Source organism: Streptomyces sp. TE5632 (assembly GCF_054061295.1).
The window spans coordinates 3,955,464-4,013,134 of the sequence record NZ_JBSSEA010000003.1; the positions used below are offsets into that span (position 1 = coordinate 3,955,464).

General features: G+C 71.3%; 46 protein-coding genes and 1 pseudogene. 25 read left to right on the forward strand and 22 right to left on the reverse strand.

Going from position 1 to position 57,671, the window contains the following annotated elements:
• Positions 1-7: 7 nt before the first annotated feature.
• From ACVW19_RS23425 to ACVW19_RS23440, 4 genes are all read right to left on the reverse strand, one after another.
• Complete coding sequence (locus ACVW19_RS23425; RefSeq protein ID WP_457461482.1) at positions 8-484, reverse strand: MarR family winged helix-turn-helix transcriptional regulator; 477 nt, start codon at positions 482-484, stop codon at positions 8-10.
• A 99-nt stretch (positions 485-583) separates the two neighbouring features.
• Positions 584-1,396: an AIM24 family protein gene (locus tag ACVW19_RS23430; RefSeq protein ID WP_457461484.1), complete on the reverse strand. Its 813-nt coding sequence runs from the start codon at positions 1,394-1,396 to the stop codon at positions 584-586.
• Positions 1,393-2,043: an AIM24 family protein gene (locus ACVW19_RS23435; RefSeq protein ID WP_457464748.1), complete on the reverse strand. Its 651-nt coding sequence runs from the start codon at positions 2,041-2,043 to the stop codon at positions 1,393-1,395. Before ACVW19_RS23435 ends, ACVW19_RS23430 begins: the two co-directional genes overlap by 4 nt.
• A 1-nt stretch (position 2,044) precedes the next feature.
• Entirely contained in the window at positions 2,045-2,677 is a 633-nt protein-coding gene (locus ACVW19_RS23440) for an AIM24 family protein (RefSeq protein ID WP_457461486.1), read from the reverse strand.
• 178 nt (positions 2,678-2,855) lie between these two features.
• Between ACVW19_RS23440 and ACVW19_RS23445 the strand changes: the two genes are divergently transcribed.
• The 3 genes from ACVW19_RS23445 (at position 2,856) to ACVW19_RS23455 (ending at position 4,118) form a co-directional block, all read left to right on the forward strand.
• A complete protein-coding gene (locus ACVW19_RS23445) occupies positions 2,856-3,200 on the forward strand; it encodes a DUF3817 domain-containing protein (protein ID WP_457461488.1) in 345 nt (114 codons plus the stop codon).
• On the forward strand, positions 3,197-3,499 hold the full coding sequence (locus tag ACVW19_RS23450) for an MTH1187 family thiamine-binding protein (protein ID WP_457461489.1): 303 nt from the start codon (positions 3,197-3,199) through the stop codon (positions 3,497-3,499). The genes ACVW19_RS23445 and ACVW19_RS23450 overlap by 4 nt, the downstream gene beginning before the upstream one ends.
• 109 nt (positions 3,500-3,608) lie before the next feature.
• Complete coding sequence (locus ACVW19_RS23455; RefSeq protein ID WP_457461491.1) at positions 3,609-4,118, forward strand: MarR family winged helix-turn-helix transcriptional regulator; 510 nt, start codon at positions 3,609-3,611, stop codon at positions 4,116-4,118.
• Between the two features lie 26 nt (positions 4,119-4,144).
• Here the strand turns inward: ACVW19_RS23455 and ACVW19_RS23460 are convergent, their stop codons facing one another.
• Complete coding sequence (locus ACVW19_RS23460; protein WP_457461492.1) at positions 4,145-4,363, reverse strand: GNAT family N-acetyltransferase; 219 nt, start codon at positions 4,361-4,363, stop codon at positions 4,145-4,147.
• Between the two features lie 87 nt (positions 4,364-4,450).
• On the opposite strand from ACVW19_RS23460, the pseudogene ACVW19_RS23465 reads away from it, so the two are divergent.
• The 3 genes and pseudogenes from ACVW19_RS23465 to ACVW19_RS23475 all read left to right on the forward strand — a co-directional run.
• Positions 4,451-4,666, forward strand: a pseudogene (locus ACVW19_RS23465) (hypothetical protein); the annotation flags it as partial.
• A 185-nt stretch (positions 4,667-4,851) separates the two neighbouring features.
• Positions 4,852-5,190 (forward strand): DUF3817 domain-containing protein, encoded by a 339-nt coding sequence (locus ACVW19_RS23470; RefSeq protein ID WP_381368181.1) that lies wholly within the window; start codon positions 4,852-4,854, stop codon positions 5,188-5,190.
• 87 nt (positions 5,191-5,277) lie between these two features.
• Entirely contained in the window at positions 5,278-6,978 is a 1,701-nt protein-coding gene (locus ACVW19_RS23475) for an acyl-CoA mutase large subunit family protein (protein WP_457461494.1), read from the forward strand.
• A 23-nt stretch (positions 6,979-7,001) separates the two neighbouring features.
• On the opposite strand, the gene ACVW19_RS23480 is transcribed toward ACVW19_RS23475, so the two are convergent.
• The gene (locus ACVW19_RS23480; RefSeq protein ID WP_457461496.1) at positions 7,002-7,637 is read right to left on the reverse strand and encodes a TetR/AcrR family transcriptional regulator; all 636 of its coding nucleotides are present in this window, start codon (positions 7,635-7,637) and stop codon (positions 7,002-7,004) included.
• A 257-nt stretch (positions 7,638-7,894) separates the two neighbouring features.
• On the opposite strand from ACVW19_RS23480, the gene ACVW19_RS23485 reads away from it, so the two are divergent.
• The 4 genes from ACVW19_RS23485 (at position 7,895) to ACVW19_RS23500 (ending at position 12,339) form a co-directional block, all read left to right on the forward strand.
• Positions 7,895-8,875: a tetratricopeptide repeat protein gene (locus tag ACVW19_RS23485; protein ID WP_457461497.1), complete on the forward strand. Its 981-nt coding sequence runs from the start codon at positions 7,895-7,897 to the stop codon at positions 8,873-8,875.
• 644 nt (positions 8,876-9,519) lie between these two features.
• Positions 9,520-10,164 carry a DUF6230 family protein gene (locus ACVW19_RS23490; RefSeq protein ID WP_457461498.1) on the forward strand — a complete coding sequence of 215 codons (645 nt, stop codon included), beginning with the start codon at positions 9,520-9,522 and terminating at the stop codon, positions 10,162-10,164.
• 191 nt (positions 10,165-10,355) lie between these two features.
• On the forward strand, positions 10,356-10,940 hold the full coding sequence (locus ACVW19_RS23495; RefSeq protein WP_457461499.1) for a DUF6114 domain-containing protein: 585 nt from the start codon (positions 10,356-10,358) through the stop codon (positions 10,938-10,940).
• Positions 10,930-12,339, forward strand: a complete 1,410-nt coding sequence (locus ACVW19_RS23500) for a hypothetical protein (RefSeq protein WP_457461501.1) — start codon at positions 10,930-10,932, stop codon at positions 12,337-12,339. Before ACVW19_RS23495 ends, ACVW19_RS23500 begins: the two co-directional genes overlap by 11 nt.
• A 106-nt stretch (positions 12,340-12,445) precedes the next feature.
• Here ACVW19_RS23500 and pyk read toward each other — a convergent pair whose 3' ends face one another.
• The 3 genes from pyk to pta all read right to left on the reverse strand — a co-directional run bounded on the left by pyk (position 12,446) and on the right by pta (position 17,338).
• Positions 12,446-13,873 (reverse strand): pyruvate kinase, encoded by a 1,428-nt coding sequence (gene pyk, locus ACVW19_RS23505; RefSeq protein ID WP_457461503.1) that lies wholly within the window; start codon positions 13,871-13,873, stop codon positions 12,446-12,448.
• Between the two features lie 73 nt (positions 13,874-13,946).
• Positions 13,947-15,197, reverse strand: a complete 1,251-nt coding sequence (locus tag ACVW19_RS23510) for an acetate kinase (RefSeq protein ID WP_457464749.1) — start codon at positions 15,195-15,197, stop codon at positions 13,947-13,949.
• Between the two features lie 26 nt (positions 15,198-15,223).
• Positions 15,224-17,338, reverse strand: a complete 2,115-nt coding sequence (gene pta, locus ACVW19_RS23515) for a phosphate acetyltransferase (protein ID WP_457461505.1) — start codon at positions 17,336-17,338, stop codon at positions 15,224-15,226.
• 275 nt (positions 17,339-17,613) lie between these two features.
• On the opposite strand from pta, the gene ACVW19_RS23520 reads away from it, so the two are divergent.
• Positions 17,614-18,639, forward strand: a complete 1,026-nt coding sequence (locus ACVW19_RS23520; protein ID WP_457461507.1) for an ATP-dependent 6-phosphofructokinase — start codon at positions 17,614-17,616, stop codon at positions 18,637-18,639.
• Between the two features lie 274 nt (positions 18,640-18,913).
• Here the strand turns inward: ACVW19_RS23520 and ACVW19_RS23525 are convergent, their stop codons facing one another.
• Together ACVW19_RS23525 and ACVW19_RS23530 are read right to left on the reverse strand one after the other, a co-directional pair.
• On the reverse strand, positions 18,914-19,597 hold the full coding sequence (locus ACVW19_RS23525) for a response regulator (protein ID WP_457461509.1): 684 nt from the start codon (positions 19,595-19,597) through the stop codon (positions 18,914-18,916).
• Positions 19,594-21,213, reverse strand: a complete 1,620-nt coding sequence (locus tag ACVW19_RS23530; RefSeq protein WP_457464751.1) for a sensor histidine kinase — start codon at positions 21,211-21,213, stop codon at positions 19,594-19,596. Before ACVW19_RS23530 ends, ACVW19_RS23525 begins: the two co-directional genes overlap by 4 nt.
• Positions 21,214-21,420: 207 nt before the next feature.
• Here ACVW19_RS23530 and ACVW19_RS23535 point away from each other — a divergent pair, with 207 nt between their 5' ends.
• The 4 genes from ACVW19_RS23535 (at position 21,421) to ACVW19_RS23550 (ending at position 26,111) form a co-directional block, all read left to right on the forward strand.
• Positions 21,421-22,803, forward strand: a complete 1,383-nt coding sequence (locus tag ACVW19_RS23535; protein WP_457464753.1) for a cation:dicarboxylate symporter family transporter — start codon at positions 21,421-21,423, stop codon at positions 22,801-22,803.
• A gap of 134 nt (positions 22,804-22,937) precedes the next feature.
• Positions 22,938-23,366, forward strand: a complete 429-nt coding sequence (locus ACVW19_RS23540) for a MerR family transcriptional regulator (RefSeq protein WP_457461510.1) — start codon at positions 22,938-22,940, stop codon at positions 23,364-23,366.
• On the forward strand, positions 23,363-23,695 hold the full coding sequence (locus ACVW19_RS23545; RefSeq protein ID WP_457461511.1) for a thioredoxin family protein: 333 nt from the start codon (positions 23,363-23,365) through the stop codon (positions 23,693-23,695). The genes ACVW19_RS23540 and ACVW19_RS23545 overlap by 4 nt, the downstream gene beginning before the upstream one ends.
• A gap of 133 nt (positions 23,696-23,828) precedes the next feature.
• Positions 23,829-26,111, forward strand: a complete 2,283-nt coding sequence (locus ACVW19_RS23550; RefSeq protein WP_457464755.1) for a HelD family protein — start codon at positions 23,829-23,831, stop codon at positions 26,109-26,111.
• Positions 26,112-26,126: 15 nt separating this feature from the next.
• On the opposite strand, the gene glgB is transcribed toward ACVW19_RS23550, so the two are convergent.
• The 5 genes from glgB to ACVW19_RS23575 all read right to left on the reverse strand — a co-directional run bounded on the left by glgB (position 26,127) and on the right by ACVW19_RS23575 (position 35,585).
• Positions 26,127-28,550 carry a 1,4-alpha-glucan branching enzyme gene (gene glgB, locus ACVW19_RS23555; protein ID WP_457464756.1) on the reverse strand — a complete coding sequence of 808 codons (2,424 nt, stop codon included), beginning with the start codon at positions 28,548-28,550 and terminating at the stop codon, positions 26,127-26,129.
• Between the two features lie 114 nt (positions 28,551-28,664).
• Complete coding sequence (locus tag ACVW19_RS23560) at positions 28,665-30,116, reverse strand: maltokinase N-terminal cap-like domain-containing protein (RefSeq protein ID WP_457461513.1); 1,452 nt, start codon at positions 30,114-30,116, stop codon at positions 28,665-28,667.
• A gap of 94 nt (positions 30,117-30,210) precedes the next feature.
• A complete protein-coding gene (gene treS / locus ACVW19_RS23565) occupies positions 30,211-31,929 on the reverse strand; it encodes a maltose alpha-D-glucosyltransferase (RefSeq protein WP_457461514.1) in 1,719 nt (572 codons plus the stop codon).
• A complete protein-coding gene (locus tag ACVW19_RS23570) occupies positions 31,926-34,079 on the reverse strand; it encodes a maltotransferase domain-containing protein (RefSeq protein ID WP_457461516.1) in 2,154 nt (717 codons plus the stop codon). Before ACVW19_RS23570 ends, treS begins: the two co-directional genes overlap by 4 nt.
• Positions 34,080-34,361: 282 nt before the next feature.
• Positions 34,362-35,585: a S8 family peptidase gene (locus tag ACVW19_RS23575; RefSeq protein ID WP_457461517.1), complete on the reverse strand. Its 1,224-nt coding sequence runs from the start codon at positions 35,583-35,585 to the stop codon at positions 34,362-34,364.
• 291 nt (positions 35,586-35,876) lie between these two features.
• Between ACVW19_RS23575 and ACVW19_RS23580 the strand changes: the two genes are divergently transcribed.
• Positions 35,877-38,555 (forward strand): glycosyltransferase family 1 protein, encoded by a 2,679-nt coding sequence (locus tag ACVW19_RS23580; RefSeq protein WP_457461518.1) that lies wholly within the window; start codon positions 35,877-35,879, stop codon positions 38,553-38,555.
• Positions 38,556-38,597: 42 nt separating this feature from the next.
• Here ACVW19_RS23580 and ACVW19_RS23585 read toward each other — a convergent pair whose 3' ends face one another.
• From ACVW19_RS23585 to ACVW19_RS23600, 4 genes are all read right to left on the reverse strand, one after another.
• Positions 38,598-39,119, reverse strand: a complete 522-nt coding sequence (locus ACVW19_RS23585) for a DUF1990 domain-containing protein (protein WP_457461520.1) — start codon at positions 39,117-39,119, stop codon at positions 38,598-38,600.
• A 135-nt stretch (positions 39,120-39,254) separates the two neighbouring features.
• Positions 39,255-40,943 (reverse strand): M4 family metallopeptidase, encoded by a 1,689-nt coding sequence (locus ACVW19_RS23590; protein WP_457461521.1) that lies wholly within the window; start codon positions 40,941-40,943, stop codon positions 39,255-39,257.
• A 323-nt stretch (positions 40,944-41,266) separates the two neighbouring features.
• Positions 41,267-43,120 (reverse strand): ABC transporter ATP-binding protein, encoded by a 1,854-nt coding sequence (locus ACVW19_RS23595; protein WP_457461523.1) that lies wholly within the window; start codon positions 43,118-43,120, stop codon positions 41,267-41,269.
• A complete protein-coding gene (locus ACVW19_RS23600) occupies positions 43,117-44,955 on the reverse strand; it encodes an ABC transporter ATP-binding protein (protein WP_457461525.1) in 1,839 nt (612 codons plus the stop codon). Before ACVW19_RS23600 ends, ACVW19_RS23595 begins: the two co-directional genes overlap by 4 nt.
• Before the next feature lie 207 nt (positions 44,956-45,162).
• Here ACVW19_RS23600 and ACVW19_RS23605 point away from each other — a divergent pair, with 207 nt between their 5' ends.
• The 4 genes from ACVW19_RS23605 to ACVW19_RS23620 all read left to right on the forward strand — a co-directional run bounded on the left by ACVW19_RS23605 (position 45,163) and on the right by ACVW19_RS23620 (position 48,943).
• Complete coding sequence (locus ACVW19_RS23605; RefSeq protein ID WP_457461527.1) at positions 45,163-46,122, forward strand: ATP-binding cassette domain-containing protein; 960 nt, start codon at positions 45,163-45,165, stop codon at positions 46,120-46,122.
• Complete coding sequence (locus ACVW19_RS23610) at positions 46,119-46,868, forward strand: ABC transporter permease (RefSeq protein ID WP_457461528.1); 750 nt, start codon at positions 46,119-46,121, stop codon at positions 46,866-46,868. Before ACVW19_RS23605 ends, ACVW19_RS23610 begins: the two co-directional genes overlap by 4 nt.
• 190 nt (positions 46,869-47,058) lie before the next feature.
• Positions 47,059-48,306, forward strand: a complete 1,248-nt coding sequence (locus ACVW19_RS23615; RefSeq protein ID WP_457464758.1) for a sensor histidine kinase — start codon at positions 47,059-47,061, stop codon at positions 48,304-48,306.
• Complete coding sequence (locus tag ACVW19_RS23620) at positions 48,299-48,943, forward strand: response regulator (RefSeq protein ID WP_457461529.1); 645 nt, start codon at positions 48,299-48,301, stop codon at positions 48,941-48,943. The genes ACVW19_RS23615 and ACVW19_RS23620 overlap by 8 nt, the downstream gene beginning before the upstream one ends.
• A gap of 44 nt (positions 48,944-48,987) precedes the next feature.
• On the opposite strand, the gene glgX is transcribed toward ACVW19_RS23620, so the two are convergent.
• The gene (gene glgX / locus ACVW19_RS23625) at positions 48,988-51,267 is read right to left on the reverse strand and encodes a glycogen debranching protein GlgX (protein ID WP_457461530.1); all 2,280 of its coding nucleotides are present in this window, start codon (positions 51,265-51,267) and stop codon (positions 48,988-48,990) included.
• Between the two features lie 254 nt (positions 51,268-51,521).
• On the opposite strand from glgX, the gene ACVW19_RS23630 reads away from it, so the two are divergent.
• From ACVW19_RS23630 to ACVW19_RS23650, 5 genes are all read left to right on the forward strand, one after another.
• Complete coding sequence (locus ACVW19_RS23630) at positions 51,522-52,760, forward strand: Ig-like domain-containing protein (protein ID WP_457461532.1); 1,239 nt, start codon at positions 51,522-51,524, stop codon at positions 52,758-52,760.
• Positions 52,761-53,087: 327 nt separating this feature from the next.
• Positions 53,088-54,260: a L,D-transpeptidase gene (locus ACVW19_RS23635; RefSeq protein WP_457461534.1), complete on the forward strand. Its 1,173-nt coding sequence runs from the start codon at positions 53,088-53,090 to the stop codon at positions 54,258-54,260.
• Between the two features lie 206 nt (positions 54,261-54,466).
• Positions 54,467-55,234: an enoyl-CoA hydratase/isomerase family protein gene (locus ACVW19_RS23640; protein WP_202275989.1), complete on the forward strand. Its 768-nt coding sequence runs from the start codon at positions 54,467-54,469 to the stop codon at positions 55,232-55,234.
• A gap of 168 nt (positions 55,235-55,402) precedes the next feature.
• Complete coding sequence (locus ACVW19_RS23645; protein ID WP_457461535.1) at positions 55,403-56,011, forward strand: ATP-binding protein; 609 nt, start codon at positions 55,403-55,405, stop codon at positions 56,009-56,011.
• A gap of 92 nt (positions 56,012-56,103) precedes the next feature.
• The gene (locus tag ACVW19_RS23650) at positions 56,104-56,793 is read left to right on the forward strand and encodes an NADPH-dependent F420 reductase (protein ID WP_457464760.1); all 690 of its coding nucleotides are present in this window, start codon (positions 56,104-56,106) and stop codon (positions 56,791-56,793) included.
• Positions 56,794-56,951: 158 nt separating this feature from the next.
• Here ACVW19_RS23650 and ACVW19_RS23655 read toward each other — a convergent pair whose 3' ends face one another.
• The gene (locus ACVW19_RS23655) at positions 56,952-57,509 is read right to left on the reverse strand and encodes a glycoside hydrolase family 25 protein (protein WP_457461537.1); all 558 of its coding nucleotides are present in this window, start codon (positions 57,507-57,509) and stop codon (positions 56,952-56,954) included.
• Between the last annotated feature and the right edge of the window lie 162 nt (positions 57,510-57,671).

Genomic DNA, 57,671 nt, shown 5'->3' on the forward strand with positions numbered 1-57,671 from the left:
CCGGTGGTCAGAGACGCCCGCGCTGTCCGCGCAGGTGCTCCGCGATGGGCTTGAGGGCCTTGTCCAGCTCACCGAGGGTCTCGGGGGAGAGCAGGTCGATGAAGTGCCGTCGCACCGACGCCACATGATGGGGCGAGACCTTCTGCATGGTCTCCATGCCGTGGTCGGTGAGAACGGCGAAGAGGCCGCGCCGGTCGGACTCGCAGTGCTCCCGCCGGACCAGGCCCGCGTTCTCCAACCGGGTGACCTGGTGCGAGAGCCGGCTCTTGGACTGCATGGTGGCGGAGGCGAGATCGCTCATCCGCATCCGGCGGTCGTCCGACTCGGACAGGTTCACCAGGATCTCGTAGTCGTTCATTGTCAGGCCGAAGGGCTGCAGATCCTTCTCGAGCTGGTACGTCAACAGCCTGTTGACCTCCAGGTGGGTGCGCCAGGCGCACTGCTCCGCATTGGTCAGCCAGCGGGTGGCCGTTTCGGTCTCCATGAATGAAGTCTACCTAAGAAGTTGAAAGGCGAACTAGTGACGGTTTCCGTGACAGTGGCAGCGTGCACGCGTTCGACGTCACACTCCGCAGACTACCGCTCACAGCCCGAAGCGACGCTGGAGGTCTCCCAGCTGTCCGGGAAGACGCGGTGCCCCCGTGGCCTGCCCGGGCGCTCCAGAAGCCCCGCCGCCGGGCACCCCCGGCACCTGCGGAACGGCCCCCGTGGCCTGCTCCGCCATCAGGGTCTCGGAGGACTGCAGCAGCACGGTGCCCGCCCCCACGAACTCGAACTGGTGCTCCTCGCCGGAAGCTCCGCCGAAGCCCGTCATCGCACGTAGACCGCCCATGACACCGGTCATGTAGCCGTGGTCGTAGTGGTGGCACGGGGAGGGGCAGTCGGCCCATCCCACCAGCGCCTGCGGGTCCACCCGGAGCGGGGGTTCCATGAACACCACCGGACCGTTCGACACGGCCACGAACTTTCCGGTTCCGATGAGGGTCAGGAAACCCGGCACGATCGACTGCTTCAGCGACAGACTTGGCTGAAAAGCGAGCAAGTTGCCCGAGCGAATGGTCAGATTGCCGTCCTCGAGGTCGTACGAGTTCACATCGAAGGCCCGGTCGGCGAGGAGCATCTTGCCCGAGCCCTCCGCCACGACCCAGTCGCTCGCGTGCAGTGGTGAATGGAACGACGTACGGACAAGTCGGTCGAGTCGGCCGTGCCCGATGCCGTTGAACTCGATCGTGCCGTAGTAGGCGGTCATCTTCCCCTTCTGCAGGAACCACTGGCTCCCCCGGAGCTCCACACAGAAGGTGTAGGCATCGACGTTGTCGTCGGACGGCAGCGTCGTCGGGTCGAAGACCGTGACGGCGGGCCCGGGGCCGCCGCCCGGGAATCCGTAGGGGCTCACAGCTTCTCCTCCGAGGCCTGGACGTACACCGCACCGCTGCCGCTGAGCTCCAGCTGGAACGCCTCACCGGAGCCGCGCCCCACCATGTCCCGCCAGCCGAGCGCGGTGGACAGCCTGTTGCGGACGTCGCCGTGGTGGGCGACATAGGCCTGCGGGTCGACGTGCACCGGGCGCTGCGGGGTGATCGGGATCTCGATCACGCCCCCGTGCGCCATGACGGCCACGGAACCGTGCCCCTTGAGCGTGGTGGTGAACAGGCCCTGCCCGGAGACCTGGCCCCGGACCATGCCCATCACCCCGCCCTGCGAGCCCAGGAACACCGTGCCCTGCTCCAGCGTGCCCTCGAACGCCAGCAGGCGGTCCGCCTCGACGTACAGGGTGTCCCCGGAGAGGTCGATCACCTGGACGTGGTGGCCGCCGTGCCCGAACAGGACCGTGCCGTCGCCCTCGACGCTCATCAGGGGCGTGGCCTCCCCGGCCACCCGCCGGCCGATCATCGACCGCAGCCCGCCCTGACCGCCCGCCACGTCGGGCGTGAAGCCGACCTCCCCCCGGTACGCGAGCATCGCGCCGCGCTGGCTGAACAGCCGCCGGCCGGGCACCACGGTCGCCTCGACCACCTTCGAGTTGATCTCCCGGAAGCCCATGTCAGACATCCCCCGCGATCGTGTTCCGCTCACTGGGCTGCACATAGACCAGCCCGTCGCCCTCGAACCGCATCTGGAACGCCTCGCCGCCGCCCTCCCCGAGCAGGGTGCGGAACGTCACCCCGGACTGGAGGGACCGCCGCAGATTCCCCTGGTGGGCGACGTAGGCACCGGGATCGACGGTCAGCGGGTACTGCGGACCGACCCGGAGCACCACGGCCGGCCCGTCCGACATGATCGCCGCCTGGCCGTGCCCCTCGACGGTGGTCGTGAACAGCCCGTTGCCCTGCGACGCGCCGCGCAGGCCCGTGAAACCGGTCCCGGTGCGCAGGCCGCCGTCGGTCGCCAGCAGGTTGCTCGACTCCACATGGAGCTTGTCCCCCTGAAGGCCGATGAGGTTGATGTCGGCGGCGCGATCGGCGAACCAGCAGGTCCCGCGTCCCTTCACCTCCATCACCGTCATCTGCTCACCGGTCAGCCGCCGGGTCACCATCCCCCGGATGCCCTCCCCGCCGCCCGTGAGTTTCTTGAACGTCATCTCGCCGTCGTACGCGACCATCGAGCCGTTCTTCGCCTTCACGGCATCCCCGGTCATGTCGACGACGAGCACCTTGCTGCCTTGAAGTCGGAACATCGCCACATCTGCGACGTTAACCGCCGCCCCGCCCCGCCGACAGGCCCTGTGGGGTGAGTCGCACCCGGAAGATTCCCCTAGGGACCGCCCCCGCTCCGGTGATCGCGGACGGGGTTTGTCACAATGGACAAACGCTTGTGCGTGCATTCACAAACGTCTCTCCCACCGAAGGTGATCCGTGGACCTCAAGACCGCCAGTGCCCTCCGCCGCCTCCGCCTGGTATCGGGCCCCGAGGCGATCTCGTTCCTGCTGCTGCTCGTCGCCTCGGTCCTGAAGCGGACCACGGAGTTCAACGCCGTCCCGGCGCTGGGCGCGATCCACGGGTTCCTCTTCGTCGTGTACGTGATCTTCTGGGCCGACGCCTGGAACCGCGCCAAGTGGTCGCTGAAGACCGCCGCCTTCTACTTCCTGATGTCGGTGCTGCCCACCGGCGGCTTCTTCGCCGAGCGCCGGCTGAAGGCCGAGGCCGAGGACGCGGTCATCGCCTCCCGCGCCCGCGCCGAGGGAGTGGTGGGCGCGTGATCGTCGCCTTCTCCGTGACGCCGCTGGGCGTCGGCGAGGACGTGGGGGAGTACGTCGCCGACGCCGTGCGGGTGGTCCGCGAGTCCGGGCTGCCGAACCGCACCGACGCCATGTTCACCTCGGTCGAGGGGGACTGGGACGAGGTGATGGACGTCGTGAAGCGCGCCGTGGCCGCGGTCGAGGCGCGCGCCCCGCGGGTCTCGCTCGTCCTCAAGGCGGACCTCCGCCCCGGAGTCGAGGACGGCCTCACCGCCAAGGTCGACACCGTCGAGCGGCACCTGGCGCAGAGCGCGGAGTAGCCGAGCCGCCGGACGGCGCTGCCGTCCGGCGCAGGCGACGACGTACCGGTGCGGACCGAAAGGCGAGACGGGGCTGACCGGCATATGACCGGCCGGTAGGGTCGGCTGCGTGCCGAAGCCGCTCAGTCTCTCGTTCGATCCCATCGCCCGCGCCGACGAACTCTGGAAGCAGCGCTGGGGAAGCGTGCCGTCCATGGCCGCGATCACCTCGGTCATGCGCGCCCACCAGATCCTGCTGGCCGAGGTCGACGCGGTGGTCAAGCCGTACGGGCTCACCTTCGCCCGGTACGAGGCGCTGGTGCTGCTCACCTTCTCGAAGTCCGGCGAGCTGCCGATGTCCAAGATCGGCGAGCGGCTCATGGTGCACCCCACATCGGTGACGAACACCGTGGACCGGCTGGTGCGGTCGGGGCTGGTCGCCAAGCGCCCCAACCCCAACGACGGCCGCGGCACCCTCGCGAGCATCACCGACAAGGGACGTGAGGTCGTCGAGGAGGCCACCCGCGACCTGATGGCCATGGACTTCGGCCTCGGCGCCTACGACGCCGAGGAGTGCGCCGAACTCTTCGCCATCCTCCGCCCGCTGCGGCTCGCGGCGGGGGACTTCGAAGGGGATTGACCGCTGGCGCGGCGGGGCGGCAGAGGTCAGGGGTGCAGCTTTTTCACGATGACGGCGTACAGCGGCGAATCGGCGAACGGCCGTTGCCCGCCCGCCTTCTCGTAACCCGACATCTCGTACAGTTTTTGAACCTTCGGGTGAGTCACGTCGACCAGGAGTACGGCGAGATCCTCGCTGTGCTTCTTCAGCAGGGCTTCGTGCAGACGATGCGAGATGCCCTGTTTCCGCCACTGCGGGCGCACCATGACTTCGGAGACTGCGTAGGTCGCGGTGTAGCCGTTGCTCGGCTCGAACTCGGTGGAGCGCCACCATTCGCGGCCTGGCGGCAGCGGCAGGCATCCGACGTCCACGCGACAGGTATGGGCGAGTCGACGTCCGAGGCGCACATGGCGGGCTCGGAGATCCTCGTGGACCTGTCCGGCGAACTCCTCGCGGTGTGGGACGGCAAGCCCGCCCGGGGCTTCGGCGGTACCGCGGACGTGGTCTCGTACGCGGAGCGGAGCGGCACCCCGGTACGGGTCCTGTGGCCGGAGGGCGCCACCCGCTGATCACCGTCGCAATGCGATGGCCCGCACTTCCCGAAGGGCGAGCCGCCAGGCCGCCGACGATCTCGGAAGCAGCGCCGGGGAAGTGGGCCGACATCCGCCACCTCGGCCCGCTGCCTCGGGCAGCGGGACTTCGAGGCGAATGCCCCGGGGCAAGATCTCCTGGAACGGCCCGTTACGCTCGTGCCATGAAGAAGAGCGTGCTGACCCGCTACCGGGTCATGGCCTACGTCACCGGTGTCCTGCTGGTCCTGCTGGTTTTCGGCATGATCGGCAAGTACGCGCTCAAGATGGACGGCGCGGCGGACTTCACGCAGGTGGTCAGCATCGCCCACGGCTGGCTGTACGTCATCTACCTGATCTTCGCCTTCGACCTCGGCTCCAAGCTGAAGTGGCCGGTCAAGAAGCAGATCTGGGTGCTGCTGGCCGGCACCGTTCCCACGGCGGCCTTCTTCGTGGAGCGCAGGATCAGCCGTGAGCTGGAGGCCGGGGCCGCCGACGGGGCGCCCGCGGTCGCCAAGGCGTAACGTTTCGGGCTTTGACACCGCCGCATGGAGCAGTGTGCGGCGGTCAGCCATCGACATTTACTAGGACGTCCTAGTAAATTCGAAGGTATGGACGCTGACGCCATTGAGGAAGGCCGCCGTCGCTGGCAGGCCCGGTACGACGCCGCGCGCAAGCGCGACGCGGACTTCACCACGCTCTCCGGCGATCCCGTGGAGCCGGTGTACGGGCCGCGGCCCGGGGACGCCTACGAGGGGTTCGAGCGGATCGGCTGGCCCGGTGAGTACCCCTTCACCCGTGGTCTGTATCCGACCGGCTACCGGGGGCGCACCTGGACGATCCGGCAGTTCGCCGGGTTCGGCAACGCCGAGCAGACCAACGAGCGCTACAAGATGATCCTCCGCAACGGCGGCGGTGGGCTCTCCGTCGCCTTCGACATGCCGACGCTCATGGGCCGCGACTCCGACGACCCGCGCTCCCTGGGCGAGGTCGGGCACTGCGGGGTGGCCATCGACTCGGCCGCCGACATGGAGGTCCTGTTCGACGGCATCCCCCTCGGGGACGTGACGACCTCCATGACGATCAGCGGGCCCGCCGTGCCCGTCTTCTGCATGTACCTCGTCGCCGCCGAGCGCCAGGGCGTGGACCCCGCCGTGCTCAACGGCACGCTGCAGACGGACATCTTCAAGGAGTACATCGCCCAGAAGGAGTGGCTCTTCACGCCCGAGCCGCATCTGCGTCTCATCGGCGACCTGATGGAGCACTGCGCGGCCGGCATCCCCGCCTACAAGCCGCTCTCCGTCTCCGGCTACCACATCCGCGAGGCCGGCTCGACGGCCGCCCAGGAGCTGGCGTACACGCTGGCGGACGGCTTCGGGTACGTGGAGCTGGGGCTCAGCCGCGGGCTCGACGTGGACGTGTTCGCGCCCGGTCTGTCCTTCTTCTTCGACGCGCACCTCGACTTCTTCGAGGAGATCGCCAAGTTCCGCGCCGCGCGCCGCATCTGGGCCCGCTGGATGAGGGACGTGTACGGCGCGCAGAGCGAGAAGGCGCAGTGGCTGCGGTTCCACACGCAGACCGCGGGCGTCTCGCTGACCGCGCAGCAGCCGTACAACAACGTCGTACGGACGGCCGTGGAGGCGCTCGCCGCGGTACTCGGCGGGACGAACTCCCTGCACACCAACGCCCTGGACGAGACGCTCGCCCTGCCCAGTGAGCAGGCCGCCGAGATCGCCCTGCGCACCCAGCAGGTGCTCATGGAGGAGACCGGCGTCGCCAACGTGGCCGACCCGCTGGGCGGTTCCTGGTTCGTGGAACAGCTGACGGACCGGATCGAGGCGGACGCGGAGAAGATCTTCGAGCAGATCAAGGAACGGGGACTGCGCGCGCACCCCGACGGGCAGCACCCCATCGGGCCGATCACCTCCGGCATCCTGCGCGGTATCGAGGACGGCTGGTTCACCGGCGAGATCGCCGAGTCGGCGTTCCGCTACCAGCAGGCGCTGGAGAAGGGCGACAAGAAGGTCGTCGGGGTCAACGTCCACACCGGCTCGGTCACCGGTGACCTGGAGATCCTCCGGGTCAGCCACGAGGTGGAACGCGAGCAGGTGCGGACGCTGGGCGAGCGCAAGGCCGCCCGCGACGACGCGGCGGTACGGGCCGCCCTGGCCGCCATGCTCGACGCGGCCCGCTCCGGCGCCAACATGATCGAGCCGATGCTGGACGCCGTGCGCGCCGAGGCGACCCTCGGCGAGATCTGCGACGCTCTGCGGGACGAGTGGGGGGTGTACACGGAGCCCGCGGGCTTCTGATCGCCGTTCCGCCCCGACCCCTGCTACCGGATGGGGTCGGGGGTGGTGAGGCCGGTGAGGAGGACGCGGGCGAGGTCGTGGACCCACTCCTCGTCCGCCGGGCGCCCACTGACCAGCGTGCGGTGCACCACCGCGCCGGCGACCATGTCGAAGATCAGGTCCACGGTGCGGGCCGCCTCGGCCGGGTCGGGGTCGGGCGGCAGTTCGCCGCGTCTCTGGGCGCGGGCGCGGCCGGTGTGGACCAGGCGTTTCTGCCGTTGGACGATCGAGGTGCGGATGCGTTCGCGCAGGGCCTCGTCGAGGGCGGACTCCGCGACCGCCGCCATCAGCCCGCACCTGGCCTCCGGGCGGGACAGCAGCGCCGCGAACTGGAGGACCACACCCTCGATGTCCGCGGCGAGGCTGCCGCGGTCGGGGAGTTCGAGTTCGTCGAAGAGCTCGGCGACCGCGTCCACGACCAGCTCGTTCTTGCCCGCCCAGCGCCGGTAGAGGGTGGTCTTGGCGACTCCCGCGCGGCTCGCGACGTCCCCCAGGGTGAGCTTGGACCATCCCAGTTCGACCAGGGCCTCCCGCGTCGCGGCCAGGATCGCGGTGTCCGCCGCGGCGCTGCGCGGGCGTCCGGTGCGCGTGGCGGGGGGTCGACTGGCGCTGTTCTGCATGGGCACGACCCTATCCGCCGGTTCCCGTGTCGCCGTGAGGGGAGAGTGAGGGAGATCACCGGGACGGCCCGGTCCGTGCGCCGTGCACGGCATTACGCTACGACCCGTAGCGAAAGTGTGGTCGGGCCGAACGGAACGGCCGGCCCGCTCGAGCGACGACCACTGGCGCGGGTGGGGACCCGGCGCCGAAGAGTACGCGGGCGCCCGGGTTTCCCGGCGTTTTCACAGACACGCGGGGTACGGGGGAGGATAGACGCATGCAGCCACGGAACATGTCCATGAGCGGAGTCGTCGACCTCGCCGCGGTGAAGGCGGCCCAGGAGGCCAAGACGAAGGCGGAGCAGGCCCGCGCGGAGGCGGCCCGGCAGGGCGGCGGGGGCGCGGTCTCCCCGGCCGACCTCGTCATCGACGTCGACGAGGCCGGCTTCGAGAGCGACATCCTGCAGCGGTCCGCCGAGGTCCCGGTCGTCATCGACTTCTGGGCCGAATGGTGTGAGCCCTGCAAGCAGCTGAGCCCCGTCCTGGAGCGGCTCGCCGTCGAGTACAACGGGCGCTTCCTGCTCGCCAAGGTCGACGTCGACGCCAACCAGATGCTGATGCAGCAGTTCGGGATCCAGGGCATTCCCGCGGTGTTCGCGGTGGTGGCCGGGCAGGCGCTGCCGCTCTTCCAGGGAGCCGCGGGCGAGACGCAGATCCGCCAGACCCTGGACCAGCTGGTGCAGGTCGCCGAGGAGCGCTTCGGTCTGACCGGGCTCACCGTCGACCCCGACGCCGTACCGGGCGGCGGCGGTGCCGCGTCGGGCGCCGAGGCGCCCGTCGGTCCGTACGACGCCCTGCTGGAGGCCGCTGTGCAGGCGCTGGACGCCGGCGACCTGGGCGGCGCGATCCAGGCGTACAAGAACGTGCTCACCGACGACCCGGGTAACCCGGAGGCTCAACTGGGGCTCGCCCAGGCCGAGTTGCTCCAGCGGGTGGAGGGGCTGGACCCGCAGCGGGTGCGCGCGGACGCCGCCGGGAAGCCGCAGGACGTCGAGGCGCAGATCACCGCTGCCGACCTGGACCTGGTGGGCGGTCATGTCGAGGACGCCTTCGGCCGGCTCATCGAGACGGTGGGGCGCACGGCCGGCGACGACCGCGAGGCCGTGCGGGTGCGCCTGCTCGAGCTGTTCGAGGTGGTCGGGACCGAGGATCCTCGCGTGATCGCCGCGCGCAGAGCGCTGGCGCGTGCCCTGTTCTGAGCGGATCGGGGTCCCCTGTCCGGCCGCCCCGGGGCGGTTTCCGGCCCTGTGGTGCCCGAGTGGAGGATTGGCCGACGGGGGACCGGTGCGGCCGCGCTTTGCCAAAACTTGGCAATCGCGGCCGCTGTTACTGCGAGTAAGTCGCACGCGTTGATCTGTCGGCCTCTGCCCGGGCGTCAACTGTTTTGTCCGCACCCATCGGGGCACCGAGGGTCGCCGTCCGGCACCGGTGGGTCGCCCTCCGGTTGTCCAGCCGTTACCAGCGAGTAATGAACCCCCTTGTGCGGGCGGCGAGAATGCACCACGATCGGCGACGCTCGGTCCATTGCCCGTCCTCCGACAGCCGGTCGGGACGCGGGCGCACTGGGTCCCCACCGAGCAGAACCGGCGGCAGTGGAGCCGGTTCTCGGACAGGGGGGTCTTCGCTCACCCGGCGAAGCCTGTCCAGCAGGTTGTGCGTGATGCGTGTCAGGCGCGACCAGTGGTTGTCGCTCGGGGGTGATCGCCGGTGATTCGGGCGCTTCGTGCGTTGCTGGGCGCGGCGCTCTCCTTCCCGAGGACGTAGCACTTCTCCCATCCCTGCCCGGCTGCCGCCTGTTGGCGGTGGGTCAGAGCAGGAGATGTACGTCCGAGAAGGAGGAAATATGGAGTCCCAGGTGCGTGGCGGGACCAGATGGAAGCGGTTCGCCGTGGTGATGGTGCCCAGCGTGGCCGCCACGGCGGCGGTGGGTATCAGCCTGGCGCAGGGCGCCCTCGCGGCGTCGTTCAGCGTCTCCGGCCAGGAGTTCAAGGTGACGGCCAGCCATCTCGAGGGATGGGGCTTCGCCCAGTACGGCGGTATCGACACCGGTTACACGTCGACCGACGGCAAGACCAAGACCCAGCGTCCGGTGGCGATCTCGTCGTTCGACCGTGCCGAGATCACCAAGATGTGCCAGTCCGTCAAGACGGAGATTCCCCTCATAGGGAAGACGGTCTACCTCCGTCTCGAGGCGGGTCCGAACGCGCAGCAGAAGGTCGAGGCCAAGAACCTCTACATCGACGTCGCCCAGCTCGACGCCGATGCGACCTTCACGAACATCGACATCGGTGTCGCTGTCAAGGACAAGACCCGTGGTCCCGACGTGAAGGACGGCGAGAACGCGCTGCCGGGCGGCTTCGCCCAGCAGTCGGAGAAGGCCGACCTCAGAAACGTCAAGCAGACGGCGTGGGCGACCACGGCCGGTACGTTCAAGCTCAGCGGCCTGAAGATGCGTCTGGGCGGGGACCCCAAGATGGAATGCTACTGACGGACTCCGCTCCGGAGACGTCCTTGGCCGGCTGAGCGGCCGAGTGGGGGCGGGGAAGCGGTCGCTTCCCCGCCCCGCAAACCCACCCCGGTGCTTCGTACCCGGGTGTTCGCACAGACTCAGACCTTCCGGCTTCTCCACCCCCAGGCCGAGCCGGTATGTAACTTCACCGGACCAGGGAGCTGTTTTCCATGAGTGCCGAGACTCCGGTCCAGAGCGCCCGGACTTTCACCCGGCTGCGTCTGCGATTCCGTGACTGGCGGGGCCACCGGCCGTTCTGGGCGGGCCTGTTCACCCTGCTCGGCGGGGTGCCCATCGCTTACTTTCCCTATGCCACGCTGAAGCTGGGCCATATGTCGATCGCCATGGCGACGACCGCCGGCGCGGGCTCTCTGATCATCGGTGTCCTGCTGGTCACGCTGGGTCTGACCATGTGGTTCCAGCAGGCCACCAGGATCTTCGCCGGTGTGGCGTCGATCCTTCTGGCCCTGGTGTCCCTGGTGGTCTCCAACATAGGTGGCTTCCTGGTCGGCTTCCTGCTCGCCCTGATCGGCGGTGCGCTGGCCCTCTCCTGGGTACCGGACAAGCCGCAGGCCGAGGCGCACGGGCACCGGAAGTCCTCCGGCGGGCCCGCCGGAGACGACGCCCGGAAGGGCACCGCTGAGGGCGCCGGTGGTGAGGCGGGGCAGCCGCACCCTCCGTATGAGGACGGCGACCTCGGGGAGGCGGACGAAAACCGGATCGAGGACCGCGACAGGGGGCACCGTGTCGGCTGACGAGATGCGAGACCAGAGCGCTGCCGTGGCCCTGACTCCGGAGAGGAGAGGGCCCCGCCACGCGGCCCCCAGGAAGCCGCTGTTCACCAAGTTCCACATGCCTGCGGGGAAGGCGATCGCCTTCGCGGCGATGCCGACCGCGCTCCTCATGGGAATGGGGTTCACGCCGACGCTGGCCCAGGCCGACGAGCGGCCGCACTCGAGGAGCCTGACCGCCGACGAGTACAAGGACTGCCTGAAGGCCCTGGAGGAATCCGAGGACGACGCGTCCTCCTCGGCCGACCCGTCCGCCTCGGCGAGCGACACGGTGACTCCGTCCCCCGATGCCGACGCCACCACGGAGCCGAGCCCCTCGGCCTCCGCCGGGGAGCGCGGGACCGCGAACCCGGGCGAGGGCAGGGGCACGGTCAACGGCTCGTCCTCTTCATCTCCTTCGTCGGATTCGGGTTCCGGTGACTCCGACGACAAGGAGGAGCCCGCGCCCGCCCCGTCCGAGGCCTCGGACGAGCAGGACTCCGGTGACCGGGCCGAACCCGCGCCCACGCCCTCAAAGACCGAGCGCAACGTCCTGGAGGACATCGGGGACGCCGTCAAAGACGTCCTCACCCCCAAGGACAAGAAGGCCGAGGAGGGCCCGAGCCCCACCCCGTCGGCCTCCGCCACCGAAGCCGTCGAGGACGCGGCGGAGACCAACCGGAAGGCCGTCGAGAAGGCCACCGAAGCCGCGAAGGAAACCGCCGGGGAAGCTGCGGACCCGGCGGCCGGGGCGGCGGAGGACGCGGCGGAGGCGGCCGAGACCCCGGTGGCCCCGGAGGCTCCGGAAACCCCGGCGGACCCGGAGTCGGCGGATCCCGTCACCGCCTCGCCGAGCCCGTCCGCACCGGCCGGACCGGCCGACCCGTCAGGGAGCGCCACGACCGGCCCCGACGACTGCCCGGTCGCCACCGACGCCGAGGGCGGGGTCGACAACAAGGTCTTGCTGCCCGACGACCCCTGGTTCCTGAACGCCAGCTCGCTGCTGCTGAAGGGTGCCGACTACCAGGGCATCGTCGAGGTCCGGACCGCGAGCGGCAAAGTCAAGAAGGTCCTGAAGTACGTCGTCTCCGACGGCACCGACATCGGCGACCTGCACCAGACGGTCGAGGACAAGTCGATCGGCAAGACCCACCACGTGCAGGCGGCCAAGGGGTCGATGTCCACCATCCGCGACGGCGACACCGTGATGTACACGGAGCGCATCTCCGGCAAGCTGCTCGGGCTGATCCCGGTCACCTTCGACCCCGAGAACCCGCCGCCGCTCAACATCCCCCTGATCTACTTCACCGATGTGACGGTCCAGCAGGCCGGCCAGTTCGGCGGAACCCTGCACGTGCCGGGCCTGCAGCAGTACGTCACCTGAGGAACCGTTGGATCCGGCTGGATCCGCCGGATCACTCCGGGAGCCGCACGATGCCGAGGGCGCCCCCTCTCCAGGGGGCGCCCTCGGCATCGTGCACACGGGTGGGTCAGCTGGTGGGGCCGCCCATGTGGTGGACGCGGACCATGTTGGTGGTGCCGGGGACGCCGGGCGGCGAGCCGGCGGTGATCACCACGATGTCGCCCTCGTCGAAGCGCTGGAGCCGGACCAGTTCCTGCTGGACCAGGTCGACCATCTCGTCGGTGCTGTTCACGAACGGCACGACGTGCGACTCCACGCCCCAGCTCAGCGCCAGCTGGTTGCGGGTGGCCTCGTCCGTGGTGAACGCCAGGATCGGCTGGACGGCGCGATAGCGGGACAGCCGCCGGGCGGTGTCGCCGGACTGGGTGAAGGCCACCAGGCCCTTGCCGCCGAGGAAGTCGGCGATCTCGCAAGCCGCGCGGGCCACCGAACCGCCCTGCGTACGCGGCTTCTTGCCGGGCACCAGCGGCTGCAGGCCCTTGGAGAGCAGCTCCTGCTCGGCCGCCTGGACGATCTTCGACATCGTCCGCACGGTCTCGATCGGGTACGCGCCCACGCTCGACTCGGCCGACAGCATGACCGCGTCGGCACCGTCCAGGATCGCGTTGGCCACGTCGGAGGCCTCGGCGCGGGTCGGACGGGAGTTGGTGATCATCGACTCCATCATCTGGGTCGCCACGATCACCGGCTTCGCGTTGCGCCGGCACAGCTCGATCAGGCGCTTCTGCACCATGGGGACCTTCTCGAGCGGGTACTCGACGGCGAGGTCGCCGCGGGCGACCATCACACCGTCGAACGCCATCACGACGTCCTCCATGTTCTCCACCGCCTGCGGCTTCTCCACCTTGGCGATGACGGGCACCCGGCGTCCCTCCTCGTCCATCACGCGGTGGACGTCGGCCACGTCCTTGGCGTCCCGGACGAAGGACAGCGCGACCAGGTCGCAGCCCATGCGCAGCGCGAACCGCAGGTCCTCGATGTCCTTCTCGGACAGCGCGGGCACGTTCACGGCCGCGCCGGGCAGGTTGATGCCCTTGTGGTCGGAGATGACACCGCCCTCGATGACGATCGTCCGCACCCGGGTGCCCTCGACGTCCAGCACCTTCAGCTCGACGTTGCCGTCGTTGATCAGCACCTGGTCGCCGCGGGAGACGTCGCCCGGCAGGCCCTTGTAGGTCGTTCCGCAGATGGTCCGGTCGCCGGGGACGTCCTCGGTGGTGATGGTGAACTCGTCACCGCGCACCAGCTCGACGGGGCCCTCGGCGAAGGTCTCCAGGCGGATCTTCGGGCCCTGGAGGTCGGCGAGGACACCGATGGACCTGCCGGTCTCCTTGGCGGCGGCACGAACCCTGTCGTACCTGCCCTGGTGCTCGGCGTGCGAGCCGTGGCTGAAGTTGAAGCGGGCCACGTTCATGCCGGCTTCGATCAGGGCGACGAGCTGCTCGTGGGAGTCGACCGCGGGGCCGAGAGTACAGACGATTTTGGAACGGCGCATGGGGCGATCCTATCGGTTTGTTTCGCTCCGGAATATTCCGTCTGGCGGAAGGTACATATGAGGAAGCCGCTGCTCAGTTGCGCTTTCCGGCCAGTGCGTAGGTCTGTGTGGCAATCTCCATTTCCTCATCCGTCGGTACCACGGCGACCGCGACCCGCGCACCCGCGGGCGAAACCAGCCGCGGCCCGTCACCGCGCGCGCCGTTGCGCTCGGCGTCGACCGCCAGACCCAGTTCCGTCAGGCCCGCCACGGCCGCCTCCCGCACCGGAGCGGCGTTCTCGCCGACCCCGGCGGTGAACGCCACCGCGTCCACCCGTCCGAGAACGGCGTAGTAGGCACCGATGTACTTCTTCAGACGGTGAATGTAGATGTCGAACGCGAGCTTCGCCTGTTCGTCGCCCGCGTCGACCCGGCGGCGGATCTCCCGCATGTCGTTGTCACCGCACAGACCGACCAGTCCGCTCTTCTTGTTGAGAAGAGTGTCGATCTCGTCGGCGGACATTTCGCCAACACGCATCAAATGGAAGATGACGGCCGGGTCCATGTCTCCGGACCGGGTACCCATCACCAGTCCTTCCAAGGGCGTCAGTCCCATGGAGGTGTCCACGCACCTCCCGCCCCGCACCGCCGAGGCGGACGCCCCGTTGCCCAGGTGCAGCACGATGACGTTCACGTCCTCGGGCGCCTTCCCGAGCAGCCGGGCCGTCTCCCGGGACACATACGCGTGCGAGGTGCCGTGGAAGCCGTAGCGACGGACGTGGTGCTCGTCGGCGGTCTTCACGTCGATCGCGTAGCGGGCGGCCGACTCCGGCATCGTGGTGTGGAAGGCGGTGTCGAAGACGGCGACCTGCGGCAGGTCCGGGCGCAGCGCCATGGCGGTGCGGATGCCCGTCAGGTTGGCCGGATTGTGCAGCGGGGCGACCGGGATGAGCCGCTCGATCGCGTCGAGCACCGCGTCGTCCACGACGGTCGGCTCGGTGAAGTGCATCCCGCCGTGCACCACCCGGTGCCCGATCGCGGCCAGTTCGGGGGAGTCGAGCCCCAGCCCGTCGAGGGCCAGTTCCTCGGCCATCGCCTTCAGGGCGGCGTCGTGGTCGGCGACCGGACCGGTCCGCTCCCTGGGTCCTCCGCCCGACGCCAGCGGTGTGTGCCGGACCAGCGAGGTCCGCTCGCCGATCCGCTCGACCAGGCCGGACGCGAGCCGGCTGCGGTCCCTCATGTCCAGCAGCTGGTACTTCACCGAGGAGGAGCCGGAGTTGAGGACGAGGACGCGAGAAGGACGCGAAGGACGAGAAGGAGGCGTCGAGCTCGGCTCGTCGGGCAGGGCGGTGGCGGGGGACGGGTGGGCACTCACTGGGTGGCTGCCTTCTTGCTCGGGGCCGGGGCGGGGGACTCGGCGGCGGACTGGGCCTGGATCGCCGTGATGGCGACGGTGTTGACGATGTCCTGGACGAGGGCGCCCCGGGACAGGTCGTTGACCGGCTTGCGCAGCCCCTGCAGCACCGGGCCGACCGCGATCGCGCCGGCCGAGCGCTGCACGGCCTTGTAGGTGTTGTTGCCGGTGTTCAGGTCGGGGAAGATCAGCACGGTCGCCTGCCCGGCGACCTCGGAGTCCGGCAGCTTGGTCGCCGCGACCGACGGCTCCACGGCCGCGTCGTACTGGATCGGCCCCTCGATCCTGAGGTCGGGGCGGCGGGCCCGCACCAGCTCGGTCGCCTCGCGCACCTTGTCGACGTCGGCGCCGGAGCCGGACGTCCCCGTCGAGTAGGACAGCATCGCGATCCGCGGCTCCACCCCGAACCGCGCGGCCGTGGCCGCCGACTGCACGGCGATGTCGGCGAGCTGCTCGGCGTCCGGGTCGGGGTTGACCGCGCAGTCGCCGTAGACCAGGACCCGGTCGGCCAGGCACATGAAGAAGACGGAGGACACGATCGAGGAGTCCTGCCGGGTCTTGATGATCTCGAAGGCCGGCCGGATGGTCGCGGCCGTGGAGTGCACCGAGCCGGACACCATGCCGTCGGCGAAACCTTCCTCCACCATCAGCGTGCCGAAGTAGTTAGGGTCCGAGACGACGTCGTAGGCCAGCTCGACGCTGACCCCGCGGTGGGCGCGCAGGGCGGCGTACTTCTCGGCGAAGGCGTCGCGCAGCTCGGAGGTGGCCGGGTCGATCAGCTGGGTGTCGCCGAGGGCGATGCCGAGGTCGGCGGCCTTCTTGCGGATGTGGTCGACCGGTCCCAGCAGGGTGAGCTCGCACACGCCCCGGCGCAGCAGCACCTCGGCCGCGTGCAGCACCCGCTCCTCGCCGCCTTCGGGCAGGACGACCCGCCTGAGGTCGGAGCGGGCCTGTTCGAGCAGCTTGTGCTCGAACATCATCGGCGTGACGCGGTCGCTGCTGGGGGCGGAGACCCGCCGGGTGAGGTCGGCGGTGTCGGCGTACCTCTCGAAGAGGCCGAGCGCGGTCTCCGCCTTGCGCGGGGTGGCCGCGTTCAGCTTCCCCTCCAGGGAGAACAGCTGCTCCGCGGTGGGGAAGCTGTTGCCGGGCACCGACAGCACCGGGGTGCCGGGGGCGAGGCGGGAGGCGAGGGTGAGGATGCGGTCGGCGGGCACCTCGTCCAGGGTCAGCAGCACCCCGGCTATCGGCGGGGTGTTGGTGCTGTGCGCGGCCAGTGAGCCGACGACCAGGTCGGCGCGGTCTCCCGGGGTGACCACCAGGCAGCCCGGGGTCAGGGCGGCGAGGAGATTGGGCAGCATGGCGCCGCCGAAGACGAAGTCCAGGGCGTCGCGGGCCAGCCCGGAGTCGTCGCCGAGCACCACCTTCGCGCCCAGGGTGTGGGCGATCTGGGCCACGGTGGGGGCGGCCAGCGCGGGTTCGTCGGGCAGGACGTAGCAGGGCACCGGCAGCCGGGAGGCGAGCCGCTCGGCGATCTCGTCCCGGTCCTCGCGGGCCACCCGGTTGACCACCATGGCGAGCACGTCGCAGCCCAGCGTCTCGTAGGCGCGGAAGGCGTTGCGGGTCTCGTCGCGCACCGACTCGGAGCTCTGCCTGCGGCCGCCCACGACCGGGATCACCGAGGCGCCGAACTCGTTGGCGAGGCGGGCGTTGAGGAACAGCTCGTCCGGGAACTGGGTGTCGGCGTAGTCGGTGCCGAGGACGAGGACGACGTCGTAGTCGCGGGCGACGGCGTGGAACCGGTCGACCAGCGTCGACACCAGTTCGTCGGAGCCGCGTTCGGCCTGGAGGGCGGACGCCTCCTGGTAGTCCATGCCGTAGACGGTCGCCGGGTCCTGGGTGAGCCGGTAGCGGGCGCGCAGCAGCTCGAAGAGGCGGTCGGGGCCTTCGTGCACCAGGGGACGGAAGACGCCCACCCGGTCGACCTGCCGGGTCAGGAGCTCCATGACCCCCAGTTCGACGACCTGGCGGCCGTCGCCTCGCTCGATGCTGGTCACGTACACACTGCGGGTCACGCGTGCTCCGTTTCGTCTGGGGTCTCGCGGTGCTTGTCGGCCCTGTGGGATCCGGCCCGGATGCCGCGCTCGCCGGGGCGAGCAGATCCCCTTTGACAGTACCTCCGGCGCTGGTGGGGGGCGTCCGCCCGTGGGGTGCGGCCCCGAGCCCGGGGCACGGGGCCGGGGGCGGGAAACCGGTGGGCGGCCGGGACGGGGAGCCCGGCGGGCCGGGCGGCATGGAACAATCGAAGTTGGCTCACCGGTATCCACAGCGACCAGGAGACGACAACACGATGCGTATCGGAGTTCTCACCGCAGGCGGCGACTGCCCCGGCCTGAACGCCGTGATCCGGTCGGTTGTGCACCGAGCGGTCGACAACTACGGCGACGAGGTCATCGGCTTCGAGGACGGCTATTCGGGCCTGCTCGACGGCCGCTACCGGACCCTCGACCTCAACGCGGTCAGCGGCATCCTGGCCCGCGGGGGCACCATCCTCGGTTCCTCCCGGCTGGAGCGCGACCGGCTCCGCGATGCCTGCGAGAACGCCTCCGACATGATCCGCGACTTCGGCATCGACGCGCTCATCCCGATCGGCGGCGAGGGCACGCTCACCGCCGCCCGCATGCTGTCGGACGCGGGACTGCCGGTGGTCGGCGTCCCGAAGACGATCGACAACGACATCTCCTCCACCGACCGCACCTTCGGCTTCGACACCGCCGTCGGCGTCGCCACCGAGGCGATGGACCGGCTGAAGACCACCGCCGAGTCCCATCAGCGGGTGATGGTCGTCGAGGTCATGGGCCGGCACGCGGGCTGGATCGCCCTGGAGTCCGGCATGGCCGCCGGCGCCCACGGCATCTGCCTGCCCGAGCGGGCCTTCGACCCGGCCCAGCTGGTCAAGATGGTCGAGGCGCGCTTCGCCCGCGGCAAGAAGTTCGCGGTGATCTGCGTCGCCGAGGGCGCCCACCCCGCCGACGGCACCATGGACTACGGCAAGGGCGAGATCGACAAGTTCGGCCACGAGCGCTTCCAGGGCATCGGCACGGCGCTGGCCGGTGAACTGGAGCGTCGCCTCGGCAAGGAGGCCAGGCCGGTCATCCTCGGCCACATCCAGCGCGGTGGCACGCCGACCGCGTACGACAGGGTGCTCGCCACCCGCTTCGGCTGGCACGCGGTGGAGGCCGCGCACCAGGGCCGGTTCGGCAAGATGACCGCACTGCGCGGGACCGACATCGTGATGGTCCCGCTCGCGGAGGCCGTCACCGAACTGAAGACGGTCCCGAAGGACCGCATGGACGAGGCCGAATCGGTCTTCTGACCGGCCCCGGCGGTCGGGGAGAAGACGTGCGCGGGCCCGCCCGCGCCGGCCCCGGCCGCCCCGTCCGGCGCGAAACCGGGACCATGATCGCGGTGGTCGGCGGACTCGGTGCGAAGAGGATCGTCAGCGGGAACGGCCGGTTGAGCGGGTTGAGCCGGTCGAACCCGAGCGGAAACGGGAGAGCGGACAGGCCGTGAACGCCCGCACCACCCGGGCCGGCGGGACGCGCGGGGCAGGGCACCGTACTCGGTGAAGGCTTCGGTGCCTCAGCACCTCACCGCCCCGTCACCCACCGGTACTGCAACTCCGGCCGACCCACGGTCCCGTACTGCGGGCGCCGGGCCGCGCGGCCCGCGTCCACCAGGTGTTCCAGGTAGCGGCGGGCGGTGATGCGGGAGATGCCCACCGCCTCCGCCACCCCGCTCGCGGTCAGGCCCTCGCCGGCGTCACGCAGGGCCACGGTCACCCGTTCCAGGGTCGGTGCGCTCAGGCCCTTGGGCAGGGCGGCCGGCCCGGGGGCGCGCAGGGTGGCCAGCGCGCGGTCCACCTCGGCCTGGCCGCTGGCCTCGCCCACGGCCGCGCGGAACTCGGCGTACCGGACCAGGCGGTCCCGCAGCGTCGCGAAGGTGAACGGTTTCAGCACGTACTGGACGACGCCCAGCGACACCCCCTCGCGCACCACCGCGAGGTCCCGTGCCGACGTCACCGCGACGACGTCCGCGTGGTGTCCGGCCGTCCGCAGCGAGCGGGCCAGCTGCAGTCCGTGCACATCGGGCAGATGCAGGTCGAGGAGGAGCAGGTCGACGGGGGTGCGCTCCAGCACCCGGCGGGCCTCGGCGCCCGTCGTCGCCTTGCCGACCACGACGAACCCGGGCACCCGGCCGACGTACAGCACATGGGCGTCGGCGGCGACCGGGTCGTCCTCCACTACCAGGACACGGATGGGTCTGTCGGTCATGCCCCGCCTCCCGTGCCGGAGCCGACGCCCTTCGCGTCCGCGCCGCTGCCGGCCGTGGCCACGCCGGCGGGGCGCAGCGGGAGCCGTACCTCGAAGCGGGCGCCGCCCTCCTGTGCCGAGGTCACCGTCAGCGTGCCGCCGTGCCGGTGCGCCGCCTGCCGTACCAGCGCCAGCCCCAGCCCACGGCCGTCCGGCCCCGACGGCTTGGTCGTGAAGCCCCGCTGGAAGACCGCCTCGGTGTGGTCCGGGTCCACGCCCGGACCGGTGTCGGACACCCGCAGGACCAGCTCCGCGCCGACGTCGGTGAGGGCCGTGACCGTCACCCGGGCACTGGTGCCGCCCTGCGCCGCGTCCACCGCGTTGTCGATCAGGTTGCCCAGGATGGTGACCAGGTCGCGGGCGGGCAGGCTGTCCGGCAGCAGCCCGTCGTCCAGCCGGCTGGACGACGAGACCACCAGCTCCACGCCCCGCTCGTGGGCCTGGGCCGTCTTGCCCAGCAGCAGTGCGGCCAGCACCGGCTCGCCCACCGCCGCCACCACCTGGTCGGTGAGCGCCTGGGCGAGTTCCAGCTCGGCGGTCGCGAAGTCCACCGCCTCCTCGGCCCGGCCCAGCTCGATCAGCGAGACGACGGTGTGCAGCCGGTTCGCCGCCTCGTGCGCCTGCGAGCGCAGTGCCTGCGTGAAGCCCCGCTCCGAGTCCAGCTCACCCATCAGCGACTGGAGCTCGGTCACATCGCGCAGGGTCACCACCGAACCGCGCCGCTCACCGCCCGACACCGGTGAGGTGTTCACGACCAGCACCCGGTCCGCGGTGAGATGCACCTCGTCCACCCGGGGCTCCGAGGCGAGCAGCGCGCCCGTCAGCGGTGTCGGGAGGCTGAGCTCCGCGACCGGTCTGCCCACCACGTCCTCCTTGGGAGCCACACCCAGCAGCTCCCTGCCACCGTCGTTGATCAGCGCCACCCTGTACTGCCCGTCCAGCATCAGCAGCCCCTCACGCACGGCGTGCAGCGCGGCCTGATGGTAGTCGTGCATGTGGCTGAGTTCCCTCGCGTTCATCCCGTGGGTGTGCCGGCGCAGGCGGGCGTTGATGACGTACGTGCCGATCGCGCCCAGTCCGAGCGCACCGGACGCGACCGCGAGCAGGGCCGTCAGCTGGGCCTGTGCGCGCTGGCTGATCTCGTCGACCCGGATGCCCGCGCTGACCAGGCCGACGATCCGGTCGCCGTCCCGGACCGGGGTGACCGCGCGGACGGACGGGCCGAGGGTGCCGGTGTAGGTCTCGGTGAACGTCCGGCCCTCCAGGGCGGGCGCGGTGTGGCCGCGGAAGGGCAGGCCGAGCTGGTCCGGGTCGGGGTGGGTCCAGCGGATGCCCTGCGGATTCATGATCGTGACGAAGTCGACGTCGGTGTCGCGCACCACCGCCAGCGCGTACGGCTGGAGCGTGGCCGAGGGATCGGAGGTACGGATCGACTCGCGCACCGAGGGGGAGTCGGCCACCGAGAGGGCCACGGCCCGTGCCTGGTGGCTCGCCGCCTCCTCGGCCTGGCCGCGGTCGCTGAAGTAGCTGAACAGCGCGTATCCCACCACGAGGATCGCTATCAGCACCGCCTGCATGGCGAAGAGCTGGCCCGCGAGGCTGCGGGGTCGGGGGAGGGGGATGAGCACTCCGACAGTGTGCCTGCCATGTAGGCGTGAACTAAATGAACGGAAGGGTGACCACGCTCACAAGACGGGACATAGTCACGGCGTTCCCCGAAATCTCATCCCCCGGACGTGAGCCGCACGCCGGTTGATGCCGACGACGTCATCAAGGAGGCCGCCGTGACCAGCACCACCGATACGGCACCTGCCGCTCCCCGAGCGAAGCGGGACCGCACGCACTATCTCTACATCGCGGTGATCATCGCGGTCGCCCTCGGTATCGCCGTCGGTCTGACAGCCCCCGACTTCGCGGTCGAGCTGAAGCCGATCGGCACCGGCTTCGTGAGCCTGATCAAGATGATGATCTCGCCGATCATCTTCTGCACCATCGTGCTGGGCATCGGCTCCGTGCGGAAGGCCGCCAAGGTCGGCGCGGTCGGCGGTATCGCCATGGTCTACTTCCTGATCATGTCGCTGGTCGCGCTCGGCATCGGCCTGGTCGTCGGCAACATCCTGGACCCGGGTACGGGTCTCGCGGTCACCGACGCGGTCAAGGAGACCGGTCAGGCCCAGGTCGACACGGAGGCCAAGGACACCACCGAGTTCCTGCTCGGCATCATCCCGACCACGATCGTGTCCGCCTTCACCCAGGGCGAGGTCCTGCAGACCCTGCTGGTCGCCCTGCTGTGCGGCTTCGCGCTGCAGGCCATGGGCAACGCCGGCCAGCCGGTCCTGCGCGGCATCGAGCACATCCAGCGGCTGGTCTTCCGGGTCCTCGCCATGATCATGTGGGCCGCCCCGGTCGGTGCGTTCGGCGCCATGGCCGCGGTCACCGGCTCGGCGGGCCTGGACGCGCTGAAGAGCCTCGCGGTGCTGATGCTCGGCTTCTACATCACCTGTGCGCTGTTCATCTTCGTGGTGCTCGGCGCGCTGCTGCGGATCGTCGCGGGCCTGAGCGTCTGGAGCCTGTTCAAGTACCTGGGCCGTGAGTTCCTGCTGATCCTGTCCACCTCCTCGTCCGAGTCGGCGCTGCCGCGGCTCATCGCGAAGATGGAGCACGTGGGCGTCAGCAAGCCGGTGGTCGGCATCACCGTCCCGACCGGTTACTCCTTCAACCTCGACGGCACCATGATCTACATGACCATGGCCTCGCTGTTCATCGCCGACGCCCTGGGCACGCCGATGGCGATCGGCGAGCAGATCGCGCTGCTGCTCTTCCTGCTGATCGCCTCCAAGGGCGCCGCCGGTGTCTCCGGTGCCGGCCTGGCGACGCTGGCCGGTGGTCTGCAGTCGCACAAGCCGGCCCTGGTGGACGGCATCGGCCTGATCGTCGGCATCGACCGCCTGATGAGCGAGGCCCGCGCCCTGACCAACTTCGCGGGCAACGCGGTCGCCACGGTGCTGATCGGCACCTGGACCAAGGAGATCGACAAGGAGCGGGTGAACCAGGTCCTCTCCGGGGCCATCCCCTTCGACGAGACCACCCTGCTGGACGACCACGACGGCGCCGGCCGCGCCGAGGCCCCCGCAGCGGGCAGCGAGAAGGAACTCGCCAAGGCCTGACGCGCACAGCCCTCCCGGGCCTCCCCTGCCGCCGAGCGGCCGGACTCCTTCCCCCGTGAGCCCGGCCGCTCGGCCCTTTCGCCGCCCCGCCCGGTCTTGCCCTGACGCCGACGTCAAGGCGTACGTTCACCGGTATGCGAATCGGCGAGCTGGCCGCACGCGCCGGAACCACCACACGGACGCTGCGGTACTACGAGTCACGGGGACTGCTGCCCGCGCGGCGTACGGACAACAACCACCGGACGTACGACGAGAACGACCTGAAGCTGCTGCGGCAGATCCGGACGCTCCAGGACTTCGGGTTCGAGCTGGAGGAGACCCGGCCGTTCGTGGAGTGTCTGCGGGCCGGGCACCCCGAGGGCGACTCGTGCCCCGCGTCGCTCGCGGTCTACCGGCGCAAGCTGGACGAACTCGACGCGCTCATCGACGAGCTGCGGACGGTACGGGCGAGCGTCGGGGAGCAACTGGCCCGGGCGGAGAGGGCGCGCGACGAGCTGGCGGCCGACGCTGCGGTTCCGGGGGGTCCGGAACCGGTGTGCGAACTCGGAGGGCGGCACGGATGAGCAGGGCGAAAGGCGTGAGGGAAGTGACCGACGCGGACTTCGCGTCGGAGGTGATCGGAGCCGAGTTGCCGGTGCTGGTGGAGTTCACCGCCGACTGGTGTCCGCCGTGCCGGCAGATGGGGCCGGTGCTGAGCGCGCTCGCCACCGAGCAGGGCGAGCGGCTGAAGGTCGTGCAGCTGAACGTGGACGCCAACCCGGCGACCACCAATGCGTACGAGGTGCTGTCGATGCCGACGTTCATGGTGTTCCGGGACGGGGAGCCGCTGCGGTCGATGGTGGGCGCCAGGCCCAAGCGGCGGCTGCTGGAGGAACTGGCCGAGGTGATCTGAGCCGCCGTCCCGCGCCGGTACCGGACACGGAAAAACCCCCGGGTAATTGCGCCCGGGGGTTTTCGGTGCGTATATTCGTTGACTTACGCCTTCAATTGGGGCAAGTCGCAGAAAAGTTCACTGGGCACAGTGTATCCGGGCGGGAGCGGAATTGTCAAACAGCGAATTTCCGGACCATGAATTCCGGCAGGAACAGGAATTCGTCGACGGACTGTACGCACGGGTGGACGCCCTGCGCGGCGACACCGAGGTGTCCGTCACGGACGCGCTCGGCCAGGGCGACACGCCCATGCAGGCCAGGCTGGAACGGGACATCCTCGTCGCCGAGCGGTCCGGGCTGCTCGCCGCGCTGAACGCGGTGGACGGCTCCCTCTGCTTCGGCCGGATCGACCTCTCCTGTGGCGACACCCACCACATCGGCCGGATCGGTCTGCGCGCCGACGACGAGGAGCACACCCCCGTCCTGATCGACTGGCGCGCCGATGTCGCCCGCCCCTTCTACCTGGCCACCGGCCACACCCCGATGGGCCTCAGGCGCCGTCGGCACATCACCAGCGAGGGACGCCGGGTCACCGCCCTGCACGACGAGATCCTCGACCTCGGTGACGAGACCCGCACCGGCCACGAGGACCCGACCGGCGACGCCGTGCTGCTCGCCGCGCTCAACTCCGCGCGCACCGGCCGCATGGGCGACATCGTGCGCACCATCCAGGCCGACCAGGACCGCGTCATCCGCGCCCCGCACCGGGGTGTGCTGGTGGTCGAGGGAGGCCCCGGCACCGGCAAGACCGCGGTCGCCCTGCACCGCGCCGCCTACCTCCTCTACGAGTACCGCGAACTGCTGGCCCGCCGCGCCGTCCTGATCGTCGGACCCAACCCGGCGTTCCTCGGCTACATCGGCGAGGTGCTGCCCAGCCTCGGTGAGACCGGGGTGCTCCTCTCGACCGTCGGCGAACTGTTCCCCGGCGTGCGGGCCACCCGGGCGGACACCCCCGAGGCCGCCGCCGTGAAGGGCCGGGCGGACATGGCGGACGTCCTCGCCGAGGTCGTCCGCAGCCGGCAGGCGCTGCCCGACCCGGTGATCACCATCGAGCACGACCGCGAGATCCTGATGCTCGACGACGGCCTGGTCCGGGTCGCCCGGGAACGCACCCGCGCCGCCAGGCTGCCGCACAACGCGTCCCGCGAGTACTTCGAGGGCCACATCCTCAACGCGCTCACCGACATGGTCGCCGAACGCATCGGCACCGACCCCTACGACGGCTCCAATCTGCTCGACCCCAGCGACATCACCCAGATCCGCGACGAACTCGCCGAGAACCCCGAAGTGTGGTCCGCCGTCGACCAATTGTGGCCCCTGCTCACCCCGCAACGGCTGGTCGCCGACTTCCTCGCCGAGCCCGAGGACCTCCTGCCCGCCGAGGACGCCGCCGCGATCCGCCGCCCGGTGACCAGGCACTGGACCGTCGCCGACGTGCCGCTGCTCGACGAGGCCGCCGAACTCCTCGGCGAGGACGACCGGCCGACGCGGGAACGGGCCGACCGCGAGCGGCGCACACAGATCGCCTACGCGCAGGGCGTACTGGACGTGTCGTACGCCTCCCGGACCTTCGAGTTCGAGGACAAGGAGGAGGACGACCCCGAGTCCTCCGAGGTGCTGTCCGCGCACGACATCATCGACGCCGAGCGCTTCGCCGAACGGCACGAGGAGGACGACCACCGCAGCGCCGCCGAACGGGCCGCGGCGGACCGTACCTGGGCGTTCGGGCACATCATCGTCGACGAGGCGCAGGAACTGTCGCCGATGGCCTGGCGGCTGCTGATGCGGCGCAGCCCGACCCGCTCGATGACCCTGGTGGGCGACCCCGCGCAGACGTCGGAGGCGGGCGGTGTCGGCTCCTGGGAGGACATCCTCGCCCCGTACGTCGAGGACCGCTGGGAGCACACCCGGCTCGGCGTCAACTACCGCACCCCGGCCGAGATCATGGACGTCGCGGCGGCCGTGGTCCGCGCCGAGCACCCCGGCTTCGAACCGCCCGGTTCGGTCCGCTCCACCGGCGTACGCCCCTGGGCCCGCGCCACCGACGACCTGCCCGGCGCCGTAGCCGAGGCCGTCGCGGAACTCGGCGGACCAAAGGACGGCCGGCTCGCCGTCGTCGCCCCGCGCGACCTGCACCGCGCGCTGGCCGCCCGGCTGGACGGGGTGACGGCCGGCGCCGAACCCGATCTGACGCAGGGCGTGGTCCTGCTCGACCCGCGCCAGGCCAAGGGGCTGGAGTTCGACTCCGTCCTCGTGGTCGAGCCGGGGCGCTACGGCACCAGCGACCTGTACGTGGCACTGACCCGCGCCACCCAGCGGCTCGGCGTCCTGCACACCGGGCCGCTGCCGAAGCCGCTGGCCGACGCCCTGGCGTAGCGCACCCGCCAGGACTCAGGCCGGGCGCAGCCACACCGTCGCCAGGGGCGGCAGGGTCAGCCGGATGCTCGCCGGGAGACCGTGCCATCCCTGCGGCTCCGGCTTGACCGGGTCCGGCCGGCCCACGTCGCTGCCGCCGTAGCGGGCCGCGTCGGTGTTCAGGACCTCGTGCCAGGCGGGCACGTCGTCGGGGACACCGATGCGGTACTCGTGCCGGACGACCGGGGCGAAGTGGGACACCGCGAGCAGCGGGGAGCCGTCGGAGTCGTACCGCAGGAACGCCAGCACGTTGTCCTCGGCGGCATCTCCGGTCACCCACCGGAAACCGGACGGCTCCGTGTCGCACCGCCACAGCGCGGGGGTGCGCCCGTACTCGGTGTTGAGGTCGCGCACCAGATCGCGCACCCCGCGGTGGTCGGCCTCCGCGCCGTAGGCCGGATCCAGCAGCCACCAGTCCGGACCGTGCGCCTCCGACCACTCGGCGCCCTGCGCGAACTCCTGCCCCATGAACAGCAGTTGTTTGCCCGGGTGGGCCCACATGAAGCCGAGGTAGGCACGCAGGTCGGCGCGCTGCTGCCACCAGTCGCCGGGCATCTTCGACACCAGGGACCGCTTGCCGTGCACCACCTCGTCGTGCGAGATCGGCAGGACGTAGTTCTCGCTGTAGGCGTACACCATCGAGAACGTCATCTCGCCGTGGTGGTATTGGCGGTGGACCGGTTCGTGGCTCATGTACCGGAGTGAGTCGTGCATCCAGCCCATGTTCCACTTCAGCCCGAAACCGAGCCCGCCGAAACCGCTCGGGCCCCCGTGATGGGTGGCCCGGGTGACCCCGTCCCAGGCGGTGGACTCCTCCGCGATCGTCACCACCCCCGGCACCCTGCGGTACACCGTCGCGTTCATCTCCTGGAGGAACGCCACCGCGTCCAGGTTCTCCCGGCCGCCGTGCTCGTTCGGCGTCCACTGGCCGGGCTCGCGCGAGTAGTCGAGGTACAGCATCGAGGCGACGGCGTCCACCCGCAGCCCGTCGATGTGGAACTCCTCGCACCAGTACACGGCGTTGGCGACCAGGAAGTTGCGCACCTCGCGCCGCCCGAAGTCGAACTCCAGGGTTCCCCAGTCGGGATGGGCGGCCCGCAGCGGATCCTCGTGCTCGTACAGCGGCCGGCCGTCGAACTCGGCCAGCGCCCACTCGTCGCGCGGGAAGTGCGCCGGCACCCAGTCCATCAGCACCCCGATGCCCGCCCGGTGCAGCGCGTCCACCAGGTACCTGAAGTCGTCCGGGGTGCCGAGCCGGGCCGTGGGCGCGTAGAAACCCGTGACCTGGTAGCCCCAGGACGGACCGTAGGGATGCTCGGCGACCGGCATCAGCTCGACGTGGGTGAACCCGAGGTCCTTGACGTACGCGGGGAGCTGCTCGGCCAGTTGACGATACGTCAGCCCCGGACGCCAGGACGGAAGATGCACCTCGTAGACCGAGAACGGACTCCGGTGCGCGGGTACTTCGGCACGGCGCTCCAGCCACCGCGCGTCACCCCACTCGTACCGCGAGGACGTGACGACGGACGAGGTGGCCGGCGGGACCTCCGTGCGGCGCGCCATCGGGTCGGCACGCAGGGTCCGCGAACCGTCGGGACGGGTGATCTCGAACTTGTACAGCTCGCCCTCGCCGACCTCCGGCACGAACAACTCCCACACCCCGGACGAGCCCAGCGACCGCATCGGGTGCCCGGTGCCGTCCCAGAAGTTGAAACCGCCCGCGACCCGCACCCCGCGCGCGTTCGGCGCCCACACGGTGAAGCGGGTGCCGTTCACGCCCTGGTGGGCCATGGGGTGCGCGCCGAGCGCGGTCCACAGCTCCTCGTGCCGTCCCTCGCCGATCAGATGCAGGTCGAGCTCGCCGAGCGCGGGCAGCAGACGGTACGCGTCCTCGGTCTCCCGCACCGTCCCCTCGTACGTCACGAGCAGCCGGTACGCCGGGATCTCCCGGAACGGCAGCAGCGCCGAGAAGAACCCGCCCCCGTCGTCGTGCAGGTCGACGGTGAGGCCCCCGGAGACCACGGAAACGGCCCGGGCGTACGGCTTGAACGTCCGGAACACGACCCCGCCGGGCACCGGGTGCGCGCCGAGCACGGAGTGCGGCGCGTGATGCGTGCCGTTCAGCAGCCGCTCCCGGTCGTCGGTGCCCACGGCGGGGGAGACCGCGACCGCCGCCTCGGGCGGCGCGGGCCGCCCGACGGCCGGGGTCCTGCCGACGGCCTTCCGCGCCCCGGCCTTCTTCGTTCCGGCTTTTCTCGTCCCGGGTTTCTTCGTCCCGGGTTTCTTCTCGGCGGCCTTCGCCGCCCCGGCTTTCTCGGCACCGGTCTTCTGCGCGGCGGCCCGCTTCACCGTCGCGTCTTTCTTCACGACGGCCTTCTTCACCGTGGCCTTCCGGGACATCTGCTCGGCCGGCTGCTCCGGATGCGAACCGCTGGCTTCGGGACGGGGGGTCACGGACGGAGCCTCCTGGTCGACGTGCGGGGCGGACGGAAGTGAATCGTGTGGCTCACCGGATCACCCTGGTCCGGATTCGGCGAGCCGGCGTACGGCGGCCATCGGGACCGGCAGCCACTCGGGGCGGTGCCGGGCCTCGTACAGCACCTCGTAGACGGCCTTGTCCGTCTCGTACGCGCGCAGCAGCACCGGATCGGTGCGCGGGTCGCGGCCCGCGGTCTCCGCGTAGCCGGAGCAGTACGCCGCACGGCACCGCACGGCCCAGTCCGGCTGCGGCGGGTCCGCGGAACGTGCCGCGTAGTCGAAGGACCGCAGCATCCCGGCCACGTCCCGTACCACGGGCTGCGGCATCCGCCGCTCGGCCAGCGGCCGTGCCGGTTCGCCCTCGAAGTCGATCAGTGACCACTCTCCGGCCGGGGACCGCAGGCACTGGCCCAGATGCAGATCGCCGTGCACGCGCTGGGCGGTCCAGGTCTGCCCCTCGGCGGCCAGGTCGTCCAGTGCCGTGTACGCCGAGCCCAGCCCGTCCGCGTACGGCCGCAGCGCGGGCACCGCCTGCACCGCCGCCCCCAGCCGCTCGGCCATTCCGGCGACCATGTGCCGCAGCCGGCTCCGGCCCAGGGTGACCGTCGGCAGCGCGCGGGCCAGCGCGGTGTGCACCTCGGCGGTGGCCCGTCCCAGCGCCCGCGCCTCGGCGACGAAGTCCTCGCCCTTGGCCAGCTCCCGCAGCGCCAGCTCCCAGCCGTCCGTCGCGCCCCGCACGAAGGGCTGGAGCACACCCAGCACATACGGCTCGGATGCGGCCGGTGCCCCGGCGGCACCACGACCGCCGGTGTCGTCGATGGCGCCGGTCTCGTCAGGGTCTGCCACCAGCCAGGCCGTGGGCGGGGGCACCCGGGGGCAGCCCTCGCGGGCCAGCGCCAGCGGCAGCTCCAGGTCGGGGTTGATCCCGGGCACGATCCGGCGCAACAGCTTCAGAATGAACGTATCTCCATAGACGACGGACGAGTTCGACTGCTCGACGGTCATCAGTCGCGGCACCAGGCCGGACGCGATCTCCTGCCCCGGATCCCGCTCGAAGCGCAGCCCGCCGATCCGGGCCCGGGAGCGCAGGGCCTCCAGGAGCAGTTCGGCGGGCCGGGTGTCGTACAGGGCCTCGTACACCGTCCGCCCGGCCAGCGGGCCCTGACTCAGGTGCCCGATCAGCGCGGGCGCGAGCCTGGGCGGCAGCGCCTCGCGCACACCCAGCAGCAGCTGGTAGCAGTCGCCGGGCCGGTCGGCCCCGCCCCGGGCGGACAGGGCGGGCTGGTGGGCGCGGACGAGCAGGTGGTACAGGCCCAGCCTGGCGCTGGGCGGAAGTAACTCGGTGGCCGCGACCAGGGTGAACCCGGTGACCGGGCGCCCCTTGCCCGCGAACCAGCGCTGTCGCGGCAGCCACTCCCTCAGCAGCGGATCCAGTGACGCAAGGAGGCCGGGCGGGGGTGCGACCGTACGTATGACGGCTTCCGACATTTCAGTCGCGTCCTTTCCCCGGATCGTCGGGGTGTTACTGATGCGTGCCCCGGGTGGCGCGGGGGAAACCGCCCCGCCCGGGGGTCGGCGGGTGCTACGCGGCGTCCCCGCGCAGGCGGAACCAGTAGAAGCCGTGGCCCCCGAGGGTCAGCAGATACGGCAGCGCTCCCACGGCGGGGAAGCGCACCCCGCCGAACAGCTCGACCGGATGGCGGCCCGCGAAGGCACTCAGATCGAGTTCGGTGGGCTGGGCGAAGCGGGAGAAGTTGTTCACGCAGAGCACCAGGTCGTCCCCGTCCTGCCCGTTCGGGGGGGCCTCGCGGAGGAAGGCCAGGACGGCCGGGTTCGACGACGGCAGCTCGGTGTAGGAGCCCAGGCCGAAGGCGGGGTTCTGCTTGCGGATCTCGATCATGCGGCGGGTCCAGTGCAGCAGCGAGGACGGCGAGGCCATGGACGCCTCCACGTTGCTGACCTGGTAGCCGTAGACCGGGTCCATGATGGTGGGCAGGAACAGCCGCCCCGGGTCGGAGGAGGAGAAGCCGGCGTTGCGGTCGGGGGTCCACTGCATCGGGGTGCGCACCGCGTCGCGGTCGCCGAGCCAGATGTTGTCGCCCATGCCGATCTCGTCGCCGTAGTAGAGGATCGGCGAGCCGGGCAGGGACAGCAGCAGGGCGGTGAACAGCTCGATCTGGTTGCGGTCGTTGTCCAGCAGCGGGGCCAGCCGGCGGCGGATGCCGATGTTGGCGCGCATGCGGGGGTCCTTGGCGTACTCGGCCCACATGTAGTCGCGTTCCTCGTCGGTGACCATCTCCAGGGTCAGCTCGTCGTGGTTGCGCAGGAAGATGCCCCACTGGCAGTTCGAGGGGATGGCGGGGGTCTTGGCGAGGATCTCGGAGACCGGGTGGCGCGACTCGCGGCGCACCGCCATGAAGATGCGGGGCATGACCGGGAAGTGGAAGGCCATGTGGCACTCGTCGCCGCCGGCGGTGTAGTCGCCGAAGTAGTCGACCACGTCCTCCGGCCACTGGTTGGCCTCCGCCAGCAGCACGGTGTCCGGGTACTGCGCGTCGATCTCCTTGCGTACCCGCTTGAGGAACGCGTGGGTGGCGGGCAGGTTCTCGCAGTTGGTGCCCTCCTCCTGGTAGAGGTAGGGCACGGCGTCCAGCCGGAAGCCGTCGATCCCCAGGTCCAGCCAGAACTTCAGCGCGGAGATCATCTCCTCCTGCACGGCCGGGTTCTCGTAGTTGAGGTCCGGCTGGTGCGAGAAGAACCGGTGCCAGTAGTACTGCCCGCGCACCGGGTCGTAGGTCCAGTTGGACGCCTCGGTGTCGACGAAGATGATCCGCGCGTCCTGGTACTGCTTGTCGTCGTCCGCCCAGACGTAGTAGTCGCCGTAGGGGCCGTCCGGATCCTTGCGGGACTCCTGGAACCAGGGGTGCTGGTCGCTGGTGTGGTTCATGACGAAGTCGATGATCACGCGCATGCCGCGCTGGTGCGCCGCGTCCACGAACTCGACGAAGTCGGCGAGGTCGCCGAAGTCGGGCAGTACGGCGGTGTAGTCGGAGACGTCGTAACCGCCGTCGCGCAGGGGCGACTTGAAGAAGGGGGGCAGCCACAGGCAGTCGACGCCGAGCCACTGCAGATAGTCGAGCTTGGCGGTCAGTCCCTTCAGGTCGCCGATGCCGTCGCCGTTGCTGTCCTGGAAGGAACGGACGAGGACCTCGTAGAAGACGGCCCGTTTGAACCAGTCCGGGTCGCGGTCTCCCGCCGGTGTGTCCTCGAAGGTGTCCGGTACGGGTTCGTTGACGATCATGATGCGGGTGACCCTCCGATCTGCGGGGTGGACGGTCCCGGAGCCGTGCCGTGCTCATCCGGGGCCACGGCGGTGACGGTCGGTGCCGTGCGGCCGTCGGCTTCCCGGCCGACGACGAACACATGCGCGCCGCCCGGTCCCAGGCGCACGTAGTTGGCCCTGCCCCAGTGATAGGTCTCGCCGGTGAGCTCGTCGCGCACCGGCACCGACTCGTGCCGGTCCAGGCCGAGTTGCGGCATGTCCAACGAGACGGTGGCCTCCTGGGTGTGGTGCGGGTCGAGGTTGGCGACCACCAGGACCGTGTTCGCACCCTTCCGTTTCGAGTAGGCGATGACCGGCTCCTGGTCCGCCTGGTGGAAGTGGAGGTCCCGCAGCTGACGCAGCGCCGGATTCTCCCGTCGGATGGTGTTGAGCCGGGTGATCAGGGGGGCGATGGTCTGGCCCCGGCGCTCGGCGCCCTCCCAGTCCCGCGGGGTGAGCTGGTACTTCTCCGAGTGCAGGTACTCCTCGGAGCCCTCCCGCAGCGGGGTGTTCTCGCACAGTTCGTAGCCGCTGTAGACGCCCCAGGACGGGGAGAGGGTGGCGGCCAGCACGGCCCGGACCTCGAAGGCGGGCCGGCCGCCGTGCTGCAGGTAGGCGGGCAGGATGTCGGGGGTGTTGGCGAACAGGTTGGGCCGCATGTAGCAGGCCGCCTCCCCCGACAGTTCGGTCAGGTACTCGGTCAGTTCCCGCTTGGTGGTGCGCCAGGTGAAGTAGGTGTAGGACTGCTGGAAGCCGATCTGGGCCAGCGTGTGCATCATCGCCGGGCGGGTGAAGGCCTCCGCCAGGAAGATGACGTCGGGGTCGGTGCGGTTGATGTCGGCGATGACGCGTTCCCAGAAGGCCACCGGTTTGGTGTGCGGGTTGTCCACCCGGAAGATCCGCACCCCGGTGGCCATCCAGTGCCGCAGGATCCGGCAGGTCTCGGCGAGCAGGCCGTCCGGGTCGGCGTCGAAGGCGAGCGGGTAGATGTCCTGGTACTTCTTGGGCGGGTTCTCCGCGTGCGCGATCGACCCGTCCGGGCGGTGGTGGAACCACTGGGGGTGCTTGTGCACCCAGGGGTGGTCGGGGGAGCACTGCAGGGCGAAGTCCAGGGCGACCTCGAGGCCGAGTTCGCCGGCGCGCGTGACGAAGCGGGTGAAGTCCTCCGGGGTGCCCAGGCGGGGGTGGACGGTGTCGTGGCCGCCCTCGGGGGAGCCGATGGCCCAGGGCACGCCGACGTCGTCGGGGGTGGCGGTGAGGGTGTTGTCGGGTCCCTTGCGGTGGGTGGTGCCGATGGGGTGGATGGGGGGGAGGTAGACGACGTCGAAGCCCATGGCGGCGATCGCGGGCAGCCGGCGGGCGGCGGTGTCGAAGGTGCCGTGCGGCTGGTCGGTGGTGCCCTCGGATCGGGGGAAGAACTCGTACCAGGAGCCGTACAGGGCGCGTTCGCGTTCCACGAGCAGGGGCATCGGGTCGCCGGTGGTGACCAGTTCGCGCAGCGGGTGGCGGGCCAGCACCGCGTCCACCTCCGGCGTCAACGCCGCCGCCAACCGGGAGGCCGTCGGTCGCCGTTCGTCGCGCAGCGCGTCCACCGCGGCGAGGAGCACGCCCCGTTGGTCCGGTTCCGGCACTTCGGCCGCCGCCCGTTCGTGGAGCCGGGCGCCCTCCTCCAGCACCAGCTCCGTGTCCAGGCCCGCCGGGATCTTGATCCGCGCGTGGCGGCGCCAGGTCGTGACGGGGTCGCCCCACGCCTCCACGGTGTACGTCCAACGCCCCGTCGCACGGGCGCAGACGGTCGCCCCCCACCGGTCCGTGCCCGGCGCCAGCTCCCGCATCGGGATGAACGGCCCCGGCCGGCCCTCGGGGTCCTTCAGGACGACATTGGCGGCCACCGCCTCGTGCCCCTCACGGAACACGGTGGCCGTCACCTCGAACGTCTCACCGACGACCGCCTTCGCCGGCCGGCGTCCCTGACGGACCGTCGGCCGGACGTCGAGGAGGGGGATGCGCCCCACGGAGGTGTCACTCACGGCGGCCGGCGGGGGCGCTCCGGCGGCGGGCGGTGGCGTTCCGGTGGCGGGCTTCGGAGAAGGCTTCGGAGGGGACGACGAATGATGCTTGACGGGCATGACCGCTCCTGTCCGCGTCAACGTGGGTGGGCGGATGACTGTGGGGAGGTGGGTCCTGCTTGATGCTGCGTGGGGTTCCTGAGGGGTGTACCGCAGGAGCCTTCCCACACTGTTCGGGTGGGCAATCCGGCGCTTTGTTAACTACTCGCGCGTATGTCGACATACAAGACCGGCCTCGTCCGTGTGGGACGGAACCGGTCCTCGATGAGCCCGCTGCCGGCCCCCGCCCGCTTCCCGTCCGGTGCCCGGGTGATCGTGGCGCGGGGGCCCGGCAGGTGCGCACTACCGCGTCGGCGTCCGGAGCAGCCGGTCCGGCGAACCGAGCCCGCGGCCGCTCACCTTCCCGCTCGTCGCCCCCCTGACCAGAGCGTTCGCCACCTGCGCCGGGGTGGCCCGCCGATGTTCGGCGAGGTACAGCGCCGCCGCGCCCGCCGCGTGCGGGGAAGCCATCGACGTACCGGAGGCGGTGACTTGCCCGGTGTCGCTCGCGGCCGACGCCGAGGTGATGGACACCCCCGGGGCGAACAGATCGAGGGCGGAACCGTGGTTGGAAAAGGCCGGTTTCTTGTCCTGCCGGTCGGTAGCGCCCACCGTGATCGCCTGCTTCACACCCGCGGGCGAGTACGACGCTGCCGCCGTTCCCTTGTTTCCCGCGGCGACGGTGTAGCTGACGCCGGACGCGATGGATGTCCGTACGGCGGCGTTCAGTTGGGCGTTGTGGAAGCCGCCGAGGCTGAGATTGGCGACCGCGGGCTTGACCGCGTTCCGGGTCACCCAGTCGATGCCCGCGAGCACCTGGGCCGTGGTGCCCGAGCCGTTGTCGTCGAGCACGCGGACGGAGACGATCCTGGCCCGCTTCGCGACACCGTGGCTCTTCCCCGCGATGATGCCGGCCACATGGGTGCCGTGGCCGTTGCCGTCCTGGGCGGTCCGGTCGTTCTGGACGAAGTCCCAACCGTGCCGGGCCCGGCCGCCGAAGTCGCGGTGCGATGTTCGTACGCCGGTGTCGATGACGTAGACCGTCACCCCCGCGCCCGCCGTGGCCGGCGCGGTGTACCGCTCGTCCATCGGCAGGTTCCGCTGGTCCACGCGGTCCAGTCCCCAGGACGGCGGGTTCTGCTGCGTGTCGTTCGGCTCCTTCGGCGTTCGGGCCGGTGTCACCCGGGTGTCCTGGGTGACCGAGGCGATCCGGGGGTCGGCCGCGAGCCGCGCGGCCGCTCTCGCGTCGGCCCGGACGGCGTAGCCGTTGAGCACGGTGCCGTAGGTATGGCTGATTCTCGCCCCGTGGCGCCGCACGAGATCCCTGCCGATCGCCGAGCGTGCCGCGGTCCCCTTCTCCAGTGTCACCAGGTAGCTGCCGGCCACGGAACCGGGTGCCCCGGCGCCGGATATCCGTCCCTCAGGCGCGGCGTGCGCGGGCAGGGTCGCGGCCGAAACCGTCGCGGTGCACAGGACCGCCGTCATGACCCCCGCCCGGCGCAGACGCCGCGTTCGCGTCCGTGCCATGGTCAGAGTTCCCCTCCTCGACTCGGCGCACGGCGTCGCGGGCCGGGGTCGCACCCGGCGCGGGCCGGCACGCCACCGTGGCAGCGTCTCGTGCGGAACGAAGCGCCACAAGAACGCCTGCGGGTGGGGAATCGGCCATATCCGCCATGAGGCGAATCGTTTGGGTCGGGGTACGGCGGGGCCGGGTCGCCCGGCTTCCGCCGTGGAGGGCGTTCCCGCCGGTACTGTCGTGCGCGACGACCGGACGCACACAGCCGTCCTTCCGCACCGCGACTCGCGCCGAGGTGGAACTTGAAGGCGATCCGTCGATTCACCGTCCGACCCGTTCTCCCCGACCCCCTCCGGCCCCTCAGCGAACTGGCCCGGAACCTGCGTTGGTCCTGGCACACGCCGACCGGCGACCTGTTCCAGTCCGTCGACCCCGAACGCTGGGCCGCCTGCGGCCGCGACCCCGTACGGCTGCTGGGCAGTGTGCCGCCCGACCGGCTCATGGAACTGGCCGGGGACCGCCCGTTCCTGGACCGTCTCGGCGCGGTCGCGGGCGACCTGCACACGTACATGACCGGCGACCGCTGGTACCAGGAGCAGTCCGGCCCCCGGTCGCAGGGTGACCGACTGCCCGCCGCCATCGCCTACTTCTCCCCGGAGTTCGGCATCACGGCCGCCCTGCCGCAGTACTCCGGCGGGCTCGGCATCCTCGCCGGCGACCACCTCAAGGCCGCCAGCGACCTCGGCGTCCCGCTGATCGGAGTCGGTCTGCTCTACCGGCACGGCTACTTCCGCCAGTCGCTGTCCCGGGACGGCTGGCAGCAGGAGCACTACCCCGTCCTCGACCCCAACGAGCTGCCCCTCGCCCAGCTCAAGGAGCCCGACGGCACCCCCGCCCTGGTGATCCTCGCGCTGCCCGGCGGCCGTTCGCTGCGCGCTCGGATCTGGCTGGCCCAGGTGGGCAGGGTCCCGCTGCTCCTGCTGGACTCCGACGTCGAGGAGAACGACCTCGGCGAACGCGGCGTCACCGACCGGCTCTACGGCGGCGGCAGCGAGCACCGCCTGCTCCAGGAGATGCTGCTCGGCATAGGAGGGGTCAGGGCGGTACGCGCGTACTGCAGGCTGACCGGGCACGCGCCGCCCGAGGTGTTCCACACCAACGAGGGCCACGCCGGTTTCCTCGGCCTGGAACGCATCGCCGAACTGCGCGCCGAAGGAATGGAGTTCGGCCCCGCGTTGGAGACGGTCCGGGCGGGGACCGTGTTCACCACGCACACCCCCGTACCGGCCGGCATCGACCGCTTCGACCGCGGGCTGGTCGCCCGCCACTTCGGCCCCGACGCCGAACTGCCGGGCATCGAGGTCGACCGCGTCCTCCGGCTCGGCATGGAGACGTACCCCGGCGGCGAGCCCGGTCTCTTCAACATGGCCGTCATGGGCCTGCGTCTGGCACAGCGCGCCAACGGCGTCTCCCTGCTGCACGGCAGGGTCAGCCGTGAGATGTTCGCCGGGCTCTGGCCCGGATTCGACCCCGAGGAGGTGCCCATCACCTCCGTGACCAACGGGGTGCACGCGCCGACCTGGGTCGCCCCCGAGGTGCTCCGGCTCGGCGCCCGGCAGATCGGCGCCGAGCGCGCCGAGGAGGCGCTGACCGTCGGCGGCTCGGACCGCTCGGACCGCTGGAAATCCGTCGGGGACATCCCCGACGAGGACATCTGGGAGCTCCGCCGGTCCCTGCGCTCGCTGCTGGTGACGGAGGTGCGGGAGCGGCTGCGCGCCTCGTGGCGGCAGCGCGGCGCGGGGACGGCGGAGCTCGGCTGGATCGACCGGGTGCTCGACCCGGACGTGCTGACCATCGGGTTCGCCCGGCGGGTCCCCTCGTACAAGCGGCTGACGCTGATGCTGCAGGACCGGGACCGGCTGACGGACCTGCTGCTGCACCCCGAGCGGCCGGTGCAGATCGTGGTCGCGGGCAAGGCGCACCCGGCGGACGAGGGCGGCAAGCGGCTCATCCAGGAGCTGGTCCGGTTCGCCGACGACCCGCGGGTGCGGCACCGGATCGTCTTCCTGCCCGACTACGGCATGGCGATGGCGCAGAAGCTCTACCCCGGCTGCGACATCTGGCTGAACAACCCGCTGCGGCCACTGGAGGCGTGCGGGACCAGCGGTATGAAGGCCGCCCTCAACGGCTGCCTCAACCTCTCGGTGCTGGACGGCTGGTGGGACGAGTGGTTCCAGCCCGACTTCGGCTGGACCATCCCCACCGCGGACGGGGCGGGTGGGGGCGCCCTCACGCTTTCGGCGGCGGGGGACGACCCGGACCGGCGCGACGCCGTGGAGGCCGCCGCGCTGTACGACCTGCTGGAGCAGCGGATCATGCCGCGCTTCTACGAGCGCGGTGAGAGCGGGCTGCCCGACCGGTGGCTGGAGATGGTCCGGCACACCCTGAGCCTGCTCGGTCCGAAGGTGCTGGCCGGCCGCATGGTCCGCGAGTACGTCGAGCGCCTGTACGCGCCCGCCGCGCGCGCCCACCGGGCGATGGGACCCGACCGGGCGCGCGACCTCGCCCGGTGGAAGACCCGGGTGCGCGCCGCCTGGCACGGCGTGAGCGTCGACCACGTCGAGACGTTCGGGACGACGACGGCCACCGCGGAACTCGGCACCACCCTCGCGCTGCGGGTGCGCGTCGGCCTCGGCGACCTCGATCCGGACGACGTCGAGGTCCAGGCGGTCTCCGGGCGGGTGGACGAGGAGGACCGCATCACCGGCGCGACGCCCGTCCCGCTGAAACCGGTGGGGGCCGCCGACCTGGAGGGCCGCTGGGTGTACGAGGGCCCGCTCTCCCTGGACCGCACCGGGCCCTTCGGCTACACGGTCCGCATCCTGCCCAGCCATCCGCTGCTGGCGCACGGCACCGAGATGGGCCTGGTCGCGGTCCCCTCGGAGGAGGTCTCCGAGGCGGCGGGGCTGCTGATGCGGTAGGCCGCCGGTCCGGCGAACGGACGGCAGGTGACGCGAAGGGCCTCAGAACTCCTCGAGGCCCTTCGTGGCCAGGCGCCGCAGCACCGTGCCGCAGCGGCGGGCGTAGGCGTGCTGCATTCCGCGGGCCGCCGGACCGGCCGCACGGGCGTACCAACGGGCCGCCTTGCTGAACGCGGAGACGGTCAGCCACACCGTTCCGTCACCGGTGCGGTGCACGACGAAGGCCTCCTCGCCGCACTCCGGGTGACCGGGCAGGGTGCCGTACGCCCAGCCGGCCCGGCGGGGTTCCTCCAGCGTCCAGACCACCCGGCACGGCGCCCTGACCACCCCGGCGAGCGTGACGGTGACGTCGACACCGGGCGCCGCGCGGTCGGCGGTGGTGTCGAGGCCGACGCCCAGGGCCCGGTGCAGCTCCCAGGTGAGCACCGCCTCCGCGCCCTGGCGGAAGACCGCCTCGCCCTCGCCGAGACGGGTGCGCACGTGCAGGGGATGGAACCCGGGAGGGCAGAAACCCGGCTCACGGGTCGCGCCGACGTGGTCGTAGGTGAAGTCCGCCGAAGACATGGGACCCAAGGGTAGGGCGGCCCCGCACATCCGGTGGCACGGGGGCGCCCGTACCGGAGGATCGGACTCCGGTGCGGGCGCCCCCGTGCCGCGTACGGCGGGCCCGCGGCCTACCGGCCGCCTGGTGCGGCGACCTCAGCCACTGGCGCGGGCGCCGACGTTGACGGCGGCCCAGGCGTTCTGCACCGCCTTGTACTCGGCGCTGTTCGTGCCGTACAGCTCACCGGTCGCCGCCAGGGTGCCGGTGCGGGCGCCGGCGTAGTTGGTGGTCGAGGTGAACTTGGTGGTCAGCGCGCGGAACCAGATCTTCTCCGCCTTGGCACGGCCGATGCCGGTGACCGGCAGCCCGTCCGAGGTGGGCGAGTTGTAGCTGACGCCGTTGATGGTCTTGGCGCCGCTGCCCTCGCTCAGCAGGTAGAAGAAGTGGTTCGCGGGGCCCGAGGAGTAGTGCACGTCGATCGAGCCGAGCCCGGAGTACCAGGAGTCCTTGGACGAGCCGTCCTTGCTCGGCCGGTCCATGTAGCGCAGCGGGGTGCCGTCGCCGCGGATGTTGATCTCCTCGCCTATGAGGTAGTCACCGACGTCGGAGGAGTTGCCGGCGTAGAACTCGACCGTCGCGCCGAAGATGTCGCTGGTCGCCTCGTTGAGGCCGCCGGACTCCCCGCTGTAGCGCAGGCCGGCGGTGTTCGAGGTGAGACCGTGGGTCATCTCGTGGGCCGCCACGTCGATCGAGGTCAGCGGGTTGGCGTTGCCCGACCCGTCGCCGTAGGTCATGCAGAAGCAGCTGTCCGACCAGAAGGCGTTGACGTAGTTGTTGCCGTAGTGGACCCGGGAGTAGGCGCCCACGCCGTCCCCGCGGATGCCGTTGCGGCCGTGCACGTTCTTGTAGTAGTCCCAGGTCAGCGCGGCCCCGTAGTGGGCGTCGGCGGCGGCCGACTCCGCGTTGGACGGACTGCCGTTGCCCCAGACGTCGTCGGAGCCGGAGAACAGGGTGCCGGTGCCGGAGGTGCCGCGGTTCAGGTTGTACGTCCTGTGGTTGCCGCGCGCCCCGTCGGTGAGGTTGTACGACGACCCGGACCGGGTGGTGGTCAGGTCGACGGTGCCGCTGTAGACGGTGTGGCCGGTTCCGTTCTGGACGGCCTGCCACTCGGACAGCTTCTCGCCCGTGGTGGCGTCGGTGACGACGTGCAGTTCCTGCGGGGTGCCGTCGTGCTGGAGCCCGCCGACGACGGTCTCGTACGCGAGGGTCGGCGTGCCGTCCGCGGCCCAGACGACCTTGCGCGGGGCGCCCTCGACGTCGGGGCTCTTGGCGTTCTCGGCCTTCGCGGCGCCGAGGGCCTGCTGCTCCGCCTCGGCGGCCGGCACCGCGGCCTTGGTGGTGGCGGGCTTCACCGCGGTCCGGGTGGCCTTGACGACCGACTCGGTCTCGCCGGGCTTCTCACCCTGCACGACGAGGTCGCCACCGAGGACGGGCAGGCCGTCGTAGGTGCGCTCGTAGCGGACGTGGACGGTGCCGTCGCGGTCCTTGAGGACGTCACGGACGACGAGCTGCTCCTTCTCGCCCAGGCCGAGGGCCTCGGCGGTGTCCGCCTTGGTGGCGTTCGCCTCGCGGATCAGCTCGGCGCGCTGGGCGGGGGTGAGCCGGACCGACTCGGCGCCCGGGTTCGCCCGGCTCGCGGCCGACGGGATGTCGTCCGGGACGGCGGTGGCGCTGCCGGACTGCACGGCCGTGGCGACCAGGGCGGCGACCCCGGCGAGGGCGACGGCGGCGGTGCGGCGGCGTGCGGTGTGGGGGGTGCGTCTGTGGGAGGACCTGCTTCTCAACACTGACTCCTTCTGCGCGGCCGCGGGTTGTGCGGCCAGGGGAGACCGGCCGACTGGTGAGCCGGCCGGGCAGAACAGGGCGGTACGCGGTACCACGTGCTGCTGTGCTGGAGCGGTGGCCAGGGCACGACGGTTCGACGGCGCTGTGGGGTTGCCGCGCGGTGGCCTTGGGAAGAGTCGCAGGAGACCACGGTTTCTGTCAGGAGCGCGTCAATACATTGGCCGAAAACGCTCCGTTGTCCGGGAGCTCAGGTTCGATAAACGGAGCGTTTCACCGGTGTGGCGGCGGTGACGGCGGTGACTTCGCGTTTGCCCGCTTCCGTCTAGGCCAGACTGTCCCGCCAGGCGCGGTGGAGGTCCGCGAAGCGGCCGGTGCCCGCGATGAGTTCGGCCGGGGTGCCGTCCTCCACGATGCGGCCGTGTTCCATCACCAGGACGCGGTCCGCGATCTCCACGGTGGACAGGCGGTGGGCGATCACGACCGCCGTACGCCCCCGCAGGACCGTCGCCATCGCCCGCTGCACCGCCCGCTCGCCGGGGATGTCCAGGGAGCTGGTCGCCTCGTCCAGGATCAGCACGGCCGGGTCGGCGAGCAGGGCCCGGGCGAAGGCGACGAGTTGGCGCTGGCCGGCCGAGATGCGGCCGCCGCGCTTGCGTACGTCGGTGTCGTAGCCGTCGGGCAGGGCGGCGATGAAGTCGTGCGCGCCGATCTCCTTCGCGGCCCACTCGATCTCCGCACGGGTGGCGTCCGGACGGCCGATGGCGATGTTCTCGGCGACCGTGCCGGAGAACAGGAACGCCTCCTGCGTCACCATGACCACCCCGCGCCGCAGTTCGGACACCGCGAGGTCGCGCAGGTCGACGCCGTCCAGCAGGACCCGGCCGTCGGTGGGGTCGTAGAAGCGGGCGAGCAGTTTGGCCAGCGTCGACTTGCCCGCGCCGGTCGAGCCGACGACGGCGACGGTCTGCCCGGCCGGGAGGGTGAGGTCGAAGCGGGGCAGCACCTCGCCGCCGGTGCGGTACGCGAAACGGACCGAGTCGAAGACGACCTCGCGCCCCGGGTGCCGCGACGGCGCCTCCGGAAGCTCCCGGGGGGCCGCGGGCTCCGGCACGGACGGGACCTGTGCCAGGAGCCCGGCGATCTTCTCCAGCGAGGCGGCCGCCGACTGGTACGCGTTGAGGAACATGCCCAGCCGGTCGATCGGGTCGTACAGCCGCCGCAGATACAGCACCGCCGCCGCCAGCACACCGAGCGCGAGCGTCCTGTCCGCGACCCGGTAGGCACCCCACAGCACGATCAGCGCGACCGTCGTGTTGGCGACCACCCGGGAACCGACGACATAGCGGGCCATCTCCAGCAGGGCGTCCCCGTTGGTCCGCTCGTGCCGCCGGTTCAGCGCGCGGAAGTCGGCGTCGTTGGCGGCCTCACGGCGGAAGGCGCGCACCGGGCGGATGCCGTTCATCGTCTCGACGAACTTCACGATCACCGCGGCGATCGCCGTCGACCGCTGCCGGTACACCTCCGTGACGCGCCGCCGGTACGACCGCACGAGTGCGTACAGCGGGACGAAGGACGCCACCGCCATCGCGCCGAGGCCGAGGTCCAGCCAGAGCAGCAGCACCGAGACGTAGACGCAGGACACGATGACCGTGACCAGCTCCTGCAGGCCCTCCTCCAGCAGCTCCCGCAGCGACTCGACGTCCGTGGTGGAGCGGGAGATGAGCCGGCCCGAGGTGTAGCGCTCGTGGAAGTCGACGCTGAGCGCCTGCGCGTGCCGGAAGATCCGGCCGCGCAGATCCAGCAGCACGTCCTGGCTGACCCGGGCGGCGGTGACGATGAACGCGTACTGGAGCACACCGCCCGACGCCGCGCACAGCAGATATCCCACCGCGACCGCGATCAGCGGCCCGTGGTCGGCGGCACGGAACGCGGGCACTCCCCGGTCGATCGCGTACGCCACCAGCAGTGGACCCGCCTGCACCGCCGCCTGCTGGAGCAGCAGCAGAAGCGCGGTGAGGGCGACCCTGCCCCGCATCGGGGCCAGCAGGGAACGCAGCAGGACGCCGGTGGCGCCCGGGGGAGTGGGCAGTACGTCCTGGTCGAAGGGGTCGCCGGTGTGTGGCTCGCCGTTCTTGCCGCCCTCGTCCTGCGCGGGCGCGGTGGGGGCCGCCGTCATCGTTGGTCCTCCTGTTCCCCCGCCGGGTCGCCGGCCATGAGGTGGGCGTACTCGGGGTGGGTGCGCAGCAGTTCGTGGTGGGTGCCGACCGCCGTGATCCGGCCGCCGGAGAGCAGGGCGACGCGGTCGGCCAGCAGCACCGTGGACGGGCGGTGCGCCACGATCAGGGCGGTGGTGTCGGCGAGCACCCGGCGCAGGGCGGCCTCGACCGCGGCCTCCGTGTGCACGTCGAGCGCGGACAGCGGATCGTCCAGCACCAGGAACTCGGGCTGCCCGACCACCGCGCGGGCCAGCGCGAGACGCTGCCGCTGCCCGCCGGAGAGACTGAGCCCCTGTTCGCCGACCTGGGTCTCGGTGCCCTGGGGCAGCGCGTCCACGAAGTCGGCCTGCGCCACGCCCAGCGCCCGCTCCAGCTCGGCCTTCCCGGCCCCGGGCCCCGCGCCCATCAGCACGTTCTCCCCGACCGCGGCCGAGAACAGGGTGGGCTCCTCGAAGGCGACGGAGACCCTGCTGCGCAGCTCCTCGCGGGAGAGCGCGGTGATGTCCGTGCCGTCCAGGGTGATCCGCCCCGAGGTCGCCTCGTGCAGCCGCGGGACCAGGGCGGTGAGCGTGGTCTTGCCACTGCCGGTCGCGCCGACCAGGGCCATCGACTCACCGGGCCGGATGTGCAGGTCGACACGGTCCAGGACGGGCGGGGAGCCGGAGGGGGCGTCGGGGTAGCGGAAGGTGACGTCGTGGAAGCGCAGCCCGCCGTCGCCGCCGCTCTCGGGGGCGGCCGATGCCCGTGCGGCGTCGGGGCCCGGGGACTCCTCCTTGGCGTCCATCACCTCGAAGTACCGCTCGGTCGCGGTCGCCGCCTCCTGGCTCATCGCCAGCAGGAAGCCGATCGAGTCCACGGGCCAGCGCAGCGCCAGGGCCGTCGACAGGAACGCCACCAGGGTGCCCGCGGACAGGTCCCCGTCGGCCACCCGCATGGTCCCCAGCACCAGTGTCGTGCCGATGGCCAGCTCCGGGAGCGTCACGATGACGCTCATGATGGAGGCCAGCAGCCGGGCCTTGTGCAGCTCCGTCCCGCGCAGCCCCTTCGACAGCTCACGGAACGCCCGCGCCTGGCTGCGGTGCCGTCCGAACCCCTTGATGACGCGGATGCCGAGCACGCTCTCCTCGACGACCGTCGTCAGGTCGCCGACCTGGTCCTGGGCGAGCCGCGACGCCTTGGAGTACCGCTTCTCGAAGGCCACGCAGATGACCATCACCGGCACGGCCGGAATCAGGACCACCAGTCCCAGAGCCCAGTCCTGGACCAGCATGATGATCACACCGACAAGGATCGTCACCCCGTTGACCAGCAGGAACGTCAGCGGGAAGGCCAGGAACATGCGCAGCAGCATCAGGTCCGTGGTCCCCCGGGACAGCAACTGCCCCGACGGCCACCGGTCGTGGAACGCCACCGGCAGCCGCTGCAGACGCCCGTAGAGGTCCGCCCGCATCCCCGCCTCGACCCCCGCCAGCGGGCGCGCCACCAGCCACCGCCGGAACCCGAACAGCAGGGCCTCCGCGAGCCCGAGCAGCAGCAGGTACAGCGCGCCGAGCCACACACCCGCCGGGTCCCGGTCGGCGATCGGACCGTCCACCATCCACTTCAGGACCAGCGGGATGACCAGGCCGATGCACGAGGCGAGGATCGCGATGAAGGCGGCGGTGAACAGCCGCGCCCGCACGGGCCGTACGTACGGCCACAGACGCAGCAACGTACGGACTGTGGAAGACGCTTCGGATGCTTCGGGCGCTTCGGACGCTTCACGCGTTTCGAGGAGTGGGGGTGTGGTGGCCATCAGCAGTGAGCCTACGGAACGCAACTGACACTGCCCACCGAGTTTTGGCCGGACCGGACTCGGTCTTCGGACCTACGACCTGCGGCTCCGGCCGGCCGGGCGCGGGGAAACCGTGGGAGTCGTACCACTTCATCAGCCGATCGGTTGATGCGTCTCGAGCGTGACGGCCGATGTACGGGCACCCCGCCCACCGGAACGCTTGGTGCCATGCCCGTCATCGAAGTCACCGATCTGCGCAAGTCCTACGGGGGCCGGCCCGCCGTGGACGGCGTCTCCTTCACCGTCGAGGAGGGCGAGATCTTCGGCGTCCTCGGCCCCAACGGCGCCGGCAAGACGACCACCGTGGAATGCGTCGAGGGCCTGCGCGTCCCCGACGCGGGCCGCGTCCGCGTCACCGGCCTCGACCCGGTCGCCGACCACGGGCGGGTCGCCCGGGTCCTCGGCGCCCAGCTCCAGCAGAGCCGGCTCCAGGCCAAGATCACCGTCCGCGAGGCCCTGGAGCTGTACGCCGCCTTCCACCCGCGGCCCGCCGACTGGCGGCCCCTGGCCGAACGCCTCGGCCTGACCCCCCACCTGAACAGCCGCTTCGGCAAGCTCTCCGGCGGGCAGCAGCAACGCCTGTCCATCGCGCTCGCCCTCATCGGCGACCCCCGGATCGTCGTCCTCGACGAACTCACCACCGGACTGGACCCCCGCGCCCGCCGCGACACCTGGCAGCTCATCGAGGACATCCGCGCGGACGGCGTCACCGTCCTGCTCGTCACCCACTTCATGGAGGAGGCCCAGCGCCTCTGCGACCGGATCGCGGTGATCGACAAGGGCAGGGTGGCCGCCCTGGACACCCCGACCGGGCTGATCCGCCGTTCGGCGGGCGCCACCGTCATCAGCTTCACGCCCTCCGCGCCCCTGGACGAACACGACCTGAACGGCCTGCCCGGCCTCGCCTCGATCGAGCACCGGGACGGCCGCGTCACCCTGTCCGGCACGGACGAGACCGTCAACGCGGTCATCACCCTCCTCGCCCGCGCCCGGGTCACCGCCCACCAGCTCCGGGTCACCGACGCCACCCTGGACGACGCGTTCCTGGACCTGACCGGGCAGACCGACACCACGCCCGAGCGCGACACCACGCCCGAGCCCGCCGCCACCGAGGAGGTCCAGGCGTGACCACTTCCGTCCTCAACGCCGCCGTCCTGCGCAGCGAGATCCGCCTCTTCCGCCGTGAGCCCGGCGGGATCTTCTGGGTCCTGCTCTTCCCCACCCTCCTGCTGGCGATCCTCGGCTCCATCCCCTCCTTCCGCGAGGCCGACCCGTCCTTCGGCGGACTGCGCCCGGTGGACGCGTACGTCCCGGTCGCCGTGCTGCTCGGCCTGCTCGTCGGCGGTCTGCAGGGCATGCCGCAGACCCTCACCGGCTACCGCGAACACGGCATCCTGCGCCGGATGGCCACCACCCCGGTACGGGCCACGGCCCTGCTCGGCGCGCAGATGCTGGTGCACGGCGGGGCCGCCCTGCTCTCGGCGCTGCTCTCGCTCACCGTCGGCCGGCTCGCCTTCGGCGTGCGGCTGCCACGCCAGCCCCTCGGCTATTTCCTCGCGCTGCTCCTCGCCGTGCTCGTCGCCCTCGCCCTGGGCGCCGTGCTCTCCGCGCTGTCCCGCACGACGAAGATCGCGGGTGCGGTGGGCTCCGCCGCGCTGTTCCCGGCGATGTTCTGCGCGGGGGTGTGGCTGCCGGTGCAGGCCATGCCGGACCTGCTCGCCGACATCGTCGGCTGGACCCCGTTCGGCGCCGCCGCCGAGGCGCTGAACCAGGCCGCCGCCGGCGCCTGGCCCGGCTGGACCCACCTGGCCGTCCTGGCGGCCTGGACCCTGCTGCTGACGGCCGCCGCCGCACGCTGGTTCCGCTGGGAGTGAGCGGATGACCGGGCGGGTGACCGAGAACACCGAGAACACCGAGACCACCGAGAACACCGAGAACACCGAGAACGCCGAGAATGGAGCGATGTCGGACGGGGCGGGGACAAGCGGGTGCCGGTCCGTGGGCGGGGCGTCCGCGTGGGGGATCAAGCCCCGGGCGTCCGCGCGGGTGACCGGGAAGGGTGCCATGCCGGACGGGGCGGTCGAGCAGCGCTGGGCGGTGTTCCACCGCTGGGGGCCGTACGTGCTGCTCGCGGCCGGCATCCTGCTCTCGGTGGCTGCCGCCGACGCGGTCGGCATGACCCGCGGTGAGCGGTGGGCGAGCGGTGTGCTGGTCGTCGTGGCCGTCGTTCTGCAACTGGCCTGGGGCAGCGCGGAGCGCCGACGCCCCGGGCCGTCCACCGAGAGCGCCTGCTACTACGCCGTCCGCTGGGCCGTCGGGTTCGCGCTCACCTGGCTGAACCCGCTGTTCGCCTTCTACGCGGTCATCGGCTACTTCGGCGTCGGGCGCCAGCTCCCGAGACGTCTGGTCCGGTGGGGCCTGCTCGCCACCGCGGTCACCACGGCGGGCTCGCAGTCGGGCGGGCTGCCGCCGCGCGACGGCCTGGGCTGGGTGTTCTTCGGCGCGGTCCTCCTGGTCAACGCCCTGCTGGTGGCCCTGTTCGCCCACTTCGGCGAACTGGAGGAGGAACGCACCCGCGCGCAGGCCGCCACCATCGCCGAACTGGAGCGCACCAACGCCGCGTTGCAGCAGGCCCTCGACGAGAACGCCGCCCTGCACACCCAACTCCTCGTCCAGGCGCGGGAAGCGGGGGTCGCCGACGAACGCAGGCGGCTGGCCGCCGAGATCCACGACACCCTCGCCCAGGGCCTGACCGGCATCATCGCCCAGCTCCAGGTCGTCGCGAACACCCGCGATCCCGACCTGGCGCACGTCCACGTGGTGCGGGCCACCGACCTGGCCCGCGAGAGCCTCGGCGAGGCCCGCCGCTCCGTGCACAACCTCGCCCCGGTCGCCCTCGACCGGGACGGACTGCCGCAGGCCCTGGAGAAGACGGTCGCGGAATGGGGCGAACGCACCGGAGCCCGCGCCGACTGCACGGTCACCGGAACCGCCGAGCCCCTCCACGAGGAGGTCGCCGCCACCCTGCTGCGGATCGCCCAGGAGGCCCTGTCCAACGCCTCCCGGCACGCCCGCGCCACCCGGGTCGGCGTCACGCTCTCCTACATCGGCGACGAGGTCACCCTCGACATCCGCGACGACGGCCGCGGCTTCGACCGGCGGGTGCGCCCCGCCCGCACCGGCAGCGGCGGCTTCGGCCTCGACGGGATGCGCGCCCGCGCGGAGCGCATCGCGGGCTCCCTCACCGTGGAGTCCGAGCCCGGCCACGGGACGGCGGTGTCGGCTCGCGTACCGTTGGTCCGCCATGACTGACACCCCGGCCATCTCCGTACTGATCGTCGACGACCACCCCGTCGTACGGGACGGTCTGCGCGGCATGTTCGAGTCCGCGCCCGGCTTCCGGGTCCTCGGCGAGGCGGCGAACGGCGTCGAGGCGCTGGAACGGGCCGCCGCCCTGGACCCGGACGTCGTGCTCATGGACCTGCGCATGCCGGGCGGTTCGGGCGTGGACGCCATCCGGGAACTGTCCCGCCGGGGCGCGCGGGCCAAGGTGCTCGTCCTGACCACCTACGACACCGACTCCGACACCCTGCCCGCGATCGAGGCGGGCGCGACCGGCTACCTGCTGAAGGACGCGCCGCGCGAGGAGCTGTTCACGGCCGTGCGGGCGGCGGCCGAGGGCCGTACGGTCCTCTCCCCGGCGGTGGCCTCCCGTCTGGTCTCCGCGGTCCGCTCCCCCCGCTCGTCCGGCGGCGAACCGCTGTCCGCGCGGGAGCGCGAGGTCCTCGGCCTGGTCGCCCGGGGCACCTCCAACCGTGAGATCGCCCGCGAACTCTTCATCAGCGAGGCGACCGTGAAGACCCACCTCACCCACCTGTACGCCAAACTGGGCGTCAAGGACCGCGCCGCGGCCGTGGCGGCCGCCTACGACCGCGGCATCCTCGGCTGACCGCGCCGCCCCGGCCCCCCCCTTCCCGCGGCCTGCCGGTCCGCTCACCGCACCCGCAGCAGCAGCACCGTCCGTCCCGGCACCGTGATCGTCGTGTCCGCCGGGTGGGTCGTGCCCGGCGCGTCCGCCTGGTCCTCCCGGCCGGTGTCCAGGACCACCTCGTAGCGCCTGGCCCACGGCGGCCCCGGCAGCAGAACGTCCACCGGTGCGTCATCGGCGTGCAGCACGGCGAGGAAGCTGTCGTCGCGTATCCGCTCCCCGTGCTCGTCGTGGTCCGGGACGTCCCGCCCGGAGAGGTACATGCCGAGCGTGGCGGCGGGCGCGTACCAGTCCTCCTCGGTCATCTCCGTGCCCCGCGCGGTGAACCAGGCCAGGTCGCGCAGGCCGTCGCCATCGTGCGCCCGCCCGGAGAAGAACGCCCGGCGGCGCAGCACCGGATGGCGGCGGCGCAGGGCGATCAGCCGGGACGTGAGGTCGAACAGGGCCTTCCACCCCGGTTCCGCCAGCAGCTCCCAGTCCACCCAGCCGGTCTCGTTGTCCTGGCAGTAGGCGTTGTTGTTGCCGCGCTGGGTGCGCCCCATCTCGTCACCGGCGACCAGCATCGGCACGCCCGTCGACAGCAGCAGCGTGGTCAGCAGGTTGCGCAGCTGCCGCCGCCGCAGCGCCAGGACGTCCGGGTCGTCGGTCTCGCCCTCGGCGCCGCAGTTCCAGGACCGGTTGTCGTCGGTGCCGTCCCGGTTGCCCTCGCCGTTGGCCTCGTTGTGCTTGCGGTCGTACGACACGAGGTCGCGCAGCGTGAACCCGTCGTGCGCGGTGACGTAGTTGACCGAGGCGTACGGGCGCCGCCCGCCCCAGTCGTAGAGGTCGCTCGAACCGGAGAGCCGGTAACCGATCTCCCTCAGGTCCGCCGCCGCGGGCCGCCAGAAGTCCCGCACGGCGTCGCGGTACCGGTCGTTCCACTCCGACCACAGCGGAGGGAACGCCCCCACCTGGTAGCCCCCGGGGCCCACGTCCCACGGCTCGGCGATCAGTTTCACCCCGCGCAGCACCGGGTCCTGGGCGATCACCGCGAGGAACGGGGAGTTCATGTCGACGTCGTGCGCGGAGCGGGCCAGCGCCGCCGCCAGGTCGAAGCGGAAGCCGTCGACGCCCATCTCGGTCACCCAGTAGCGCAGCGAATCCGCGATCAGGCGCAGTACGTGCGGTTGGACGACGTCCAGGGTGTTCCCGCAGCCGGTGTAGTCGGCGTACCGGCGGGCGTCGGCCTGGAGCCGGTAGTGACCGCGGTTGTCGACGCCCTTCAGGGACAGCGTGGGGCCCAGCTCGTTCGACTCGGCGGTGTGGTTGTAGACCACGTCGAGGACGACCTCGATGCCCGCCGCGTGCAGGGCGCGCACCATCCGCTTGAACTCGCCGACCTGCTGGCCGGCCGTCCCCAAGGCCGCGTAGCCGGCGTGCGGGGCGAAGTAGCCGATGGAGTTGTACCCCCAGTGGTTGCGCAGCCCGCGCCGCAGCAGATGGTCCTCGTGCGCGAACTGATGCACCGGCAGCAGCTCCACGGCCGTCACGCCCAGCTTCACCAGGTGCTCGATCGCGGCGGGATGCGCGAGCCCCGCGTAGGTGCCGCGCAGCTCCTCGGGGACACCGGGGTGGCGTCGGGTGAACCCCTTGACGTGCAGCTCGTAGAGGACCGTGTCCGCCCACGGGGTGCGGGGCCGGCGGTCGGCCGCGGCGGCGGTGCCGTCGCTGCCGTCGTCGGGGTCGTGGACGACGACGGCCTTCGGTACGTACGGGGCGGAGTCCCGGTCGTCGCGCACGGTGTCCGCGACATGCTGCTCCGGCCAGTCCCGGACGTGCCCGTACACCTCGGGCGACAGTCCGTGCGTGGCGTAGTCGCCGTCCACCGCGCGGGCGTACGGGTCGAGCAGCAGCTTCGCCGGGTTCCAGCGGGCGCCGGTCCACGGATCCCAGCGGCCGTGCACCCGGTAGCCGTAGCGCCGGCCGGGCAGGACGCCGGGTACGAAGCCGTGCCAGACGCCGTTCGTCAGCTCGGTGAGCCGGGCCCGGACCTCACCGCCGCCCTCGTCGAACAGGCATACCTCGACCCCCTCCGCGCCGCCCGCCCACAGGGCGAAGTCGGTCCCCGCCACCCCGCCCGGGACGGCCCGGAAGTGGGCGCCCAGCGGTGTCGGCGGGCCGGGTCGCACGGGCACGGTTGCCGGCGGCGGTGTCGCCGCCCGCACGCCGTTCACGGCGACGGCCGGGCGCCCGTCGCCGGTGGCCCGTTCCCCGGCCACCGCCTCCTGCTCGGCTGCGCTGGACACCTGTCCGCCTCCCGCGGCTCGTGGGACGACGGCGGGCGGGGAAAGTGGCCGCGGCTCCCCGGCGCGTCGTCCTCCCCACAGTTCTGCCCAGAGCGTGCCGCGCACTCACGTGTCGCCGAGAGCACGACCTGTCCGCGTGACAGCACACCTGGAGCGGGGGCGCACCCACGGATTCCCCCAGAGGGCGTACCCTCGCGTGCCCCGAGGGGGCGCATGGTCGTTTCCCGATGGCGCGGACCGTCGTTGGGTACCGCGTGAGCCACGTACAAGGGCGCGCACGGCGCGCGAGGGCCGCACTGGCCGCCGTACTGACATGGACAGGGTTGTTGTTGGCCGGAGCCGTCGGCTGTACCTCGGACGGCGCGACCGGAGGGGCGTTCGGCCCTCCGGCGCCCGAGGAGGTCATCCGGGTCGCGCCCGCCGACGGCAGCAAGGAGGTGCGCCCCGGCAGCATGCTGCGGGTGCGGGCGCCCGAGGGGCGGCTGGAGTCGGTGAAGGTCCTCAGAACGCAGGACGCGCGGGAGTCCCCGGTCCCCGGGCGCGTCTCCGCCGACGGGCGGAGCTGGAAGCCCGACGACGAACGGCTGGCGCTCGCCGCGAAGTACACGGTCGACGCCGTGGCCCTGGACGGCGCCGGCCGCCGCTCCTCCCGCCGCACCACGTTCACCACATACGTCCCCGAGGAACGCTTCATCGGCTACGTCGCCCCGGAACACCGCTCCGTCGTCGGCACCGGGATGATCGTCTCCCTGGCGTTCAACCGTGAGATCGTCCACCGCGCGGCGGTCGAACGGGCCGTCCGGGTCACCTCCCGCCCGGCCGTCGACATCCGCCCGCACTGGTTCGGCAAGGACCGGCTCGACTTCCGGCCCGAGAAGTACTGGCGGCCCGGCACCGAGGTCACCGTCGAGCTGGGCCTGCGGGACGTCGAGGGCGCGCCCGGCGTGTACGGACTCCAGCACCGCACGTTCTCCTTCACCGTCGGCCGCAGCCAGATCTCGGTGGTCGACGCGGGCCGGCACACCATGAAGGTGAGCCGGGACGGTGAGGAACTCGCCACGGTGCCGATCACGGCCGGGGCGCCGAAGACCCCCACGTACAACGGGAAAATGGTGATCACCGAGATGCTCGAGGTCACCCGGATGAACGGCGCGACCGTCGGCTTCACCGACGCCGACGGCAAGGGCGAGTACGACATCCCCGACGTCCCGCACGCCATCCGTCTGACCGAATCCGGCACCTTCCTGCACGGCAACTACTGGGCCGAGGAGGACATCTTCGGCGACACCAACGTCAGCCACGGGTGCGTGGGACTGCACGACGTGAAGGGCGGTGGCGCGGACACCCCGGCGGGCTGGTTCTTCGACCGCAGCCTCATCGGTGACGTCGTCGAGGTGGTCAACAGCAAGGACACGACGGTCGCCCCCGACAACGGCCTCGGCGGCTGGAACATGGACTGGAGGGAGTGGACGAAGGGCAGCGCCGTGAAGTGATCCCTCGCAGTGTCCTCTCGAGGCGACCCCGCGCAGTGTCTCCTCGAGGCGACTCCTCGTAGTGCCCCCGCGCGGACCGCCGGGAGGGCGCCTCGGTTGTACGCCGCAGGCCAATGAAGTTGGAACGGAACGGTGACAGACCTGCCGCGTCCAACGCCCCTGGCCTGTGGTTACTATGCGCCGAAGCGCGCGAGGGGCGCGCGGGGGCGCGGGTCCGGCCAGGCCCGCCGAGGGGAGAAACAAGTGAACGTGGGGCCGATTCCGGGGGCGTGGGTTGACGCGCGGAGGCATGGTGGCAGGAAGCTGGCGGCGCTGGCACTCGGAGTGATGCTGGCGGTCACCGCGTGCGGCGGCGGGGGGACGGGCCCGGGTTCCGGGGCGGCCGAGGGCAAGGGCAAGGACTCCACCGCGGCGCAGAGCAAGCAGTCCGAGGCGGTCATCGGCATAGCGCCCGAGGACGGCGCCGAGTCCGTGAAGACCAGCGGTGCGCTGAAGGTCGACGCGACCAAGGGGAAGCTGACCGAGGTCGTCGTCAAGGCCCCGGACGGCAGGAAGGTCGACGGGGAGATATCCGGTGACGGCGCCAGTTGGACGCCGTCGACCCACCTGGCCGCCGCCACCAGGTACACGGTGCACGCGGTCGCCAAGGATTCCGCCGGCCGCACCGCCGCCGAGGACTCCAGCTTCACCACCCTGACGCCGAAGAACACCTTCGTCGGCACCTTCACGCCCGAGGACGGCTCCAAGGTCGGCGTCGGCATGCCGTTCTCGCTCCGTTTCACCCGGGGCATCACCAACCCGGACGAGGTCAAGAAGGCCGTCCGCATCACGACCGAACCGCCCGTCGAGGTCGAGGGCCACTGGTTCGGCAACGACCGGCTCGACTTCCGGCCCGAGAAGTACTGGAAGGCCGGCACCAAGGTCACCGTCGATCTCGACCTCGACGGCGTCGAGGGCCGCCCCGGTGTCTACGGCGAGCAGTCCAAGACCGTCTCCTTCACCATCGGCCGCAGCCAGGTCTCCGTCGTCGACGCCAAGAAGCACACCATGAAGGTCGAGCGGGACGGCAAGGTCATCAAGACCATCCCGATCACCGCCGGCGCCCCCGGCACCGAGACCTGGAACGGCAAGATGGTCGTCAGCGAGCGGCTCAAGGTCACCCGGATGAACGGCGCGACCGTCGGCTTCACCGACGCCGACGGCAAGGGCGAGTACGACATCAAGGACGTGCCGCACGCCATGCGTCTGAGCACCTCCGGCACCTTCATCCACGGCAACTACTGGGGCGGCGGCGCCTTCGGCAACTACAACGCCAGCCACGGCTGCATCGGGCTGCGCGACACCCGGGGCGGCTGGGACAAGAAGGCCCCGGGCGCCTGGTTCTACGAGAACACCATGATCGGCGACGTGGTCGTCGTGAAGAACTCCAACGACGCCACCATCGCCCCGGACAACGGCCTCAACGGCTGGAACATGTCCTGGGAGGAGTGGAAGGCGTAGGGCCGGCCCGGTCCGTCACGGCATACGCGGCCCCGGTGCCTGCCAAGGCACCGGGGCCGCTGCCGTCAGCCGGTGTGATCGACCGCACGGGTCCGGTTGCCGTTGGTCACCGTGCTGTGTCTGCCCGGGGGCAACTCCCGGACCCCCGGCCGGATGTGATCGACCGCACCGGTCCGGTTGCCGTTAGTCAACGTTAACCTGCTGGCATGACCGTACATCTCGAAGTCGCCGAGGGCGTCGGCACGCTGCGCCTGGACCGCCCGCCCATGAACGCACTGGACGTCGCCACGCAGGACCGGCTGAAGGAACTCGCCGAGGAGATCACGCGCCGCGAGGACGTACGCGCCGTCGTGATCCACGGTGGGGAGAAGGTGTTCGCGGCGGGCGCGGACATCAAGGAGATGCAGGCCATGGACCACACCGCGATGGTCCTGCGCGCCCGCGCCCTGCAGGACTCCTTCACGGCCGTGGCCCGCATCCCCAAGCCGGTGGTGGCCGCGGTGACCGGTTACGCGCTCGGCGGCGGCTGTGAACTCGCGCTCTGCGCCGACTTCCGCATCGCCGGGGAGAACGCCAAGCTGGGCCAGCCGGAGATCCTGCTCGGGCTGATCCCGGGGGCCGGCGGTACGCAGCGCCTGGCCCGCCTCATCGGCCCGTCGAGGGCGAAGGACCTCATCTTCACGGGCCGTCAGGTGAAGGCCGACGAGGCGCTCGCACTGGGCCTGGTGGACCGCGTGGTCCCCGCCGCCGAGGTCTACGAGCAGGCGCACGCGTGGGCCGCGCGGCTCGCCAAGGGGCCGGCGATCGCGCTGCGCGCGGCCAAGGAGTCGATCGACACCGGTCTGGAGACCGACATCGACACCGGCCTCGCCGTCGAGCGCAACTGGTTCGCGGGCCTGTTCGCCACCGAGGACCGTGAACGGGGGATGCGCAGCTTCGTGGAGGACGGCCCCGGTAAGGCAAAGTTCCTCTGAACCCTCTTCCGGGGGATTGCAATTGACGCGATGTCTGATCCGGGTCCCTCGACGGGGCGGTTTATGGGAGCCTTAACGGGCCCTTAAGTCCGCCGCGTCGAGGGAGCCTGTCGATTGCCGCACAGCGAGCCGTTGCCGCAGGTCGCAGGGGCCGCTGACAGCCCCGAAGTGCCCAAGGCATATGCCGGCGGCCCGGCTCGGAGCGGGGGCGTGCAGGGGGCGCATTCCCCCGGAACGACCCCGGACGCCCCACCGGGCGGCCATGATGGGGCCATGGCGGGGCTGGATGGCATGGAACAGCCGCGGGGAGACGGGCGTGCGACCGCATCGCGCTGGTCGCCGACGGTCGAGGACGAACGCGCCCAGAAGGCGCTGGAGTTGTTCGGCAACCCGACGGAGGCAGAGGTTCCGTTACCGTCCCGCCCCGAGTCCGCCGCCACCGCACGCCGGCTCACCCAGATCGTGCTCCTGCGCCAGTGGGGCCTCACCGCCGCGACCACCGAGGACGCCGTTCTGCTCGTCTCCGAGCTCGTCGGCAACGCGGTACGCCACACCGGTGCCCGCGTCTTCGGCCTCCGGCTGCGCCGCCGCCCCCGCTGGATCCGCGTCGAGGTCCGCGACCCGTCCCGCGGCCTGCCCTGTCTCATGCCGGTCCAGGAGTTGGACGTCAGCGGGCGCGGCCTCTTCCTCGTCGACACCCTCGCCGACCGCTGGGGCGTCGACCTGCTCCCGAGGGGCAAGACGACCTGGTTCGAAATGCGCGTGGCGGACCGCTGACAAGCAGGGCAAGCGGGGAGGGAATAGTCCGCCCGTCCCGGGCGGTTGGTGTCGACCATGGCGGTTCCCGAAGGGAACCGAAGCGGACACCGATCCCCGGAAGGGCGAGGCGAGCGGACATGAAGATCGGCATCATCGGAGCGGGCAACATCGGGGGCAACCTCACACGGCGGCTCACCGCCCTCGGCCACGACGTCTCCGTCGCCAATTCCCGTGGCCCCCACACGCTCAGCGGCCTGGCCGAGGAGACCGGCGCGACCCCGGTACGGGCCGAGGACGCGGCGCGCGGCGCCGAGATCGTCGTCGTCACCGTCCCGCTGAAGGCCGTACCGGACCTGCCGTCCGGCCTGTTCGACGAGGCCGCGGAGGGCGTGGCCGTCATCGACACCGGCAACTACTACCCCCGGCAGCGCGACGGCAGGATCGCGGGCATCGAGGACGAGGGCCTCACGGAGAGCCGCTGGACGGAACGGGAGATCGGCCACCCCGTGATCAAGGCCTTCAACGGCACATATGCCCAGGACATCCTGGACCGCCACCGCCCCGTCGGCGCTTCCGACCGGATGGCCCTGCCCGTAGCCGGTGACGACGAGGCGGCCAAGCGGAAGGTCCGGGCCCTGATCGAGGAGCTCGGCTTCGACACCGTGGACGCGGGCGGCATCGACGACTCCTGGCGCCAGCAGCCCGACACCCCGGTCTACGGCCTGCGCGCGGGCACCGAGTCCGTCACCAAGGCTCTGACCGAGGCCTCCCCGGAACGCAAGCCGGAGTTCCGGGCGTAGGAATCCTCGGCGCTCGCCCGACCTCCACCAGTCGCTGAGGTCCGCCCGGCCACTTCGTCCCGACCGGATGTCCGGGCGCACCACGCCTCCCCCGGACGGTGTTCCCGGCGTCAGCCGTGGCGCCGACCCCTTGGACGAGAGCGTCACGCGTGCGGGGATCAGGCCCCCTCGGTCCACTCCTCGAGCGCCGCCTTGCCGGAGAAGTCGGCGACGTTCTTGTCCAGGGGGTCGTCGGTGTACTGGTGGAAGCGCCACTTCGCCTTGATGCGGGGCTTGCCCGCGGTGACGTAGTCGGCGATCCAGAGGCCGTCACCGGCGTAGGAGGTGGTGTCGACGTTGAGCCAGAAGTGCCTGTTCGCGTACAGGATCACCCTGCTGTGCGGCCGTAGCTCCTTCACCTCGCGGATGAAGCGGTCCTTCTCCGCGTTGCTCGCGCGGGTGCCCTTGCCGGTCGTCTCCCAGTCGACGGCGAGGATGTCGCCCCGCCGCTCGGGGGCCTCGGAGACGAAGTGCTCCGCCTGTGCGGTCAGGTTGCCCGGCCACAGGAAGTGGTAGAAGCCGACGACCAGTCCGGCCTCGCGGGCGTTCTCCGTCTGGGCGGAGAGTCTGGGGCTGACATAGGAACGGCCTTCCGTCGCCTTGATGAAGACGAAGGAGAGGCCGTCGGTGTCGAACGACGAGGACTGGTACGAACTCACATCGATGCCGCGCAACATGAGGCTCCCTGCGGTGCTGGGGGGAAGGGAGTCGAATGGCTCACTGCCCTCACGGTGGCATGGGAGCCCCGCCTAAGTGGTGGAAACGTCAACTTCTCCCCGTAAGGAGTGACGGAGGACCGCGACTCCCGCCCCGCCGGCAGACCTGCCCCCAGGGCCCTG

What these genes read in the sequence shown, in the direction of transcription:
- ACVW19_RS23425 (WP_457461482.1), bottom strand. Translation starts at nt 484, where the DNA reads ATGGAGACCGAAACGGCCACCCGCTGGCTGACCAATGCGGAGCAGTGC.
- ACVW19_RS23435 (WP_457464748.1), bottom strand. Translation starts at nt 2,043, where the DNA reads ATGGGCTTCCGGGAGATCAACTCGAAGGTGGTCGAGGCGACCGTGGTG.
- ACVW19_RS23440 (WP_457461486.1), bottom strand. Translation starts at nt 2,677, where the DNA reads ATGTTCCGACTTCAAGGCAGCAAGGTGCTCGTCGTCGACATGACCGGG.
- ACVW19_RS23460 (WP_457461492.1), bottom strand. Translation starts at nt 4,363, where the DNA reads ATGGTGCGCCCGCAGTGGCGGAAACAGGGCATCTCGCATCGTCTGCAC.
- ACVW19_RS23470 (WP_381368181.1), top strand. Translation starts at nt 4,852, where the DNA reads ATGAAGAAGAGCGTGCTGACCCGCTACCGGGTCATGGCCTACGTCACC.
- ACVW19_RS23475 (WP_457461494.1), top strand. Translation starts at nt 5,278, where the DNA reads ATGGACGCTGACGCCATTGAGGAAGGCCGCCGTCGCTGGCAGGCCCGG.
- ACVW19_RS23480 (WP_457461496.1), bottom strand. Translation starts at nt 7,637, where the DNA reads ATGCAGAACAGCGCCAGTCGACCCCCCGCCACGCGCACCGGACGCCCG.
- ACVW19_RS23485 (WP_457461497.1), top strand. Translation starts at nt 7,895, where the DNA reads ATGCAGCCACGGAACATGTCCATGAGCGGAGTCGTCGACCTCGCCGCG.
- ACVW19_RS23490 (WP_457461498.1), top strand. Translation starts at nt 9,520, where the DNA reads ATGGAGTCCCAGGTGCGTGGCGGGACCAGATGGAAGCGGTTCGCCGTG.
- ACVW19_RS23495 (WP_457461499.1), top strand. Translation starts at nt 10,356, where the DNA reads ATGAGTGCCGAGACTCCGGTCCAGAGCGCCCGGACTTTCACCCGGCTG.
- pyk (WP_457461503.1), bottom strand. Translation starts at nt 13,873, where the DNA reads ATGCGCCGTTCCAAAATCGTCTGTACTCTCGGCCCCGCGGTCGACTCC.
- ACVW19_RS23520 (WP_457461507.1), top strand. Translation starts at nt 17,614, where the DNA reads ATGCGTATCGGAGTTCTCACCGCAGGCGGCGACTGCCCCGGCCTGAAC.
- ACVW19_RS23525 (WP_457461509.1), bottom strand. Translation starts at nt 19,597, where the DNA reads ATGACCGACAGACCCATCCGTGTCCTGGTAGTGGAGGACGACCCGGTC.
- ACVW19_RS23530 (WP_457464751.1), bottom strand. Translation starts at nt 21,213, where the DNA reads ATGCAGGCGGTGCTGATAGCGATCCTCGTGGTGGGATACGCGCTGTTC.
- ACVW19_RS23540 (WP_457461510.1), top strand. Translation starts at nt 22,938, where the DNA reads ATGCGAATCGGCGAGCTGGCCGCACGCGCCGGAACCACCACACGGACG.
- ACVW19_RS23545 (WP_457461511.1), top strand. Translation starts at nt 23,363, where the DNA reads ATGAGCAGGGCGAAAGGCGTGAGGGAAGTGACCGACGCGGACTTCGCG.
- glgB (WP_457464756.1), bottom strand. Translation starts at nt 28,550, where the DNA reads ATGTCCCGGAAGGCCACGGTGAAGAAGGCCGTCGTGAAGAAAGACGCG.
- ACVW19_RS23560 (WP_457461513.1), bottom strand. Translation starts at nt 30,116, where the DNA reads ATGTCGGAAGCCGTCATACGTACGGTCGCACCCCCGCCCGGCCTCCTT.
- treS (WP_457461514.1), bottom strand. Translation starts at nt 31,929, where the DNA reads ATGATCGTCAACGAACCCGTACCGGACACCTTCGAGGACACACCGGCG.
- ACVW19_RS23570 (WP_457461516.1), bottom strand. Translation starts at nt 34,079, where the DNA reads ATGCCCGTCAAGCATCATTCGTCGTCCCCTCCGAAGCCTTCTCCGAAG.
- ACVW19_RS23575 (WP_457461517.1), bottom strand. Translation starts at nt 35,585, where the DNA reads ATGGCACGGACGCGAACGCGGCGTCTGCGCCGGGCGGGGGTCATGACG.
- ACVW19_RS23585 (WP_457461520.1), bottom strand. Translation starts at nt 39,119, where the DNA reads ATGTCTTCGGCGGACTTCACCTACGACCACGTCGGCGCGACCCGTGAG.
- ACVW19_RS23595 (WP_457461523.1), bottom strand. Translation starts at nt 43,120, where the DNA reads ATGACGGCGGCCCCCACCGCGCCCGCGCAGGACGAGGGCGGCAAGAAC.
- ACVW19_RS23600 (WP_457461525.1), bottom strand. Translation starts at nt 44,955, where the DNA reads ATGGCCACCACACCCCCACTCCTCGAAACGCGTGAAGCGTCCGAAGCG.
- ACVW19_RS23605 (WP_457461527.1), top strand. Translation starts at nt 45,163, where the DNA reads ATGCCCGTCATCGAAGTCACCGATCTGCGCAAGTCCTACGGGGGCCGG.
- ACVW19_RS23615 (WP_457464758.1), top strand. Translation starts at nt 47,059, where the DNA reads ATGCCGGACGGGGCGGTCGAGCAGCGCTGGGCGGTGTTCCACCGCTGG.
- ACVW19_RS23620 (WP_457461529.1), top strand. Translation starts at nt 48,299, where the DNA reads ATGACTGACACCCCGGCCATCTCCGTACTGATCGTCGACGACCACCCC.
- ACVW19_RS23635 (WP_457461534.1), top strand. Translation starts at nt 53,088, where the DNA reads ATGCTGGCGGTCACCGCGTGCGGCGGCGGGGGGACGGGCCCGGGTTCC.
- ACVW19_RS23640 (WP_202275989.1), top strand. Translation starts at nt 54,467, where the DNA reads ATGACCGTACATCTCGAAGTCGCCGAGGGCGTCGGCACGCTGCGCCTG.
- ACVW19_RS23655 (WP_457461537.1), bottom strand. Translation starts at nt 57,509, where the DNA reads ATGTTGCGCGGCATCGATGTGAGTTCGTACCAGTCCTCGTCGTTCGAC.